50 protein-coding genes, 2 tRNA genes and 1 pseudogene (1 of these 53 only partly in view) are annotated in these 57,192 nt (G+C 67.1%); 16 read left to right on the forward strand and 37 right to left on the reverse strand.

The window, feature by feature from the left end:
* Window positions 1-89 (reverse strand): annotated as a pseudogene (locus FS845_RS24875) (Asp/Glu racemase); the annotation flags it as partial.
* A gap of 309 nt (window positions 90-398) precedes the next feature.
* Here FS845_RS24875 and FS845_RS24880 point away from each other — a divergent pair.
* From FS845_RS24880 to FS845_RS24890, 3 genes are all read left to right on the forward strand, one after another.
* Complete coding sequence (locus FS845_RS24880) at window positions 399-1,556, forward strand: FAD-dependent monooxygenase (protein ID WP_144640812.1); 1,158 nt, start codon at window positions 399-401, stop codon at window positions 1,554-1,556.
* A gap of 95 nt (window positions 1,557-1,651) precedes the next feature.
* On the forward strand, window positions 1,652-2,131 hold the full coding sequence (locus FS845_RS24885; protein WP_144640815.1) for a (2Fe-2S)-binding protein: 480 nt from the start codon (window positions 1,652-1,654) through the stop codon (window positions 2,129-2,131).
* Window positions 2,128-5,142 (forward strand): molybdopterin-dependent oxidoreductase, encoded by a 3,015-nt coding sequence (locus FS845_RS24890; protein WP_144640818.1) that lies wholly within the window; start codon window positions 2,128-2,130, stop codon window positions 5,140-5,142. The genes FS845_RS24885 and FS845_RS24890 overlap by 4 nt, the downstream gene beginning before the upstream one ends.
* A gap of 108 nt (window positions 5,143-5,250) precedes the next feature.
* On the opposite strand, the gene FS845_RS24895 is transcribed toward FS845_RS24890, so the two are convergent.
* The 9 genes from FS845_RS24895 to FS845_RS24935 form a co-directional block, all read right to left on the reverse strand.
* Window positions 5,251-6,024 (reverse strand): ABC transporter ATP-binding protein, encoded by a 774-nt coding sequence (locus tag FS845_RS24895; RefSeq protein ID WP_144640821.1) that lies wholly within the window; start codon window positions 6,022-6,024, stop codon window positions 5,251-5,253.
* Complete coding sequence (locus tag FS845_RS24900; protein WP_144640824.1) at window positions 6,021-6,797, reverse strand: ABC transporter ATP-binding protein; 777 nt, start codon at window positions 6,795-6,797, stop codon at window positions 6,021-6,023. The genes FS845_RS24895 and FS845_RS24900 overlap by 4 nt, the downstream gene beginning before the upstream one ends.
* A 31-nt stretch (window positions 6,798-6,828) precedes the next feature.
* On the reverse strand, window positions 6,829-8,757 hold the full coding sequence (locus tag FS845_RS24905; RefSeq protein ID WP_144640827.1) for an ABC transporter permease: 1,929 nt from the start codon (window positions 8,755-8,757) through the stop codon (window positions 6,829-6,831).
* A 36-nt stretch (window positions 8,758-8,793) separates the two neighbouring features.
* On the reverse strand, window positions 8,794-10,008 hold the full coding sequence (locus tag FS845_RS24910; protein WP_144640830.1) for an ABC transporter substrate-binding protein: 1,215 nt from the start codon (window positions 10,006-10,008) through the stop codon (window positions 8,794-8,796).
* Window positions 10,009-10,338: 330 nt separating this feature from the next.
* Entirely contained in the window at window positions 10,339-10,833 is a 495-nt protein-coding gene (locus FS845_RS24915) for a MarR family winged helix-turn-helix transcriptional regulator (protein ID WP_144640833.1), read from the reverse strand.
* Window positions 10,834-10,959: 126 nt separating this feature from the next.
* On the reverse strand, window positions 10,960-11,922 hold the full coding sequence (locus FS845_RS24920; RefSeq protein WP_144640836.1) for a Bug family tripartite tricarboxylate transporter substrate binding protein: 963 nt from the start codon (window positions 11,920-11,922) through the stop codon (window positions 10,960-10,962).
* A gap of 183 nt (window positions 11,923-12,105) precedes the next feature.
* Window positions 12,106-13,317 (reverse strand): CaiB/BaiF CoA transferase family protein, encoded by a 1,212-nt coding sequence (locus tag FS845_RS24925; RefSeq protein ID WP_144640839.1) that lies wholly within the window; start codon window positions 13,315-13,317, stop codon window positions 12,106-12,108.
* A gap of 54 nt (window positions 13,318-13,371) precedes the next feature.
* Window positions 13,372-14,514, reverse strand: coding sequence for a MaoC family dehydratase N-terminal domain-containing protein (locus FS845_RS24930; protein ID WP_144640842.1), 1,143 nt, complete (start codon window positions 14,512-14,514; stop codon window positions 13,372-13,374).
* A gap of 39 nt (window positions 14,515-14,553) precedes the next feature.
* The gene (locus FS845_RS24935) at window positions 14,554-16,125 is read right to left on the reverse strand and encodes an acyl-CoA synthetase (RefSeq protein WP_144640845.1); all 1,572 of its coding nucleotides are present in this window, start codon (window positions 16,123-16,125) and stop codon (window positions 14,554-14,556) included.
* A 239-nt stretch (window positions 16,126-16,364) separates the two neighbouring features.
* Here FS845_RS24935 and FS845_RS24940 point away from each other — a divergent pair, with 239 nt between their 5' ends.
* The 3 genes from FS845_RS24940 to FS845_RS24950 all read left to right on the forward strand — a co-directional run bounded on the left by FS845_RS24940 (window position 16,365) and on the right by FS845_RS24950 (window position 18,244).
* Window positions 16,365-17,159, forward strand: coding sequence for an IclR family transcriptional regulator (locus tag FS845_RS24940; RefSeq protein ID WP_144640848.1), 795 nt, complete (start codon window positions 16,365-16,367; stop codon window positions 17,157-17,159).
* Window positions 17,160-17,212: 53 nt separating this feature from the next.
* The gene (locus FS845_RS24945) at window positions 17,213-17,644 is read left to right on the forward strand and encodes a PaaI family thioesterase (protein WP_144640851.1); all 432 of its coding nucleotides are present in this window, start codon (window positions 17,213-17,215) and stop codon (window positions 17,642-17,644) included.
* 186 nt (window positions 17,645-17,830) lie between these two features.
* Window positions 17,831-18,244 carry a lysozyme inhibitor LprI family protein gene (locus FS845_RS24950; protein WP_144640854.1) on the forward strand — a complete coding sequence of 138 codons (414 nt, stop codon included), beginning with the start codon at window positions 17,831-17,833 and terminating at the stop codon, window positions 18,242-18,244.
* Between the two features lie 105 nt (window positions 18,245-18,349).
* Here the strand turns inward: FS845_RS24950 and FS845_RS24955 are convergent.
* The 4 genes from FS845_RS24955 to FS845_RS24970 form a co-directional block, all read right to left on the reverse strand.
* Window positions 18,350-18,426 (reverse strand) — tRNA-Arg (locus tag FS845_RS24955).
* A gap of 111 nt (window positions 18,427-18,537) precedes the next feature.
* Window positions 18,538-19,911: an MmgE/PrpD family protein gene (locus FS845_RS24960; RefSeq protein WP_144640857.1), complete on the reverse strand. Its 1,374-nt coding sequence runs from the start codon at window positions 19,909-19,911 to the stop codon at window positions 18,538-18,540.
* Window positions 19,912-19,943: 32 nt separating this feature from the next.
* A complete protein-coding gene (locus FS845_RS24965) occupies window positions 19,944-20,927 on the reverse strand; it encodes a Bug family tripartite tricarboxylate transporter substrate binding protein (protein WP_144640860.1) in 984 nt (327 codons plus the stop codon).
* Between the two features lie 76 nt (window positions 20,928-21,003).
* Complete coding sequence (locus FS845_RS24970) at window positions 21,004-21,705, reverse strand: GntR family transcriptional regulator (protein WP_144640863.1); 702 nt, start codon at window positions 21,703-21,705, stop codon at window positions 21,004-21,006.
* A gap of 279 nt (window positions 21,706-21,984) precedes the next feature.
* On the opposite strand from FS845_RS24970, the gene FS845_RS24975 reads away from it, so the two are divergent.
* Together FS845_RS24975 and FS845_RS24980 are read left to right on the forward strand one after the other, a co-directional pair.
* On the forward strand, window positions 21,985-22,956 hold the full coding sequence (locus tag FS845_RS24975) for a tripartite tricarboxylate transporter substrate binding protein (protein ID WP_144640866.1): 972 nt from the start codon (window positions 21,985-21,987) through the stop codon (window positions 22,954-22,956).
* Entirely contained in the window at window positions 22,946-24,103 is a 1,158-nt protein-coding gene (locus FS845_RS24980) for an aminotransferase class V-fold PLP-dependent enzyme (protein WP_144640868.1), read from the forward strand. The genes FS845_RS24975 and FS845_RS24980 overlap by 11 nt, the downstream gene beginning before the upstream one ends.
* A gap of 22 nt (window positions 24,104-24,125) precedes the next feature.
* On the opposite strand, the gene FS845_RS24985 is transcribed toward FS845_RS24980, so the two are convergent.
* The 3 genes from FS845_RS24985 to FS845_RS24995 form a co-directional block, all read right to left on the reverse strand.
* Window positions 24,126-27,038, reverse strand: a complete 2,913-nt coding sequence (locus FS845_RS24985; protein ID WP_186332416.1) for a hypothetical protein — start codon at window positions 27,036-27,038, stop codon at window positions 24,126-24,128.
* A 31-nt stretch (window positions 27,039-27,069) separates the two neighbouring features.
* Complete coding sequence (locus FS845_RS24990) at window positions 27,070-27,558, reverse strand: type III secretion system chaperone (RefSeq protein ID WP_186332417.1); 489 nt, start codon at window positions 27,556-27,558, stop codon at window positions 27,070-27,072.
* Window positions 27,559-27,783: 225 nt separating this feature from the next.
* Window positions 27,784-29,034: an MFS transporter gene (locus FS845_RS24995; protein ID WP_144640878.1), complete on the reverse strand. Its 1,251-nt coding sequence runs from the start codon at window positions 29,032-29,034 to the stop codon at window positions 27,784-27,786.
* A gap of 217 nt (window positions 29,035-29,251) precedes the next feature.
* Here FS845_RS24995 and FS845_RS25000 point away from each other — a divergent pair, with 217 nt between their 5' ends.
* Window positions 29,252-30,055 (forward strand): AraC family transcriptional regulator, encoded by an 804-nt coding sequence (locus tag FS845_RS25000; RefSeq protein WP_144640881.1) that lies wholly within the window; start codon window positions 29,252-29,254, stop codon window positions 30,053-30,055.
* Here FS845_RS25000 and FS845_RS25005 read toward each other — a convergent pair whose 3' ends face one another.
* The 3 genes from FS845_RS25005 to FS845_RS25015 are packed head-to-tail and all read right to left on the reverse strand — an operon-like array spanning window position 30,056 to window position 33,018.
* A complete protein-coding gene (locus FS845_RS25005; protein ID WP_144640884.1) occupies window positions 30,056-31,543 on the reverse strand; it encodes a tripartite tricarboxylate transporter permease in 1,488 nt (495 codons plus the stop codon). It lies immediately after the preceding gene.
* Window position 31,544: 1 nt separating this feature from the next.
* Window positions 31,545-32,033, reverse strand: coding sequence for a tripartite tricarboxylate transporter TctB family protein (locus FS845_RS25010; protein ID WP_144640887.1), 489 nt, complete (start codon window positions 32,031-32,033; stop codon window positions 31,545-31,547).
* A gap of 31 nt (window positions 32,034-32,064) precedes the next feature.
* Window positions 32,065-33,018, reverse strand: coding sequence for a Bug family tripartite tricarboxylate transporter substrate binding protein (locus tag FS845_RS25015; protein ID WP_144640890.1), 954 nt, complete (start codon window positions 33,016-33,018; stop codon window positions 32,065-32,067).
* Between the two features lie 431 nt (window positions 33,019-33,449).
* Between FS845_RS25015 and FS845_RS26655 the strand changes: the two genes are divergently transcribed.
* The 3 genes from FS845_RS26655 to FS845_RS25025 all read left to right on the forward strand — a co-directional run bounded on the left by FS845_RS26655 (window position 33,450) and on the right by FS845_RS25025 (window position 34,782).
* Window positions 33,450-33,599, forward strand: coding sequence for a hypothetical protein (locus FS845_RS26655; RefSeq protein WP_186332418.1), 150 nt, complete (start codon window positions 33,450-33,452; stop codon window positions 33,597-33,599).
* 93 nt (window positions 33,600-33,692) lie between these two features.
* On the forward strand, window positions 33,693-34,124 hold the full coding sequence (locus FS845_RS25020) for a VOC family protein (RefSeq protein ID WP_144640893.1): 432 nt from the start codon (window positions 33,693-33,695) through the stop codon (window positions 34,122-34,124).
* A 448-nt stretch (window positions 34,125-34,572) separates the two neighbouring features.
* On the forward strand, window positions 34,573-34,782 hold the full coding sequence (locus FS845_RS25025; RefSeq protein ID WP_144640896.1) for a hypothetical protein: 210 nt from the start codon (window positions 34,573-34,575) through the stop codon (window positions 34,780-34,782).
* Window positions 34,783-34,870: 88 nt separating this feature from the next.
* Here the strand turns inward: FS845_RS25025 and FS845_RS25030 are convergent.
* The 8 genes from FS845_RS25030 to FS845_RS25065 form a co-directional block, all read right to left on the reverse strand.
* A tRNA-Arg gene (locus FS845_RS25030) sits at window positions 34,871-34,947 on the reverse strand.
* Between the two features lie 50 nt (window positions 34,948-34,997).
* Window positions 34,998-36,110, reverse strand: coding sequence for an alkene reductase (locus FS845_RS25035; protein ID WP_144640899.1), 1,113 nt, complete (start codon window positions 36,108-36,110; stop codon window positions 34,998-35,000).
* A gap of 65 nt (window positions 36,111-36,175) precedes the next feature.
* A complete protein-coding gene (locus FS845_RS25040; RefSeq protein ID WP_144640902.1) occupies window positions 36,176-36,487 on the reverse strand; it encodes an ArsR/SmtB family transcription factor in 312 nt (103 codons plus the stop codon).
* 184 nt (window positions 36,488-36,671) lie between these two features.
* On the reverse strand, window positions 36,672-37,889 hold the full coding sequence (locus FS845_RS25045; RefSeq protein WP_144640905.1) for a hypothetical protein: 1,218 nt from the start codon (window positions 37,887-37,889) through the stop codon (window positions 36,672-36,674).
* 406 nt (window positions 37,890-38,295) lie between these two features.
* Window positions 38,296-38,508, reverse strand: coding sequence for a DUF3820 family protein (locus FS845_RS25050; protein WP_144641138.1), 213 nt, complete (start codon window positions 38,506-38,508; stop codon window positions 38,296-38,298).
* 116 nt (window positions 38,509-38,624) lie between these two features.
* A complete protein-coding gene (locus FS845_RS25055; protein ID WP_144640908.1) occupies window positions 38,625-41,078 on the reverse strand; it encodes a TonB-dependent siderophore receptor in 2,454 nt (817 codons plus the stop codon).
* 114 nt (window positions 41,079-41,192) lie between these two features.
* A complete protein-coding gene (locus FS845_RS25060) occupies window positions 41,193-42,206 on the reverse strand; it encodes a FecR domain-containing protein (RefSeq protein WP_144640911.1) in 1,014 nt (337 codons plus the stop codon).
* A 5-nt stretch (window positions 42,207-42,211) separates the two neighbouring features.
* A complete protein-coding gene (locus tag FS845_RS25065; protein WP_222130025.1) occupies window positions 42,212-42,706 on the reverse strand; it encodes a sigma-70 family RNA polymerase sigma factor in 495 nt (164 codons plus the stop codon).
* A gap of 309 nt (window positions 42,707-43,015) precedes the next feature.
* On the opposite strand from FS845_RS25065, the gene FS845_RS25070 reads away from it, so the two are divergent.
* The 3 genes from FS845_RS25070 to FS845_RS25080 all read left to right on the forward strand — a co-directional run bounded on the left by FS845_RS25070 (window position 43,016) and on the right by FS845_RS25080 (window position 46,223).
* Entirely contained in the window at window positions 43,016-43,597 is a 582-nt protein-coding gene (locus tag FS845_RS25070) for a nucleotidyltransferase family protein (RefSeq protein ID WP_260986441.1), read from the forward strand.
* Between the two features lie 193 nt (window positions 43,598-43,790).
* A complete protein-coding gene (locus tag FS845_RS25075; protein ID WP_144640915.1) occupies window positions 43,791-44,978 on the forward strand; it encodes a restriction endonuclease in 1,188 nt (395 codons plus the stop codon).
* 513 nt (window positions 44,979-45,491) lie between these two features.
* Entirely contained in the window at window positions 45,492-46,223 is a 732-nt protein-coding gene (locus tag FS845_RS25080; protein ID WP_144640917.1) for a hypothetical protein, read from the forward strand.
* A gap of 9 nt (window positions 46,224-46,232) precedes the next feature.
* Here the strand turns inward: FS845_RS25080 and FS845_RS25085 are convergent, their stop codons facing one another.
* Window positions 46,233-47,003, reverse strand: coding sequence for an SDR family oxidoreductase (locus FS845_RS25085; RefSeq protein WP_144640920.1), 771 nt, complete (start codon window positions 47,001-47,003; stop codon window positions 46,233-46,235).
* A gap of 177 nt (window positions 47,004-47,180) precedes the next feature.
* On the opposite strand from FS845_RS25085, the gene FS845_RS25090 reads away from it, so the two are divergent.
* The gene (locus FS845_RS25090) at window positions 47,181-48,092 is read left to right on the forward strand and encodes a LysR family transcriptional regulator (RefSeq protein WP_144640923.1); all 912 of its coding nucleotides are present in this window, start codon (window positions 47,181-47,183) and stop codon (window positions 48,090-48,092) included.
* Between the two features lie 192 nt (window positions 48,093-48,284).
* Here the strand turns inward: FS845_RS25090 and hpaI are convergent, their stop codons facing one another.
* The 8 genes from hpaI to FS845_RS25130 form a co-directional block, all read right to left on the reverse strand.
* Window positions 48,285-49,115: a 4-hydroxy-2-oxoheptanedioate aldolase gene (gene hpaI / locus FS845_RS25095; protein ID WP_144640927.1), complete on the reverse strand. Its 831-nt coding sequence runs from the start codon at window positions 49,113-49,115 to the stop codon at window positions 48,285-48,287.
* Window positions 49,116-49,125: 10 nt separating this feature from the next.
* Window positions 49,126-50,229, reverse strand: coding sequence for a hypothetical protein (locus FS845_RS25100; protein WP_222130026.1), 1,104 nt, complete (start codon window positions 50,227-50,229; stop codon window positions 49,126-49,128).
* A gap of 54 nt (window positions 50,230-50,283) precedes the next feature.
* Window positions 50,284-51,090 (reverse strand): 2-oxo-hept-4-ene-1,7-dioate hydratase, encoded by an 807-nt coding sequence (hpaH, locus tag FS845_RS25105; protein ID WP_144640930.1) that lies wholly within the window; start codon window positions 51,088-51,090, stop codon window positions 50,284-50,286.
* Window positions 51,087-52,100 carry an ornithine cyclodeaminase family protein gene (locus FS845_RS25110; RefSeq protein ID WP_144640933.1) on the reverse strand — a complete coding sequence of 338 codons (1,014 nt, stop codon included), beginning with the start codon at window positions 52,098-52,100 and terminating at the stop codon, window positions 51,087-51,089. Before FS845_RS25110 ends, hpaH begins: the two co-directional genes overlap by 4 nt.
* 69 nt (window positions 52,101-52,169) lie before the next feature.
* Entirely contained in the window at window positions 52,170-52,583 is a 414-nt protein-coding gene (locus tag FS845_RS25115) for a nuclear transport factor 2 family protein (RefSeq protein WP_144640935.1), read from the reverse strand.
* Entirely contained in the window at window positions 52,583-53,398 is an 816-nt protein-coding gene (locus FS845_RS25120) for a fumarylacetoacetate hydrolase family protein (RefSeq protein WP_144640937.1), read from the reverse strand. Before FS845_RS25120 ends, FS845_RS25115 begins: the two co-directional genes overlap by 1 nt.
* A gap of 134 nt (window positions 53,399-53,532) precedes the next feature.
* A complete protein-coding gene (locus FS845_RS25125) occupies window positions 53,533-54,825 on the reverse strand; it encodes an MFS transporter (RefSeq protein WP_144640939.1) in 1,293 nt (430 codons plus the stop codon).
* 231 nt (window positions 54,826-55,056) lie between these two features.
* Window positions 55,057-57,192, reverse strand: the 3' portion of a protein-coding gene (locus tag FS845_RS25130) for an acyl-CoA dehydrogenase (RefSeq protein WP_144640941.1). It continues 192 nt past the right edge of the window; 2,136 of the gene's 2,328 nt are visible here — the last part of the coding sequence; its start codon lies off the right edge, out of view; it ends in the stop codon at window positions 55,057-55,059.

The raw sequence follows: 57,192 nt of genomic DNA on the forward strand, positions 1-57,192 counted from the left end.
TCGCGCGCGCGCAGCATCGCGGGAATCTCCGTCTCCATCGTGGTGTTCGAGCTCGGCACGATCTGGCCGATGCGGTAGGTCTTGGTCATGGCTGTTCCCGGTACTGGCAGCCAGCCCGGAGTCGTGTCCAGCGAGCCGCCAATTTGAATGCATACGCTCTATTCTTGCAGCCTGGGAGTCAACTGGCAAGCATGGCCCTGGAATATTTTCGCCTATTCGAACAAGGGAATACCCTAAGCAAATACCGGGACTTAACGCCGTTCCCCAGTATGAAAAGGCATCGTAGCAACGCTTGCATCGATGCAGGCAAAAACATTGTTTACTTCAAAAATTTGAGCGTATACACTTGTTTTTATTATCCGCCGGCCCTTGAAGCCGCCCCTTTCAGGAGAAATATCGTGCAAGGCAAACCCAGAATCGCAGTGATCGGCGCCGGCTTGGGCGGCACCGCGGGCGCGGCGCTCATGGCGCGCGCGGGGTTCAACGTCAGGCTGTACGAGCAGGCTCCCGCCTTCTCGCGGCTGGGCGCGGGCATCCACCTGGGGCCCAACGTCATGAAGATCATGCGCGCCATCGGCATCGAGGACGAACTGAACCGCCAGGGTTCGCATCCCGACTTCTGGTACAGCCGCCACTGGAAGACCGGCGAGGAGCTCGCCCGCATCCCGCTGGGCGACTACGCGCTGTCGCACTATGGCGCCAGCTACCTGACCGTGCATCGCGGCGACTTCCACGCGCTGATGACGCAGGCCCTGCCCGCGGGCGTGCTGCAGTTCGGCAAGCGCCTGACGAAGATCGACGACCGGGGCGATTCCGTACGGCTCGAATTCGCGGACGGCACCGTCGACGAAGCCGACATCGTCATCGGCGCCGACGGCGTGAACTCGCGGGTGCGCGAACACCTGCTTGGACCCGAGCCCCCCAAGTACACCGGCTACGTCGGCCACCGCGCCGTGTTTCCCACGCCCCTGGACAGCGGCACCCTGCCCTTCGACATGTGTGTGAAATGGTGGTCCGACGATCGCCACATGATGGTGTACTTCGTCACCAGCCGCCGCGACGAGATCTACTACGTCACGGGGGTGCCCGAGGCCGAATGGGACCTGAGCAAGAGCTGGGTGCCCAGCAGCGTGCAGGCCATGCGCGAGGCCTTCGACGGCTGGCACCCCACCGTGCAGGCCCTCATCGAGCATACGCCCGAGGTCACCAAATGGCCGCTGCTCGAGCGCGACCCGCTGCCCCTCTGGAGCCGCGGCCGCATCGTGCTGCTGGGCGATGCCTGCCACCCCATGAAGCCGCACATGGCGCAAGGCGCCGCCATGGCCATCGAGGACGCCGCCATGCTGACCCGCATCTTCCAGCAGGCGGGCCTGTCCGACCACGCGCAGGCATTCAAGCTGTACGAGGCCAACCGCACCGAACGCGCCGGCCGCGTGCAGAAGGTGTCGCACGACAACACCTGGCTGCGCACCAACGAGAACCCCGACTGGTGCTTCGGCTACGACGTGTTCAACGTGCCGCTGGTCGACAGCGCCCCGCGCCGCACCGCGGCCTGAGGCCCGCATCCGGCCGGCCCGGCCACAGGGAAAATCCCCGTGGCCGGGCCGGCCGGCGCCGGATACAGTCCCTGCTTGCATCGCCGTCCCCGACCATGACCGCAACGCCGCGCACGCACACGCTTACCGTCAACCATGCCACGCATGTGGTCGATACGGCGCCCGACACGCCCCTGTTGTACGTGCTGCGCAACGACCTGGGCCTCAATGGGCCGAAGTTCGGCTGCGGGCTGGGCGAATGCGGCGCCTGTACGGTGCTGGTCGACGGCATGGCCGCGCGGTCCTGCGTGCTGCCCATCCGCGGCGTTCAAGGCCGCGACATCACCACGCTCGAAGGGCTGGGCACGCGCGATGCCCCGGGCCCCGTGCAGCAGGCCTTCATCGATCACCAGGCGGCGCAATGCGGCTACTGCCTGAACGGCATGATCATGAGCGCGCAGGCGCTGCTGCTGCGCAACCCGCACCCCTCCGAAGACGAGATCCGCCAGGCCCTGCAATACAACCTGTGCCGCTGCGGCACGCACCTCGAGATCCTGGCCGCCGTGCGTGCCGCGGCCGCGCGGGGACTGGCGTGACGGCGCGGCCATCCCACGCCGCGGCGGTGCCTGCGGGGACTTCCGACCTGGCGCCGCCCAGCGGCGCGCTGCTGCTGCATGGCGTCGTCCTGCGGCCGCCCCGGGCCAGCTGGAACGGCAGCCGCTACACGGGGGCCAGGCTGCACGCCATCGACCGGTCGGCCCTGCGGGGCATGTCCGGGCTGGTCGCCGTCGTGGCGGAAAACGACTACGTGGGCGTGGTGGCCGCCACGCCCGAACTGGCCCGCCAGGCCGGCGCTCGCCTGGCGCTGGACTGGGGCGAGGGCGAGGCCTCCACGACACGCACAACCGCATGGCAACGGCGCGCGGACACGCCGGCGCCGCGAACCGGCGACGACGGCGGCCCATCGTTGCAGGCGACGTATCGATGGCCTACCCCGAACCCCGACGAAGCGGCGACCTGGGCCATCGCAAGCTGGCAAGACGGCGGCCTGACCGTGTGGGCCGCGGACCCGTCCGCCGCGTTGCGCAACGAACTGGCGCGGCTGTGGAGCCTGCCAGCCGAGCGCATCCGCGTGCTGCCTTCCGGGCACCGCGCGCATCCCTGCGCCCTGGACGCCGCGGCCGACGCAGCGATGCTCGCGCGCGCGGTGGGCCGCACGGTGCGCGTGTCCGCATCGCAAGCCCCGCGCGCGCCGCTGGCCACGCACACCCTGCGCGCCATCCTGGACGCATCCGGCGCCATCGCGGCGCTGGACTGGCAGGATGACGGCAGCGGCTTGGCGCGTCCGTCGATGGCGCGGCTGCTGGCGCGGCAGGATGGCACCGCCCCATCGCCGGCCGCGCACATGCCGCCGCACTACGCATTCGCCGATGCCGGCGTGAGCCTGCCCGCGGCGGCCCCGCTCGACGCGTCGCCGACGCTGTGGACGGCCACCCAACCGGCGCGCGTGTTCGCGCTGGAATCCTTCATCGACGAGGCGGCCGCTCACGCGCGCATCGATCCGGTGGCCTATCGCCTGAAGCACATGGACGATGCGCGCGGCGCCGCGCTGGTCAGGCGCGTGGCGCGGCAGGCGGGATGGCCCGGCAGCGACGGCGGCACTGCCGCCTCGTCCGCCCTCGCGCATCGGCCCGCCCGCACCGGCCGCGGCTTCGCCTATGCCTGCACGCTGGACGACAGCACCGAACCGGCGCGCCGCGTCTGGTCGGCCTGGGTGGCGGAGGTCGCGGTGGACGCCGGCAGCGGCGACGTCGCCCTGTCGCGGGTCGTCGTGGGCCACGATGCCGACGATGCGCACGCGGCGCCCGACGCGCATGCCGCCGCGCTGACCGCCGAGCGCCTGCGCGAAGCCGCGCAGCGCCTGCTGCCGGGCCAGGCCGCGTTCGACGACTGGTCCTCGCGCGCCGCGCGGGACGAGGCCGCGCCGCCGCTGGCCATCGACCTGCTCGCCCCCACCGGCGCCCTGGCGCCGGCTGGCGACGCGCTGGCGCCCAGCGCCGCGCCCTGGTCCGATGCCGCCACCCTGCCCGCCGCGGCCGCCGTGGCCAACGCCATCTACGACGCCACCGGCGTGAGGCTGCGCGCACCGCCCTTCGACAGCGCCGCGACCCGTCAGGCCCTGGCCATCACGGGTCCGGCCCGCCGCGGCCGCCGGCCTGCCTACGCCTGGCTGGGCGGCATCGCGGCCGCGGCCGCCGGGCTGATCGTGTCCGCGCTGCCATGGCGCAGCGCCATCGCCCCGGTCGCCGCGCCCGACCTCAGCCTGTACTCGCCGCAGGCGATCGAACGCGGCCGGCTGGTGGCCGCCGCCGGCGACTGCGTGGTCTGCCACACCGCGCCGGGCGGCACGCCCAACGCGGGCGGACTGGCGCTGGATACGCCGTTCGGCACGATCTACACCACCAACATCACGCCCGATGCCGATACCGGCATCGGCAACTGGTCGTACGCCGCCTTCGACCGCGCCATGCGGCAGGGCGTGCATCGCGACGGCCGCCAGCTGTATCCGGCCTTCCCGTACACCTCGTTCGCCAAACTGACCGAAGCGGACATGCAGGCGCTGTATGCCTACATGATGTCGCAGCCGGCCGTGCGCAGCGCGCCGCCCGAGACCCGCCTGGCCTTTCCGTACAACGTGCGGCCGCTGATGGCCGGCTGGAACCTGCTCTTCCACGACAACCAGGTCTACCAGCCCGATCCCGCGCAGTCGCTGGCCTGGAACCGGGGCGCCTATCTGGTGCAGGGCGCGGGCCATTGCGGCGCCTGCCATACCCCGCGCAACGCGCTGGGCGCCGAACGCCGTGGCCTCGCCGCCCTGCTGGCCGGCGGCGAAGCCGAAGGCTGGGAAGCGCCGGCCTTGAACGGCCTGTCGCGCGCGCCGGTGCCATGGACCGAGGACGACCTGTACGCCTACCTGCGCACGGGGTTTTCCGAACGCCATGGCGTGGCGGCCGGTCCGATGGCGCCCGTCATCCATGGCCTGGCGGAGCTGCCCGACCAGGATGTGCGCGCCATGGCGGTCTACCTGGCGTCGCTGAATCCGGCCGTGGCTCGCCAGGCTGGACCTGACCAGACCGCACCTGGTCTGGCCGGACCGTCCCCCGCCGCGCAGGCGGCCGCCGTCAACGCGCTGGAGGCCGCCTCGGCGCCGGATGCCCGGCTGTTTCCCGCCGGCGGCGAACGCCTGTTCCAGGGCGCGTGCGCCGCCTGCCACGAGACCCGCGACGCGGCCCCGCTGTTCGGCGCGCGTCCGTCGCTGGCGCTGAACACCAACCTGCACAGCGACAGGCCCGACAACCTGATCCAGGTCATCCTGCACGGCATCGCCGACCCCGCCGGCGATGGCCTGGGGTACATGCCCGCCTTCGGCGGCAGCCTGGACGACGCGCAGGTGACGCAACTGGTGGAATACATGCGGGTGCGCTTCGCGCCGCAACGGCCGGCCTGGACGGACGTGTCCCGGCGCGTGGGCGAGCTGCGTGCCACGGCGCAGGGCGGCCATGCCGCATCGGCCGGCGCCACGCAGGAACCCGCCGCGGCGCACTGAGACCGCGCTTCCAATGCCCGAAACGACGATCCCCGCCAGGAGGCAGGGATCGGGACTGCAGCACGGCAGCGGTACGAGAGGCCCGTCGCACGGGCCGCCAGCCACGGCCTACACCGTGAGATACGCGCGGCGCACCGCCTCGTCTTCCGCCAGCTCCGCCATCGTGCCGGAATAGCGGATCTGGCCCTTCTCCAGCACGTAGGCGCGGTCCGACACCAGCTCGGCGAAATGCACGTTCTGCTCGGACAGCAGGATGCTGGCGCCCTGCGCCTTCAGCGCCAGGATCATGTGGGCCATCTGCTCGACGATGACGGGCGCCACGCCTTCGGACGGCTCGTCCAGCAGCACCAGGTAGGGGTTGCCCATCAGCGTGCGCGCCACCGTCAGCATCTGCTGCTCGCCGCCGCTCATCTGGCCGCCAGGCCGATCCTGCATGGCGCCCAGGTTGGGAAACAGCTCGTACAGCGCCTGCGACGTCCAGTGCTTCGCCTCGGCGCCATCGGGCCAGCGTCGCGCCGGCTGGCGGCCCACCTCGAGGTTCTCGGTGACGCTCAGGTCGGTGAAGACGCGACGGTCCTCGGGCACGAAGCCCAGGCCCATCCGCGCGATCTCGTAGGGCTGGCGGTTCGTGATGTCCTGTCCCATGAAGCCGACGCGGCCCGTGCGGCGGGCCAGCAGGCCCATCACGGCCTTGATGGTGGTGGACTTGCCCGCGCCGTTGCGGCCCATCAGCGCCACGACCTCGCCGCGACGCACCTCGAAATCCACGTCGAACAGGATGTGCGCGGCGCCATACCAGGCGTTCAGGCCCTGGACCCGCAGCAGTGGCTCGGTGGATGCCGCATGGGCGGCATCGATGGAAGCTTGCGCGACTGCGCTCATGCGGGCACTCCTGCGGCCGGTTTCTCGAACGTCTTGCCGGTGCCGAAGTAGACCTCCTGCACCTTGGGATGATTGCGGATGTCCTGCGCGGAGCCTTCCGCGATCAGGCTGCCGCGCGCCAGCACGATCATGCGGTCCGCGTACGCGAACACCACGTCCATGCTGTGCTCGGTGAACAGCACCGCCATGCGGCGATCCACCACCAGCCGCTTGGTCAGCGCCATCAGTTCGTTGCGCTCCTTGGGCGCCATGCCCGCGGTGGGCTCGTCCATCAGCAGCAGCTTGGGATCATTGGCCAGGCCCATGGCCAGCTCGACGCGCTTGACGTCGCCATAGGCCAGCTCGCTGCAGGGCCTGTCGGCCTGGTCGCGCATGCCGACCTGCTCCAGCAGATCCAGCGCCTGGCCGCGATACTGGCGGCCGGCCTGCGACCACAGCGAGAAAATGCGCCGGTGATGCGACAGCAACGCCATCTGGATGTTCTCGGCCACCGTCAACGACGCGAAGGTGGCCGCGATCTGGAAGGTGCGCCCCACGCCCAGGCGCCAGATGTCGCGCGGACGCATGCCGGTCAGCTCCCGGCCTTCGAGCGTGATCGACCCCGAGCTGGGCGGCAACTGGCCGCCCACCATGTTGAAGGTGGTCGACTTGCCCGCGCCGTTGGGCCCGATCAGGGCCAGCAGTTCGCCCGCGGCCAGGTCGAAATTGATGCCGTTGACGGCCTTCACGCCGCCGAAGGATTTGTTGAGATCCCTGACTTTCAGCAAGCTCATTGGTGCACCTCCGTGCGCTGCGCACTCTGACTCATGCCTGCTTCTCCGTGCCCAGCGAAAGGCCCTGGTCGTTGCCGTCACGGCGGCCCAGGCGCTGCGCCAGTTGATGGAACGCGCCCGCGATGCCCTGCGGGAACGCCAGCACCAGCAGCAGGATCACGCCGCCCAGCAGCGCGCGCCAGTATTCGGTCAGCCGCATCACATAATCCTGCAGCACGTTGAACGCCGCGGCGCCCACCACCGGGCCGGCCAGCGTCTGGATCCCGCCCAGCAGCACCATCACCAGGCCGTCGACCGACTTGCCCACGGCCATCGCGTCAGGCGAGATGCTGCCCTTGGAGAACACGAACAACGCCCCGGCCAGCCCCGCGAACGTGCCGGCCAGCACGAATGCCGCCCACTGCACGCGCTTGACGTCGATGCCGATGGCATCGGCACGCAGCATCGAATCCCGCCCCGCGCGCAGCGCATAGCCGAACGGCGCGAAAAGAATGCGGCGCAGCACCAGCATGGACAGGGCCGCCAGGCCCAGCACCAGGTAGTAGTAGGCATTGCCCGACAGCCAGTCGGCCGGCCACACCCCGATCAGCCCATTGGACCCGCCGGTGAAGTCATCCCACTGGAACACCACGGACCAGACGATCTGCGAGAACGCCAGCGTCAGCATGGCCAGGTAGACGCCGGACAGGCGCACGCAGAACCAGCCGAACACCAGCGCGCCCGCCGCGGCGGCGAACGGCGCGAACACCAGCGCCATTTCCATTGGCAGCGCCGCGGCCTTCAGCAGCAGCGCGGCGCCGTAGGCCCCCAGGCCGAAATACGCCGCGTGGCCGAACGAATGCATGCCGCCCGGCCCCATGATGAAGTGCAGGCTGAGTGCGAACAGCGCGGCGATCAGGATGTCCTGGGCCAGCACCGGCGCATACGGCAGCCACGTGTCCAGCAGGGGCAGCACGACCAGCGCCGCCAGCAGCGCCAGCCCCAGCGCGCGCACGGCGCCGGACGCCGGGCGCAGCGGCGCCTCGGCCGGCGCCGAATTGCGGCTGGCGCCCTGCGGCCGGCCAAACAGGCCCCAGGGACGGAACACCAGCACCAGCGCCATGAACAGGAACTCGACCACCAGCGTCAGCTTGGAGAACGACACATCGATGCCGAACAGCGTGACGTTGCCCAGGCCGATGCACAGCGCCTTGAGCTCGGCGATGATCAGCGCCGCGACGTAGGCGCCGGGAATGGACCCCATGCCGCCCACCACCACGATGACGAAGGCGTCGCCGATGGAGCGCAGGTCCAGTCCCAGGCTGGCGGGCTCGCGCGGCAGCTGCACCGCGCCGCCCAGCCCGGCCAGCATGGCGCCCAGCGCGAAGACGCTGGTGAACAGCCAGGCCTGGTTCACGCCCAGCGCCCCCAGCATCTCGCGGTCCTGCGTGGCGGCGCGCACCAGCGTGCCCCAGCGCGTGCGCGTCAGCAGCAGCCACAGCAGGCCCAGCACCACCGGACCGATCAGGATCAGCACCAGGTTGTAGACGGGATATTGCCTGCCCAGCAGGTCGATGGCGCCGGTCAGGCCCGGCGCGCGCCGGCCCAGCAGGTCCTCGGCACCCCAGATCCACAGCGTGGCGTCATTGATCACCAGCACCAGCGCGAAGGTGGCCAGCAGCTGGAAGAGCTCGGGCGCGCGGTAGATGCGCCGCAGCAGCACGATCTCGACCAGCGCGCCGAACGCGCCCACCAGCACCGCCGCGGCCACCAGGCCGAACCAGAAGCCCAGCGCCGAGCCGCCGACGTGCTCCACGACCGAATACGCCACGTACACGCCCAGCATGTACAGCGAGCCGTGCGCGAAGTTGACGATGCGGGTGACGCCGAAGATCAGCGACAGCCCCGCGGCCACGAGGAACAGCGACGATGCCTCGGCCAGGCCGTTGAGCAACTGCGCGAGAAAACCGGTGAAATCCATGGCAGCACACCACCTGATCAGCGAGGCGCGGCGGCCTCAGTCGCCCTTGCGCAGCTTGCGCACTTCGTCGTCGGACGGCATGACCGAGCCACCATCGACATAGCGGAAATCGACCATCACGCCCTTGCCGTCGCGCTTGCCCAGCTTGCCAACGTAGGCGCCCATGGTGGATTGGTGGTCCAGCGCGCGGTACTCGATGGGTCCGAAGGGGATGGTCAGCTTCAGGCCGGCGAATGCCTTGATCATGGCCTCGGTATCCGTCGAGCCGGCGCGCTTCATGCCCTCGGCCAGCGACTTGATGGCGCTGTAGCCCACCACCGAACCCAGGCGCGGATAGTCCTTGAATTTGTCCTGGTAGGCCTTCAGGAAGGCCTGGTGCTCGGGGGTGTCGATGAATTGCCAGGGATAGCCCGTGACGACCCAGCCCTCGGGCGTCTCGTCGCGCAGCGGGTCCAGGTATTCCGGCTCGCCGCTCAGCACACTGACCACGGGACGGTCCTTGAACAGGCCGCGCGTCTCGCCCTCGCGCACCAGCTTGGCCAGGTCGGCCGCGAACAGCACGTTGAAGATGGCGTCGGGCTTGGCGTCGGCCAGGGCCTGCACCACGCTGCCGGCGTCGACCTTGCCCAGCGGCGGGGCCTGCTCGGCGACGAACTCGACGTCGGGCTGGGCGGCCTTCATCAGCGCCTTGAAGGTGGCGACGGCCGACTGGCCGTACTCGTAGTTGGGGTAGACGATGGCCCAGCGCTTCTTCTTCAGCTTCAGGGCCTCGGGCACCAGCATCGCGACCTGCACGTAGGTGGAGGTGCGCAGGCGGTACGTGTAGCGGTTGCCGTTCTCCCAGGTGATCTTGTCGGTCAGCGGTTCGCTGGCCAGGAAGAACACCTTCTTCTGCTTGGCGTAGTCGGTCAGGGCCAGGCCGATGTGCGACAGGAAGGAGCCCGTCAGCACGTCGACGCGCTCGCGCGAGACCAGCTCTTCGGCGGCGCGCACGGCCTCGCCGGGATTGGCGTTGTCGTCGCGGATGACCAGCTCGAGCTTCCTGCCGTTGACGCCGCCCGCGCCGTTGACCTCGTCCAGGGCCAACTGCATGCCCTTGCGGTAGGGATCCAGGAAGGCGGGCTGCGCCTTGTAGCTGTTGATCTCGCCGATCTTGATGGTGCCTTGCGCCCACGACGGGGCAGCCGCCATGGCGAACCAGGCCAGGCCCGCGGCCGAGAGGGCGCGCAGAGTACGAATACGACCGTTCATTGTTTTCCCCTAGATGAGTGACGGCGTCGATGCGACGGCTGCATTCCGGTACCGGTGCGGCCCACGCTTGATAAAGCGTACACACTCAAATTTTGCATTGACTTGGGTCAATTATCCACCATAACCACAACAACGTGATGGATATTTGAAACCCTAGGGGATAACCCGAAGATCAGCGATAAATCAGCGTGTTAAGGCTATATCGCTCGCCCTGGGATGGGGCATTTACTTGCGGCGGCGCCCTGTTCCGGGGCATGAACGAACGAGAAAATTCGAGCGTCGACGCTTAATTTTCGACCTAGGACTTTCCCTAGATTGCCGCTTTTCCGGCTACGAAGGCGCGCCCGCGGCGTCCATCTCGCTCATCTTGCGCAGCAGATAGACGATGGCCACGCGCTCGCCCGGGTTGAGGTCGCCGAACGTGCTTTCGGTAATGCGCTGGGCGAAAGGCACCATTTCCGCGACCAGCGCCTGCCCCGCCTCGGTCAGCGTGACCAGCACCTTGCGGCGGTCGGCAGGATCATGCGAGACCTCGAGCAGCTCGCGCGCCTTCAGGCGTTCGATCACGCCGCGCACGGTAGCCTGGTCGATGGCCGTGGCCTTGACCACCTCGACCAGCGAACAGGCCTGCCGGTCGCGCACGGCGCACAGCACCACGAACTGCGCGGCGGTCAGCTGGGAATCGGGGATGGTCTGCTGGAAGATCGCCATGTGGCGCTGGTAAGCGCGGCGCAGCAGGTGGCCGACTTGGTCGGGGAACTGATAGGACAGGCCGGACGTGTCTGGGCCGGAAGAGGAACGCGATGCTTCCTTGGAACGGGGCATGGACGATGGCGTGGACAGTAGCGTGACAGAGCGGTCCGCGTGCGCGAGCCGCGCGCAGGCCTGCCGGCAGTATACCGATGCCTGCGCGGGGGACGGCAAGGCCGGCGATGCGCCGGCCCGGGAGTATCAACCGGCCCGGATGCCCGCCTTCCTGATGATGGGCCCCCACTTGGCCCGCTCCTGCTCGGCGAACTCGGCCAGGTCCTTGGCACTGCCGCCGGCGGGCTCGTAGCCCAGCTGCAGCAGCCGCGCGCGCGTCTCGGGCTCCTGCAGGATCTGGTTGACGGCCTGGTTCAGGCGGTCGACCACCGCACGCGGCGTGCCCTTGGGCGCGAACAGCGCGTTCCAGGCGATCACCTCGAAATCCGGCACGCCCTGCTGCGCCACGCTGGGCACGCCGGGCAGCAGGTCGGTGGGGCCCTGGCTGGTCACGGCCAGGGCGCGCAGCTTGCCGCCCGCCACCTGCGCGCGCGCCACGGCCACCGTGTCGATCAGCACGGGGATCTGCCCGCCCATCACGTCGTTCACCGCCGTGGGCGAGCCCTTGTAGGGCACGCCGAACAGCGGCGCCTTGGTCTGCTCCTTCATCAGCTCCAGCACCAGCTGTGCCGTGGTGCTGGGCATGCCGACGTCGGCCGCGCCCTTGCCGCGTCTGGCGGCTTCCAGCAGGTCGCCCACGGACTTCATCTTCGAGTCCGCCGCTACCATCAGCGCCATGGGAAACGTCGCCACCAGCGCGATCGGCGCGAAATCCTTCTTCGCGTCGAACGTCAGCTGGGGATAAAGGAATTCGTTCAGCGCGTGCGTGGCGTTGGTGCCCATCGTCAGTGTGTAGCCGTCGGGCTCCGCGCGCGCCACGACGTCGGTGCCGATGTTGCCGCCCGCGCCGCCGCGGTTCTCGACGATGAAGGGCTGGCCCAGCTTGGCCGACAGCTTCTCGGCCATGTAGCGCGTGGCCACGTCGGTACCCTGCCCGGCCTGGTAGGCGACGACGATGCGCACGGGTTTCTCGGGGTACGCGGCCGCGGCCAGCGGGCTCGCGCCGATGAGCGCCGCCAACGACAGCGCGGCCGACATGATGCGTTTCATGGTGGATGTCTCCTGATTATCGTAGTGACTGCGTTTTGCTGCAGTTCTGCCTTGCCGCCACGCGAGGGACCGTCGCCGGCCTGGGCCGCCGCAGTCCCATGCGACGGACCGTCGCCGTGGTTGATCTTGCTGCACACCGATACGCCGCCGTCCCGGCCTCCTCGCCGCGCCGGCGGTTCCTGCCTACGACTCGCGCCGACGCGCCTGGGCAGGCGCGCCCCAGCCCGCGTCGCGGATGGCCTGTTCGTTCTCCGACAGGGCGGGCGGCGCGCCGCCAGGCCGTCCCGGCGTGGCCGACAGCCGGATCGGCACGCCCAGTCCGCGATAGCCGCCGTCCTGCACCGCCATGCCGCGATGCGCGGCATGCGTCTGCTGCAAGGCCTGCGGCACCGTATTGACCGGCCCCGCCGCGATGCCCGCGCCCATCAGTTCCTCGCACAGGCGGTCGCGCTCGAAGCCGCGCAACGCGGCCTCGATCTCCACGCGCAGTTCCGACGCATGCTGCACCCGCAGCGCGTTCGACGCGAAGCGCGCGTCCTCGGCCAGGGCCGCGCGGTCCACCACGCGGCAGAAACGCGCGAACTGCGCGTTGTTCAGGATGCCCAGGAACAGCGGGCCATCGCTGGCTTCGAACTGGTCGTACGGCGCGATGTTGGGATGCGCGCTGCCCGTCAGTACGGGCGCCTGGCCCGAATGGAACCAGTTGGAGGCATGCGGCACCAGCAGGCTGAGCGCGGTGTCGAACAGCGTGGCCTCGACCCGCTGGCCGGCGCCGGTGCGCTGGCGCGCCAACAGCGCCATCAGGATGCCGACCAGGGCCGTATAGCCCGTCAGATGATCCACCACCGGCACGCCGAGCCGCGTGGGGCCGGACTGCGCCGTGCCGTTCACGCTCATCAGGCCGCACATGGCCTGCAGCACCGCGTCGTAGCCCGGCAGCTTGCCCAGCGGCCCGTCGGCGCCGAAGCCCGTGATGCTGCAATACACCAGCCTGGGCAGGCGCGGCGCCAGGTCACGTTCGTAGTCCAGTCCCCACCGCGCCATCGTGCCCGGCAGGAAATTCTCGACCAGCACGTCCGCGTCTTCCAGCAGGCGCAGCAGCACCTCGCGCTCGTCGGGCCGGCCCAGGTCCAGGGCGATGGAGCGCTTGCCGCGGTTCAGCGCATGGAAATACGCCGCGTCGCCGCCCGGCGCGAACGGCGGGCCCAGCCGCCGCGTGTCGTCGCCCGTGGGCGGCTCGACCTTGACGACCTCGGCCCCATGATCGGCCAGGATCTGCGTGCAAAGCGGCCCGGCCAGCACGCGCGACAGGTCCACGACCCGCACGCCCGCCAGCGCGCCGTGCCCGGCCGCGGTCGGTGCATCGTCCGCCTTTCCCGAGGGATTGCTGCTCATGCCGTCTCCCGAATTGCGGCGCCGCCACCGGCGGCGCCCGACGCGTGCGTGGCATCAACCCCGCGTGGGCAGTTCCACCACGCCGGTGCCCAGCACGGACAGTTCGCCGTCCTGGTTCTCGGCGCGCTGGTCGATCTCGACCAGGTGGCGGCCGTCCTCGACGTACTTGCGCACCACCTTGCCGCGGAAGAACAGCATATCGCCCTCGGGATTGTGGCGGCGCACCTTGCACGCCGACTTGCGCAGCATGCCGTCGTCGCCCATCCAGTTGGTGAGGTGGTGCGTCAGCCACGAATTGCGCTCGGGACCGTAGTCGTACGCGCCGGGCGCGCCCACTTCCAGCGCGAAGTCTTCCTCCCAGTGCACGCGCTCGGGCACGTCGGGAATGCCGAAACGGTTCTTGATGCCCACGCCGGGATGCGCATCGATCAGCCGCCACGCCAGCTTGTTGGCGCGGATATACAGGCCCCCCCAGCCCTGCGCATAGGCGATGAAGCCGGTCACCGTCATCGGCCCCTTGAACATGACGGGCAGTTCCTCGCCCTCTTTCACGTCTTCCCAGTAGCGTTTCTGCGCGCCGCGCACCTCTTCCTGCGCGTACAGCCTGTAGGCCTCGGCCAGCTCTTCGTCCGTGTAGCGGCGCGGCGCGCGCTCGCGCACCTCGCGGTACTTCGTGCCCTTCTCGCGCGCATGGTCGCGCTCGGTGCGGAAGCACCAGCTGTCGGCCTCGGCCACCTTGTCGCCCTGCTGGTTGTAGAAGTCGACGTGGTAGATCTGCTGGATGGCGCGGCCGGCGAAGCGCGTCTCGTGCTCGACCAGGTCCTTCAGCACGGCCTCGGTGGAGATCTCGTCGTTGCGCCGCACCTGCTTGTGCCAGGTCCAGTCGGCGCCCGACCACATCGCGTGTACGCCCGGCAGGCCGCCCACGTAGCCCGACACGATGCGGCTGGTGGAAAACAGGAAGCTGGGCAGCGCCACGATGCCGCCGTGCGCGGTACGCGCGGCATAGTCCGGGTCGCACCACAGCGGATTGTCGTCGCCGATGCCGTGCGCGTAGTGGCGGATGTTGTCGCGCGTGGCCTCGTAGCACCAGGGCTCGGCCGTGGCGCCGATCTTCACGCCGATGCGGCGGCGCAGGTCGTCCAGGTCGCGTTCGGTGATCTTGGGGAAACTGCGTTCTTGGGTGCTGATCGACATTGCGGTTGTCTCCTCGGTTGTTCTGTTCAACGGCGCGGGTCAGGCGCTGGCCACCGTGCCGGCCGCCGCGGCCGCGGCCTCGCTTTCGCGCAGCTTCTTGCGGTGCACCTTGCCGGCGGGCGTCTTGGGCAATTCGTCGACGAAGGCCACGTGGCGCGGGTACTCGTGCTGGCTGAGCTGCGCGCGCACCTGGTCCTGGATCTCGCGCACGAAGGCCTCGTCGGGCCTGCGCTGCGACACCACGAAGGCCTTCACCACCTGGCCGCGCAGCGCGTCCGGCACGCCGATGGCGGCGGCCTCGCGCACGTCGCGGTGCTTCAGGATGGCGTCCTCGATCTCGACCGCGCTCATGGTCCAGCCGGCCGAGATGATCACGTCGTCGGCGCGGCCCGCGTGGTAGTAGTAGCCGTCCTCGTCCATGCGGGCCAGGTCCTTGGTGGGCAGCCAGCCGTCGTGGCGCCACACCATCAGCTCGCCGGTCTGGCCGGGCGCCGCGGGCTGGCCGGCCGCGTCGCGCACCATCACGCGGCAGCCCGGCACGGGCTTGCCCAGCGAGCCGGGCCGCACCGGAAAATCGTCCGCGCCGGGATAGCTGGCCAGGATCACGCCGATCTCGGTGGTGCCGTACATGCTGCGCGGCGCGATGCCGAAGGTGGCCTCGACGAATTCCTCGGTGGCCCCGTCCATGGGTTCGCCGGTGTACGAGACCTTGTCCAGGAAATAGCGGTGCATGCCCGCCTGGCCGCTGTTGCGCATCATGCGGTAGTGCGTGGCGGCGGCCGAGATGTTGGTGAAGCGGTGCTGCTCGAGCGCCTGCAGCAGGCGGGCCGCGTCGAACTTGCCGGCATACGCGCCCACCGTCAGGCCCAGCGCCAGCGGCGCCAGCGTGCCGTGCCACAGGCCGTGGCCCCAGGCGGGCGAGGACGGACAGATGAAGCGGTCGCCGGGCCGCAGCCCCGTGCCGTACAGCGCCGCCACCATCAGCGTGACCAGCGCGCGATGCGTATGGCGTACGGCCTCGGGCAGTTCACGCGTGGTGCCCGACGTGTACTGGAACACGGCCAGGTCGTCGGCGCGCGTGTCGATGGCATAGGTGTCGGAATGGCCGGCCAGCTCGGCCTCGAAGGCCGCGTCGGCCACTGCCGTTTCCAGTCCGGCGATGCCGGCGCACACGGCGGCCTTGTCGGCCTGCGTGACCATCAGCCGGGGCTTGCAGTCCTGCACGCGCAGCCGCACGCCGTCGGGGCCGAACAGCGTGAACATCGGCACGGCGATGGCGCCGCGCTTGATGGTGCCGAACAGCGCCACGTAGAACGCCCGCGAGGGTTCGAGCATGATCGCGACCCGGTCGCCGCGCTCCACCCCACGTGCCTGCAGGTAGTGCGCGAAGCGCGAGGAATCGCGCGCCAGGTCACGGTACGTCAGCGTGGCGTCGTCGCCGTCGGCGCGTACCAGCACGATGGCCGGATGGTCGGCATGCGCATGCCGATCGATGCATTCGTGCGCGATGTTGAGCTGTTCGCGGTCGCCATCGAACAGCTGCCACAGGCCCTCGCGCGACCAATGGGCCTGCGCGTCCGCGTACGTCGTGTAGTCCGTCAGCTTGCTCATCGAAACGGGTTCCTCGCAGGGCCCGCGAGGCGGGCGTGGTTGCCTGGGACATCCGGCAGAACAGTGCAGCCACTTTGCGCGCGGGCTTTAGAATTGTCAAATAGAATATTTAATTGTCTATGTACAATTAACGAGACCCAGGTTTATCTGGCAAAGTGGCGTACCCGCAAGCACTGCACGCGACACATGCCACGCGTTCGCGCCCCCGGGCCCGCCTGCAATCCAACAAGAAAATTTCGATGACCGAACCCCTGCCCGACGCTCCTACCCGTGCCGCCCGCGGCACCCGCATACGTCCCGTGCCCGCGGTCACGCGCGCCATCGCCATCCTGCGGCTGCTGGCCCAATCGGGCGACGCGCTCAGCGCCAAGCAGATCGCGCAGTCGCTGGAGATCGTGCCCAGCACCGCGCTGCACATCCTGCGCGCGCTGGTGTCCGAGGACGTGGTCAGCGTCGATACCGCCAAGCGCTATCGGCCCGGCCCCGGCATGCTGGCGCTGGCGCGCGGCATGTTGGAACACAGTTCGTTCCGCACGGTGGTGCAGCCCGCGCTGGATCGCCTCAGCCACACCTGGCAGGTCACCTCCATCGGCGTGGAAACGCCGAACCTCGACCACATGGTGGTGCTGGCGCTGGCGCGTTCGCCGCTGCCGTTCAGCCTGCACGTGGACGTGGGCAGCCGCTTTCCCGGGCTGATCAGCGCCACCGGCCGGCTGGTGGCGGCCTACAGCGCCGAGCCCTGGGAAGCCATCGCGCAGCGCTTCCGGCAGCTGCGCTGGCAGCATCCGGTGGACATCGACAGCTGGCGCAAGGAGCTGGACACGGTGCGCCGCCAGGGCTACAGCGTGGATCGCGGGGTGTACATCGGCGGCGTCACCATCGTGGCCGTGCCCATCCTGGACCTGGCCGGCCGCCTGACCCACACCATCGTCTGCGCGGGCGTCAGCCACGCCATGGACGGCGCGCAGGCCGACGCATTGATCGCCGACATGCAGGCCGCCGCCACCGAGGTGGCGCGGCAGCTGCTGCGATGAAAGAGAATCACCCCAAGGGCGAACACCGCAGTGCGCAGCACGAAGGGATACCAATGAGCCACACCGATCACGACATGCAGGACTGGACGCGCCACGACCTGGGCGGTTTCACGGGCCACGTGGGCCCGCTGTACACACGCATGACGGACGCCGGCCGCCTGTACGCCATGCGCGCCGACGCACGGCACCTGAACATGGCCGGCATCGTGCACGGCGGCATGATCGCCACGCTGCTCGACCAGTCGCTCAGCGCCATGGCGTGGGACCAGGCCGGGCGCGTCCCCTGCGTGTCGGTGCAGCTGGACACGCAGTTCTACGCGCCGGTGCGCGAAGGCGCACTCATGGTGGTGCAGGGCCGCGTGAAGCACCGCGCCGGCAGCCTGATCTTCGTGACGGGCGAGCTGAGCGTGGACGGCAAGCCGTGCGCGTCCGCGGAGGCGATGATCAAGATACTGCGGCCGAAAGTGCAACAGAATCCGGCGTAGCGCGATGATGCTTCCGTAGTGCGCGGCCGCCGTGCCGGCCACGCGCCCGGGTCTCGCTGACACAAAGCGAAAGGTCCGCTTGCCGTCCCCATGGCCGTCCGGCACATAGAATGGATCGAATCCTGCGCGCCTGAAAGCGGGCTTCTCGCCGCGCAGCCCACGTCTTCCATCGAAAGCGAGGCCGACATGCGCAAGCGTAATTGGAGTCTGGTCCTGGCCCTGTCGTTCGCCGCGTGCGGCGCGCAGGCGGCCAAGCCCGTATCGTGCGACAACGCCACGACGCAAGCCGAAATGAACCAGTGCTCGCACGAGGCCTACCAGGCCACCGATGCGGAACTGAACACCACCTACGAAAAGTTGCTGGGCCGCCTGCAGAAGGACCCGGCCCGCGCCGAAAACCTGCGCAAGGCGCAGCGCGCGTGGATCGGCTTTCGCGACGCCGAATGCGGCTACGTCAGCGCCGGCACCACAGGCGGCAGCGCCCAGCCGCTGGTGACGGCCCAATGCCTGGAACAGCAGACGCGCCGCCGCGTGGAAACGCTGGAAAGCTACATGCAATGCGAGGAAGGCGACCTGAGCTGCCAGACGACGCCGCAGTAGCGGCGATTGCGAAGGCGGCCGCGCGGCACGGCCACACAAGGCACGACCACACGATCGCCGAAAAGAAAAAGGGTCTCCGATTTGGAGACCCTTTGTTCCTGAAACTGGCGCGCCCGAAGAGATTCGAACTCCTGACCCCTTGGTTCGTAGCCAAGTACTCTATCCAGCTGAGCTACGGGCGCTTGGTGAAGAGGCGAAATTATAGCAGCGTTTTTTTATTTGTCCAATGATCTGTCATGCTGCGGCAAAAAACGCCGGGCGACAAAAGAGACCCCCACGCCGCGCCATCACCGTCAAGCCGGCCGCGCCAGCCCCACCAGTTGCTCCACCGAGCCCGCCTCGCCCAGCTTCCAGCACGCCGCCATCAGCTCGCGCGTGCGTTGCGCCCCCAGTATCGCGTCCGACATGCCGCTGAACTTGGCCTCGAGATCGGCGTCGCTCATGGGCCGTTGCAGCGAGCCGATGGCATGCTCGACGCTGACGCGTATCGTGCGGCCGTCGGTCAGCGTGGCCACGGCTTCCACGCTGGCCTCGCCGATGCCGTCGTCCACCGTGGCCACCACCTTGTCGCGCACCGCCACCACGTCGGGCCGGCGCACGATCTCGTCGGCATACTCCTCCTCGGACGCACGGCCGAACACCAGGCCCGCGGCGCAGCCGTGATAGACGCTGAACTTGCCCTGCAGGCCGTCCTGCGGCGTCTTCTTGCCCGTCAATTCCAGCACCAGCGAATGCACGCGCAGGTCGATGCGTTCCAGGTTCTGCGGCGTGACGCCCTGCTGGCGCAGCTGCACGCACGCGTCGATGCTGGGATGGATGACGATGCCGCACGCGAACGGCTTGTACGCGTTGAACGAGATCTCGAAGCGGCTGCCCAGTTCGTCGCCGATCTCGTTCCAGTCGTACTTGGTGGACAGCACCTGCGCGAAGCCGCGCGGCGCTTCCAGCGCACGCTCGCTGGACGTGAAGCCGGCGCGCGCCATCAGCGCCGCCATCAGGCCCGCCCGTGCCGCGCCGCCGGGATGGAAGGGCTTGGTCATGGTGCCGAACTGCTCGCGCAGGCCCACCGGCTGCGACGCGGCGATGCCCAGCGCCATGGCGGTACGGCCGGCGTCCAGCTTCAGCAGCCGCGCGCACGCGGCCGCCGCGCCCAGCCCGCCGGTGGTGCCGGTGATGTGCCAGCCCCGGTCGTAATGCTGCGGGTAGACCATGTTGCCGACACGGCACGACACGTCGATGCCGATCACGATGGCGTCGATCACGTCGCGGCCGCTCGAGCCCGTGTGTTCGGCCAGCGCCAGCACCGCCGAGCACACCGGCCCGGCCGGATGGATGATGGTCTTCAGGTGCGTGTCGTCGAAATCGAAGGTGTGCGAGGTAATGCCGTTCAGCAGCGCGGCGCTGCCGATGTCCACGCGCTCGCGCCGGCCCAGCACCGTGGCCTGCTGCGAGGGCTGCAGCACCTGCACGGCTTCCAGCGCCGCTTCCACGGCCTCGTGCCGCGCCGCGCCCACGGCGCAGCCCAGCCAGTTCATGAACGTGCGATGCGCCTCGTGCTCGACGGCGTCGTCCCATCCGCGCGAGGGATGGCCGGCGGCGAACTCCGCCAGGATGCGGGTGATGGGCGGTGCGTTGCGGTCCGCGTCGACTTGGGTATTCAGGGCCATGACTGTCTCGTCTCCATGCGTCAGGGTGAAAATCAGGTGTCCAGATTGATGCGCTGCGCCTTGGCCAGGCGCGCCCAGCGCTCGTAGTCGCGCTTGGCATAGTCCGCGAACTGGGCGGGGCTCATCGGCATCGGCTCGATGGCCTCGATGTCCAGCTGCTTCTTCAGCGCCGGGTCTTTCAGCACCTTGTTCAGGCTGTCGTTCAGGGCCTGCACCACCTTGGCGGGCACGCCAGCCGGGCCGGACACGCCATACCACTGCAGCACGTCGTCGAAGCCCTTCAGGCCCAGTTCCTTGAAGGTAGGCACGTCGGGAAAGTTGGGGCTGCGGTGCTCGCCGGACAGCGCGATCGCGCGCACCGTGCCCGATTTCAGGTGGGGCACCGCGGCCGCCAGGCCGGGGAACATGGCCTGCGTCTGGCCTGCGATCAGGTCGGTGAAGGCCGGCGCGATGCCCTTGTAGGCCACGTGCACCATCTTCGAACCCAGCTGCTGCTGTAGCAGCTCCATCAGCAGGTGCGTCAGCGATCCGGCGCCGGCCGAGCCGTAGTTGATCGTGTTGCCGTTGCCGTTCTTCTTCACGTAGGCGCCGAATTCCTTTATGTCCTTGATCGGCAGCTTGGCGTTGACCACCAGCACGTTGGGCGTGCCGCCGATCATGCCGACCGGCGTGAAGTCGGCGATGGGGTCGTACGGCACCTTGCGCGTGGCCGGGCTGGTGGCCAGCGTGGCCACGTAGCCCTGCATCAGCGTGTAGCCGTCGGGCGTGGCCCGCATGGTCTTCTGGCATGCGATGACCCCGCCCCCGCCGCTCTGGTTCTCGACCACGAACGTGGCGTCCAGGGCCTTGGCCCACGATGCCGTGACGGCGCGGCCGACGTAGTCGCTGCCGCCGCCCGGCGCCACCGGCACGATGTAGCTGATGGGACGATCCGGATACCCCTCGCGCGCGAACGATGCGAAGGGCAGCGCGATGGCGGCGGAGCCGCCGCCGAGCAGGAATGCACGACGTTTCATGGTTGTCTCCTCTGGTGGCCTGCGTGGACGTGTGCCCGGTCTGTCGCCGGCTGCACTGCGTCGGCCGCGCGCGTCGCTATGTCATGGCGGACAGGCGATCGTGGGCGTTGACGACGTGGTGCGCCAGCAGCTGGGCGCAATGATCGGCATCGGCGATGCCGGACTTGCCGCGCAGCGCCCGCACGATCTGCTTGTGCTCGGCGTTCGAACGCTTGCGGTGATCCTCGCTGGACAGGTTCTTCAGCCTGGCCAGGTGCAGTTTCTGGATGACTTCCCGATACGCGCGCGCGATCTCGCGATTGCCCGCCGCCTCGATGAACAGCCAATGGAACTTCAGGTTCTCGCGGTAGTAGGCCTGCGAGTTCGACTGGCGGATGGCCTCGTCCATGGCTTCGGTGCAGCCCTGCAAGGCCTGCGCCAGCACCTGGCGGCGTTCGGCGGGCAGTTGCGACACCACGCGGCCCGCGTGGCTGTCCAGCAGCGAGCGGAACTGGTACAGGTCGCGCACCTCGCTGTCGTCCAGCTGGCGCACGTACACGCCCGCATGCTTGCGCGAGACCACCAGGCCCAGGCTTTCCAGTTCGCGCAGCGCCTCGCGCACCGGCACGCGCGAGACCTTCAGCTGTTCCACCAGTTCGGACTCGCGCAGCGGCTGGCCGGGCTCGTAGACGCCCGCCAGGATGCGGCCCAGCAACTGGTCGCGCACCAGCTTGCCCAGCGAGGTGTTGCGGATTTCCTCGAATTCTTCGTCGGCGACAGGGGGATAAAGCCAGTCCATGCGGTGCGGCTCCAACTTCGTGTGTTCGGATAATCGTATACGATCATACAATCCAAGCGCAGACAAGCAGGCATTTCCCTTGTCCTCACCTCCGCTGGCGGGCGCGCCTTGCGCCCCTGCCAGCGCGCGGACCCGCCGGGAGCCGTCGCGGCCCCGCCCCCCGGGCCACCATCCGCACATGGCGCTACCATACGGACGGGGATCGCAAAACCGCGCGCGCGGCCCAAGGCCTGCCCACAAGGGCCACGTCCGCGCGCCGACGATCGAAGGAGTATCGACATGCCATTTGCGTACAAATCGGCAGCCGCCGCGCTGCTTGCCGCGGCCTGCACGGTCGGCACGGCCCACGCGGCCGACTGGCCCAGCCAACCCATCACCTTCGTCGCGCCGTTCACGGCGGGCGGCGCCAATGACCTGGTGGCGCGCATCATCGCCAAGGCCGTGGGCACGCAACTGAAGCAGTCCGTCATCGTCGAGAACCGCCCCGGCGCGGGCGGCGTGGTGGGCTCGGCCCACGTGGCGCGCTCGACGTCCGACGGCTACACCTACCTGGTGGGCAGCAACGGCACCGTCACCAACAGCCTGATCCGTTCCGACCAGCCCTACAAGGACGAGGAGCTGACGCCCGTCGTGCTGATGACGGTGACGCCGTCCGTCATCGTGGCCAATCCGCGCAATCCCGCCAAGGACCTGAAAAGCCTGGTGGACGACGCCCGCGCGAAGAAGACCGACCGCATCACCTTCTCCACCGCCGGTCCCGGCAGCACGCCGCACTTCGTCAGCGAGATGCTCAAGCAGACCACCGGCCTGCCCATCGAGGCCATCTCGTACAAGAGCGGGTCGGAAGGCGTGACCGCCGTCATCGGCAACCAGACCGACCTGACCTCCGAGGCCAGCATCGTCACCCTGCCCCTGGTCAAAAGCGGCAAGCTGAAGGCGCTGGCCACCACCTGGAACAAGCGCCTGGCTTCGGCGCCCGAGATTCCCACCACCGCGGAACAGGGCTTTCCGCAGGTGCGCATCGGCCACTGGGCCGGCCTGTACGCCCCCAAGGGCACGCCCGACGCGGTGATGGACAAGATGGCAAAAGCCGTCGACGACGCCCTGAAGACCAAGGAAGTGCAGGACGCGCTGGCCCAGAGCAGCATCGAGCCCGGCGGCGGCACGCGCGCCGACTTCACGGCCTTCGCGCAGGACGAGCGCAAGCGCCTGGGCGAAGTGGTCAGCAAGGGGCACATGCGTGCAGACTGATCCGGACACCGCGTTCGACGTCGCCCGCTGGCGCGCCGAGTTTCCCGTCACGCAGGAACTGGTCTACCTGGACCATGCCGCCATGGGCCCGCTGCCGGCGCGCACGCTGGAGACCATCACGGCGCGCCTGGCGGCGCAGTCGGGCCGCGGTTCGCTGGAGCATCCCCTGCTGTTCGACCTGGCCGAGACCACGCGGGCCGAGTTCGCGGCCTACATCGGCGCGCGGCCCGACCAGATCGCGTCCATGCCCAACACCTCGGGCGGGCTGAGCGTGCTGGCCGCGGGCCTGACGTGGCGGGCCGGCGACGAAGTCGTGGTGCCCGACATCGACTTCCCGTCGGCGGTGCTGCCGTGGCTGACCCTGCAACGCCACGGCGTGCGCGTGCACCGCGTGCCGTGCGAGGACGGCCGGGTCGACGCGCAGGCGTTGCTGGCCGCGTGCACGCCGCGCACGCGGCTGGTGTGCGCCTCGTGGGTGCAGTTCAGCAGCGGCTGCGTGCTGGACATCGTGGCGCTGGGCGAGGCCTGCCGCAAGCGCGGCATCCTGCTGGCGGTGGACGCCATCCAGGCCGTGGGCGCCCTGGACGTGAACGTGGCGGACCTGCCCATCGACGCGCTGGCCACGCACAGCTACAAGTGGCTGCTGGGCCCGCACGGCGTGGGCTGGCTGTACGTGGCGGACGGCCTGCTGGAGCAGCTGTCGCAGCCGGCCGCCGGCCCGCGCGGCGTGGTGCCGCGCGACACCTACGCCGAATATGCGCTGGACCCGCTGCCCGGCGTGGCGCGCTTCGAGACCGGCCTGCTGCCGTTCCCGCTGATCGCGGGCGCGGCCACCAGCCTGAAGCTGCTGCGCGCGGCCCGCGCGCAAGGCGCCGCGGCCAGGCTGCGCGGCCTGACGTCCCATCTGGCCGAGGGCCTGCTGCGCCTGGGCTACCGCCTGCGCGGCGGGGCCGACCGCACCGCATTCGGCGCGGGCATCGTGGTGTTCGTGCCGCCCGACGGCGACGCAGCGCGCTGCCGGCAGCACCTGCTGGATGCCGGCATCGTCACCTCGGCGCGCGAAGGCGGCGTGCGCGTGGCGCCGCACTTCTACAACACGGAAGACGAACTGGACGCGCTGCTGGACCGATTGAAAACCTTGGCCTAGGCCCTCCCCGCAAGGGGTGGCATCAGGCCGGGAACGCCTTGGCGTAGAGCTGCTCGCCGACCGCCACGACCCGTTGCGCGTATGTCTTCAACAGCGCCGGCTCTTCGATGCCCAGCGTGATGCGCACGGTGTCGCCGCACTCCCCGAAGTTGGTGACGTTGAAACCGAAGCTCGAACGGTCCACCGCCGCCAGGTCGCCGAAGGCCGGACGGAAGGTGTCCTGGTAATCGGTGCGGTTGATCGCGGCGCGCTCTTCCCACTCGGTCTTCGCGCCCACGTCGCGCTTCAGCATCTGGGCAAGATACGCGGGCGTAGGCTTGAATGCGACATAGACCGTGTCCCGGTCGGTATTGACGCACACCTCGTAAGCATTCTTCTTGTCGTGGCCCAGCGGTATCAGTTCGTCCAGCTCGGCCCGCAACTGGCGTGTGTTGTCGCGGACCCGTTCCAGATACTGCGTCGAGGCGTCCCGGTTGCCGGCGGCGAGCATGCTGGCGATGTAGCCCTTGTCGTCATCCGGAACCCGCATGCGGCCCGCGTCCATCCCCCCTTGGAACGACGTCCATGCCTCGGCCTTGTTGAAGATGGCCGCGGTGCCGATGTTGACCAGGTCCATCCCGTTCTGGAAGAACTTGGTGCCGCTCTGCACCAGCACCAGGTTCAACATGCCGGACTCGATGTGCGGCCGTGCCTCGTGCAGGACCTGCGCGATCTGCTCCTCGCCCAGGTGGTTCAACGTGCAGTCCATCACCAGCGTGCAGGGATGCTCGCGCGGGCCGGCGAAGACGTTGCGGATCAGGGCCACCGGATCGTGCGGATGCACCTCGGACAGCGCGGCGTTGTTGGGATGCGGCTCCATGACGATGACGCGCTTGTCGCGCAATGCCTCGCTGTCCACGGCATCCAGCTCGACCGCGCCGGGGAACAGCGCCGGCGTCTCGTAGTACGCCCCCGACAGGATGGCGACGGACTCGCGCTCTTCCGTCGACAGCGAAGCCTGGATCTGGTCCAGCAGCGCCAGGGCATGCGGCGCGCTCTCGACCTTGAGGTGGCCGGCCAGGACGCCCGCGTCGTCGGGCGTCAGGCTGCTGCCCTCCGGACGGTCCAGCAACAGGTCGCCGATGACGCTGTCCAGCTTGGGCGAGCGGTCCGTCCAGTCCTTCTGGAAGCGGATCACGTGATGGATGTCCTGCATGGCCTGGTAGAAGCGCTCCATATGGACCGAGACCTCCTTGGGCAGGACCTCCAGGCCGCCCCGATGCATCGCATACGAGGCCTGGTCTTCCTTCAGCGCACGCGCGTGGCTGCCCTGCAGGGTGCCGGACATCGCACGGGCCTCGGCGCCGGTCAGGGGATCGTTCAGCTGCGTCAACCGCCGCGCGATGACCGCGTTGTCCTCGCCCAGCACGCGCGCCTTGCCCTGCAGATCCAGCGCCATGAAGCGCGCCTGCGACAACAGCTCGGAGACCCGCTGCAGGGCGTCCGTCAATGCGCCGCACACCGTCGCGGGCATGCGGGTGACCTCGAAGTCGTCCAGGTGGCCCATCAGATTGCGCACCACGTCGATGTTCTGCCGCACGTACAGGGGCAAGCCCTGCGTGTCCGACAGCACCGTCGCGTCGTACAGATCCCTCAGTTCGCGCAGCTGCTGCGGCGAGCTTGCGGACAGGACGTCCACCCCGCTGGGCGCGATCAGGGTGTTCGGCATCAACTCGGTCTGTGCCAGCGCTTCCCGCACGGCCCTGGCGTCTTCGCCCACGAAGGCCTTGTCCAGCGTCTTCAGCGCCCCGCCGACGTCTTCCTTCCGCAGCTTGTCCACCATCCGGTCCGCGCAGATGTCCGCGCAGTGGCTGGGCGAGGTGCGCAAGCCGCGGCCGCCCAGGAAGCTGTCGATCCCGTCCAGCGACACCGCGTCCTTGCGGATGATCTGCACGCCCAGGGATTCGATGTACAGGCTCTTGACGTTGGTCAGATCGGCAGGAACGTCACGCAGCGTCTCGAACGCCAGCCCCTTGAACGCGAAGGCATGGTTGACGGGATAGACCTCGAACTTGTTCAACTGGGCGCTGTTCTTGCCCAGCGCATCCTTGATCTGCTCGGTGCGCACCCCGGCCGTCGCCAGCCAAAGGCCCGTCTTGACGCCGCGCCCGTACCCTTCGCGGACGATGGGCGATCGCGAACGCTCGAGCCTGTCGGCGTCGTCCGGCGTATACGTGGCCTGCAACTGGCCGCGCATCAGTTCCGCCTTGATCAACTGCCGCTGCTGCGTCCGAAGCGTCCCGCGCTCGCCCTCGGACATCCTGGCGTACGTCTCGTCGCGCATCCGTGCGCCCATCAGGCTCAACGTGCCCGCCAGCCCATGGAACCACGTCTTGAACGCGGCGGTCCTGGCGTTGGTCCCGGTCATGCGGTCGAATGATTCTCGGGTGTTGGCGTGCAGCACCACGTGCTTGTCGATGAAGGCGACGACCCTGTCGATGGCGGCCTTGCCGAGGTTGAGGCCAGGATTGAGCGCGGCGAATGCGTGGACGGCCTCGGACGCGCCGAAGCGCACCATCACGCCCTGGGCAAGCGGCGTGTTGACCTTGGCGAAGTACCGGGCGCTGCTCAGCCCCTTCCAGATCGTGTCGACCTCGGCCGTCAGCGCCGGATCCTTCACGATCTCCTTCTTCCAGGCGTCCAGGGCCTTGTGCGTGATCGCGCGTCCGGTCGTCTTTTCATCCATGGACACCAATGGCAAGGGCTGGATCGGCGTCTGGACACCCTGCGCCAACGAGGCCAGGACAGGTTGCGTGGCGGACTGCGCATTGTCGACGACGGGCCCCTGGACCTGCGTCGGCTGCACCTGGGACAACGGCGACTGCGTCGTGGTCGTCCCCTCCGTGGTCGGCAGGGTGGAAGGCGGGATGCCGACCTTGCCGGGATTGTTGGTCACACACATGGATGCGTCTCCGAAAGGCGGGGAATCAGGCGAAATCCGCCAGGCCGGGCGGGCGCTCGGCATATTCGTGGACCCGGGGCGCGGTACCGGGCGAAGCGCCTTCGCCTGACGCCCCATCGGCTGGCTCGCGCTGCTCGATCACCCGATCGCGCACCGCCATGACGTTCAACAGCGCGTTCTCCAGCAAGGTCGCATCCAACCCCGCCATGGGAAGCAGCAGCATCAGCCGCACGTCCTGGGTGAGCGCGTCCACGCCCAGCGAGGCGCCGCGCAGCACGTCGAAGCGGGTGTTCAGTTCCAGCAGGCGCAGGGCCGCGCCGTCGGGCCAGCCGGACAGTGCGCCCAGCGAGCACGTGATGGCGAGCAGGTCGCTGCCCTGCCCCAGCGACAACTGCCAGTACGCGCCCTGCGTGTCCAGGAACGCGCTGGCGCCATCAGTGCTGTGCAGCGCCATGCCGCAGCGCTGGTTCAGCGCGTCGATCAGCGTGGCGAAGTGGGTGGATGCGGTGCTCATGTCTCTCCTCGCGGTGTCTTGCAGCCAGAGACCGTTGCGCGGCGACATCGCCCGATGGGCGTGCCGCGGCGATGTCGCGCGCCCGGAACGTATCCCGCTTGAGTAACGCCGCACGGCGATGAGTTCCACGCGCAGCGCGCGCCGCCGCAAAGCAACAGGGCGGCCCCACTGGCCGCCCTGCGTCACCCGCGCCGCGCCGTGCCATCGCACGGGCGAAACGATTGCCTAGCGCGCGGCGCCCGCCGCGGCCGGCATGCCCTTGTTGCGCGAGGCGCCGTCACCCTCGGTATCCGGCAGCAGGATCGCCACCACGCCCAGGAACGGCAGGTACGCGCACACCTCGTACACGTAGCGGATGCTGGTCACGTCGGCCAGGTGGCCCAGCGCGGCCGCGCCCAGCCCGCCCATGCCGAACGCGAAGCCGAAGAACAGCCCCGCGATCATGCCGACCTTGCCCGGCACCAGTTCCTGCGCATACACCACGATGGCGGAGAAGGCCGACGCCAGGATCAGGCCGATGATCACCACCAGCACGCCCGTCCAAAGCAGGTTGGCGTGCGGCAGCATCAGCGTGAACGGCGTCACGCCCAGGATCGACACCCAGATCACGATCTTGCGGCCGACGCGGTCGCCGATCGGCCCGCCCGCCACCGTGCCCACCGCCACGGCGGCCAGGAAGAGGAAAAGGAACAGTTGCGCCGAGCGCACCGACAGGTCGAACTTGTCGATCAGGTAGAACGTGAAATAGCTGTTCAGGCTGGCCAAGTAGAAGTACTTGGAGAAGATCAGCACGCCCAGCACCGCCAGCGCGCCCAGCACGCGGTTGCGGCTGAGCTCGCCGCCCGGCCGCGCCACGCGGGGCTTGGGCTTGAGCAGCGCGCGATTGGCGCCATACCAGCGGCCGATGCCGACCAGCACCACGATGCCGAACAGCGCGGCCAGCGAGAACCACGCCACGCTGCCCTGCCCGTGCGGAATGATGAACAGCGCCGCCAGCAGCGGCCCCATGGCCGAACCCACATTGCCGCCCACCTGGAACAGCGACTGCGCCAGCCCGTGCCGCCCGCCCGAGGCCATGCGCGCCACGCGCGAGGACTCGGGATGGAACACCGACGAGCCCGTGCCCACCAGCACCGCGGCCACCAGCAGGTAAGGCAGCGACGGCGCATAGGCCAGCATCAGCAGGCCCACCAGCGTGAAGCCCATGCCCACCGGCAGTGAATACGTGGTGGGCCGCTTGTCCGTATAAAGCCCGATGCACGGCTGCAGCAGCGACGCGGCGATCTGGTAGGCCAGCGTGATCAGCCCGATCTCGGCGAAGCTGAGCTGGAACGAGTCCTTCAGCATCGGATAGATCGCCAGCAGGATGGACTGGATCATGTCGTTCATCATGTGCGCCACGCTGATCGCGCCCAGCACCTTGAACGAGGTGGTGGACGGCGGCGGGGCGGCGACGGAGGCTTGCGGGGAGGTCATGGCGTTACGGTCGGTACGGTCGAAAGATCCGCTGTCGCGGAGGCAAGTCCACAGTGTAGGAAGGCCGAAATGCACGGGAATGCCAAGATTCGTCGGTAAAATGACATCCTGTGCCGCCCGTGCGACGCATCGCGACAGGCGTGCCCGACCGCCGGGCCGTCCAACCCCACCCAATGCGCCAGCTTGGCGGGCCCACGGCCTCTCATCGAATCCAGCCATGCCCCGCTTACCCGCCCCCGATCCCTCGCGCAGCCGCAACGCGGACGACTACCAGCACCTGCCGCAATCCGTGGCCGCCATGGCCAAGGAATTCGAGCATCACCAGAGCACCGGCCCGCACAGCCATCCGCGCGCGCAACTGATCTACGCCGTGGCCGGCGCCATGCGCGTGACCACGCCGGACGGCCTGTGGACACTGCCGCCGCTGCGCGCGCTGTGGGTGCCGGCGGGCGTGGTGCACGGCATCGAGATGCTGGACGCGGTGTCGATGCGCACGCTGTACGTGCAGGTCGACGCGGCCCGCGCGTTGTGGGACCGCTGCCAGGTGATCGAAGTGCCGCCTCTGCTGCGCGAGCTGATCCTGGCCCTGACCGCCGAGCCCGTGGCCTACGCACCGCAGGGCCGCGCCGCCCAGATCGCCGCCCTGCTGCTGACCGAACTGCGCAGCGCCCCCGTGGTGCCCATCCAGGTGCCCTGGCCGCAGGACCGCCGGCTGCAGGCCATCTGCCGCGCCATCCTGGCGCAGCCCGGCCTGGACCGCAGGCTGGAGGATTGGGGCGACGAGGTCGGCGCCAGCGGCCGCACGCTGATCCGCCTGTTCCAGGCCGAGCTGGGCCTGAACTACCGCCAATGGGTGCAGCAGGTGCGGCTGGCCGACGCGCTGCATCGGCTGGCCATGGGCCAGCCGGTGGCGCGCGTGGCCGCCGAGCTGGGCTACAGCAGCCCCAGCGCCTTCACCGCGATGTTCCGGCGGGCGCTGGGCTCGTCGCCGCAGCAGTTGCGGCGCGAGAACATGGCCTGATCAGGCGCTCGCCCGCAGCCTGCGCAGCAACGCCGGCAGGAACAGCACCGCCAACGTCAGCACCAGCAGGCAGATCGACAAGGGCGTGGACAGCAGGATCGCGGGATTGCCCTCGCCGATCGACAGCGCGCGCCGCAGCTGCGTCTCCGCCATCGGCCCCAGGATCAGGCCGATCAGCACCGGCGCGATGGGGAAGTCGTACACCCGCATCACGTAACCCATCAGCCCGATCGCGAACATCAGCGCCAGGTCCATCCACGACGTGCCCACGCCCCAGATGCCCACCAGCGCGAACACCAGGATGCCCGCGTACAGATACGGGCGGGGCACCAGCAGCAGGCGCACCCACAGCCCCACCAGCGGCAGGTTCAGCACCAGCAGCATCAGGTTGCCCACGTACAGCGAGGCGATCAGCCCCCAGACCAGGTCGGCGCTGTTGACGAACAGGAACGGGCCCGGCTGCAGGCCGTAGCCCTCGAAGGCCGCCAGCAGCACCGCGGCGGTGGCCGAGGTGGGCAGGCCCAGCGTCAACAGCGGCACCAGGATGCCGGCCGCCGCCGCGTTGTTGGCTGCCTCGGGCCCTGCCACGCCTTCGATGGCTCCCTTGCCGAACTCGTCCCGGTGGCGCGAGAGACGCCGTTCGATGGTGTAGGACAGGAACGTCGGCACCTCGGTGCCGCCCGCCGGCAGCGCGCCGATCGGAAAGCCCAGCGCCGTGCCGCGCAGCCAGGGCAGCCACGACCGCTTCCAGTCCTGCCGCGTCATCCACGTGCCGCCCGCCAGCGGATTGACCGCCGGCGGCGCGCTGCTGTAGCGGCTGGCCACGTACAGGATCTCGCCGATGGCGAACAGCGACACCAGCACCACCGTGATGTCGATGCCGTCCAGCAGGTCGGGCTGCCCGAAGGCCAGCCGCGCCTGCCCCGTGGGCCCGTCGATGCCCACCACGCCCAGCGCCAGGCCGATGAACAGCGCGATGAAGCCGCGCACGCGCGACGTGCCCAGCACCACCGATACCGACGTGAACGACAGCAGCATCAGCGCGAAGTAGTCGGCCGGCGTGAACACGAAGGCCAGCTCGGCGATGGCCGGCGCCAGGAAGGTCAGCGCCAGCGTGGACAGCGTGCCGGCCACGAACGAGCCGATGGCCGCCGTCGCCAGCGCCGCCGCCCCGCGCCCGTTGCGCGCCATCTTGTTGCCTTCCAGCGCGGTCATCATCGAGCCGCTTTCGCCCGGCGTGTTCAGCAGGATCGACGTGGTCGAGCCGCCGTACATCGCGCCGTACAGGATGCCGGCGAACATGATGAAGGCCGCCGTCGGCGCGATCTTCACGGTCACGGGCAGCAGCAGCGCGATGGTCAGCGCCGGGCCGATGCCGGGCAGCACGCCGATGGCCGTGCCCAGCACCGAGCCCAGGAACGCCCACATCAGGTTGGCGGGCTGCAGCGCCACGCCGAAGCCCGCCATCAGGGAATCGAAGGCATCCATGTCACACCCCCGCCAGCGGCAGCGCGCCGCCCAGCGTCACGCCCAGCTGGCCGAAGCCCGCCCAGCAGATCAGCCCCAGCACCAGGCCGATCACGCAATCCAGCACCAGCCGGCGCGAGCCGAACGCGTGCGTGACCAGCGCGAAGGCCAGCATGGCCGTCAGCGGAAAGCCCAGCGTTTCCATGGTGAGCAGCGGCACGCCCGCGCCCGCCGCCGCGAACGCCAGCGCGCGCCGCGAGGGCTTGGCGTCTGCCTGTGCGTTCTCGACCTCTTGCGGTTCGAACGACATGCCGCGCGCGATCTGCGCGATCAGTATTAGGCCCAGCGCGATCAGCGCCACGCCCACGATCGCCACGAACGCGCCGGGCCCCACCCCGGCATAACCGCCCATTTCGGGCAGCGCGTAGCCCTGCTGCAGCCAGACCGCGCCCAGCGCGATCACGACCAGCCCCAGCCACCAGGGACGGTGGCGTTGCATCGGTTCGGACATGATGGTCGACTCCGGTTCGACGGCAGGCGGCCTACTTGACCAGTCCCAGGTCCTTCAGCACCTGCTCCTGGCGCACCTTCTCTTCGGCCAGGAACTTGGTGAAGTCGTCGCCCGCCAGATAGGCGTCCGTCCATTCGCGGTCGGCCATGGCCTTCTTCCACTGCGCCGACTCGTGCATCTGCTTGAAGCGGTCCAGCCACATCCTGCGGCCTTCCGCGCTCATGTCCGGCGCGCCCACGATGCCGCGCCAGTTGCCGATGACCACGTCGATGCCCGACTCCTTCAGCGTGGGCGCGTCCAGGCCCGCCAGGCGCTTCTCGGACGTGACCGCGATGATGCGCAGCCGCTTCTGCTCGGCATACGGCTTGAACTCGGAATAGCCCGACAGCGCCAGCTTGATCTGGCCGCTGACCAGCAGGGGCACCAGCTCGGCGCCGCTGGGCGACGGGATGTAGTTGAGCTTGTTCGGCGACACGCCCGCGGCCTTGGCGATCAGGCCCGCGGCCACCTGGTCCACGCCGCCCACCGAGCCGCCGCCGATGGGCAGCGCGCCCGGGTTGGCCTTCAGCGCCTTCAGCACGTCGTCCACCGTCTTGATCGGCGAATTCATCGGCACGGCCAGCACGTCCGCGTCGTCCATCAGGCGCACCAGCGGCGTCACCTGGTCCAGCGACACCGGCGACTTGTTCAGGATGATGCCGCCCACCAGGATCGCGCCCATCGACATGATGGCGTTGTCGTCCTTCTTGCTGGTGTTGATGAACTCCGCCAGCCCGATGGTGCCGCCCGCCCCGCCCTTGTTCGTGACCTGGAAGCCGTCCTTGAAGATGCCGGCCTCTTGCATGACCTGCATCGGCACGCGCGCGGCCGCGTCGTAGCCCCCGCCCGGTCCGCCCGGGGCCATCACCTTGGCCGGCGCGGCCCAGGCCGCCAGCGGCGCGGCGGCGATTGCGAAAACAGCCAGAACTCGCGTGATACGAAACATCGTTGTCTCCTCGTCGGGCCGGCGCCTGTTGTTGTCGGGGCGTCCTGCGGGCCGGCCTGTCGTGTGTCTGTTCGGATATGCAGGCGCAAGATTCCGATGCTAGACAACTTTGCTGCCGCGCGCCATGAAATACCGCTGTGGAAGATGGGATTCAGCGGCGAGACAGCGAGGGCGAGCCCCTATGCGCGGCGGGTGGCTGGCGCAGACAATCAGGCAATTTCCGATCGTGCGACGCAACATGGCACATTCATGAATTCGGATTGCGTCCGCCGTCATCCGCAAATATTTGCGGTGAAATTGCCGTGATCTTGCCGACTTTTGCAAACATCACAAAGCTTGACTCGTACACCATTTTCCATCGTTGACGCTCGAGGATGTGGATGTTTTCCTAGGCCATCACATATTTGCGAACAAACCAAAGGAGGCGAGACATGAGCGAAAACACCAACAACAGCGCATCCGAGTACTCGGTAACCGGCAAGCAACCCGAGAGCGAAAACGGCCAGACCTTCCTGATGCTACTGGGCATCGCGGCCGCATTGATCGCCACGGGCACCGGTTTGAACTGGCTGTTCGGCTGATATCTACTGTTCGGCAACCATGCCGTAGCCTGCCGTGGGGTACGCTAGGATTATCTGAATCCAAGCTGAAAAAACCCGTTAGCGAGGCTCGACATGGAAATCAACGAACTGCATCGCGGTCGCCTCATCGACCATTTGCAACTGGTGGTGCGCGACCTGCCCGCCAGCCAGCGTTTCTACCAGGCGGTGCTAGATGCCCTGCACGTGCCCATGGGCGGCAGCGAGGACGGATTCTTCTGGGCCGACGAACTGGTCGTGTCCAGCGTGGACAGCCCCGCCTCGCAAGGCAAACTGACCGGCCGCTGCCACCTGGCCTTCCAGGCGAAGGACGAGGCGATGGTGCAGGCCGCATACGACGCGGCGCTGGCCAATGGCGGCACGGACAACGGCGCGCCGGGACTGCGCGACCAGTACCATCCGGGATATTACGGCGCGTTCGTGCTGGATCCGGACGGGAACAACATCGAGATCGTGTTCCATGGACCGGCTACGCGCAGTGCGGCGTCGGTGAAGGTGACGTTTTAGTTCTTGCGTCCTATGCGGACGCATTGAACGGCCAACGCCAGTTAATACGTCAAGTCGGCGTAAGCACGACTGTTTATATTTGTCCGCGCCCGGGCGATTTAGCCGCTCATTTTCAATTTAATGTGACCAAATGAGACTTTTGTACTTGTTTGTCTCCTGCATCGCTTTGGCGGGCTGTACATCGATGAAGCAGCTGGACGCCGGCTTGAATGGCCTTCACGGGCAGCACGTAAGAGTGGCCATACAGTCCTTGGGCTACCCCGTGGGAGAAGCGCGTGTCGCAAACATGCGTTTGCTGACATGGACCGCGTCGGACAGTACAGTCGCGTTTCTTCCGCAAACAGCGTCCACGTTCGGCACCGTATATGGCGCACGGGGCGCGGCCTCTTACAGCCAATCCACGACCAGCACGATGGCTATTCCAATTAGGGGAGACTGTAGGGTAACGATGGAAGTCGATGATGCCGATATCATCCGGGGGCACTCGTTCCAGGGCGACAAGCTCGGTTGCAAGCAATACATCAGATCGCTGAAGCGAAATGTGCTTGCCCCGTTGAAACGGCAAGCCGCCGCTGCTGCTGCAGCCAAGCGCGCGGAAGAGTCGGATGCAGCCACTTCGGCCAAAAGCGCCGAAGCCTCGGAACCGGATGAAGACTGAACGCTGCAACGGAAAACCGCTTAGACAAACAAAAACGGCCTGAAGGATGACCTTCAGACCGTTTCAAGTGCTGCTGTACTGCTTGTTCTGGCGCGCCCGAAGAGATTCGAACTCCTGACCCCTTGGTTCGTAGCCAAGTACTCTATCCAGCTGAGCTACGGGCGCTGAGAGGTGAGACTATAGCACGGTTTTCAAAACCGTGCGCAAGTCTTTTCCTACGGCAGGGTCGGATAGTCCGTGTAGCCGTGCTCGCCGCCGCCGTAGTACGTGTTGCGGTCGCCCTCGTTCAGCGGGGCATTCTCGCGCAGGCGGCGCACCAGATCCGGGTTGGCGATGAACGGACGGCCGAAGGCCACCAGATCGGCCTCGCCGCTTTCCACCTTCTGGTCGGCCAGCTCGCGGTCATAGCCGTTGTTGGTCATCCACGCGCCCTTGCCGCCAGCCGCGCGGTAAGCGGCCTTCAGCGCGGCATAGTCGAACGGCGTGGTGCCCTGCTGGTGATTGCGCGGGCCGCCCGTGGCGCCTTCGATGATGTGCACGTACGACAGGTCGTACTTGGCCAGCTTCTGCACCACGTACGTGAACAGCGGCTGCGGCTGGTCGTCGCTGGCATCGTTGGCCGGCGTGACCGGCGAGATGCGGATGCCGACGCGGCGCGCGCCGATCTCGGCCGTGATGGCGTCCATCACTTCCACCAGCAGGCGGGCGCGGTTCTCGATCGAGCCGCCGTACGCGTCCGTGCGCGTGTTGCTGCCCGAACGCAGGAACTGGTCGAGCAGATAGCCGTTGGCCGCATGAACTTCGACGCCGTCGAACCCGGCCTCGATGGCCGCGCGGGCGGCCTTGCGGTAGTCCTCGACGATGCCGGGCAGTTCTTCCAGGCCCAGCGCGCGCGGCTCGGACGTATCGACCATGCCGCCCTTGCCGTCGGCGTCGATGATGTACGTCTTGGCCTTGGCACGGATGGCCGACGGCGCCACGGGCGCGCCGCCATTGGGCTGCAGCGTGGTGTGCGAGATGCGGCCCACGTGCCACATCTGCACCACGATCTTGCCGCCAGCCTTGTGCACGGCTTCCGTCACGCGCTTCCAGCCCGCGATCTGCTCGTCGGAGTACAGGCCGGGCACGTCGGCGTAGCCCTGGCCCTGGTGCGAGATGGCGGTGGCCTCGGTGATCAGCAGGCCGGCGGAGGCGCGCTGCGCGTAGTACGTGGCGGTGATGGGCAGCGGCACGGCGCGCGGCGAACGGTTGCGCGTCAAGGGAGCCATGACGACGCGGTTGGCCAGTTGCAGGTCACCGGCGGTCGTCGGTTCGAATAGCGTGGGCATTGCTTACCTCTTGGGAAGATGGGGATGGCGTGGGAGGAGTCCCGCGCCTCTTTGAAGTCGTTGGATCAGATATCTCGGCCCAGTTGCGCGAGGAAGGCCGCGATGACGGCCTCGTCGCGCTGGTAGAAGACCCACTGGCCTACTCGCCGGGTTGTGACCAGGCCGGCGCGGTGGAGGATGGCCAGGTGGGTGGAGACGGTGGATTGGGACAGGCCGCAGCGCTCGAACATGCTGGCGCAGACGCCGAGTTCCAACGGGTGTTGTTGGTCGGCGAAGTGCTGGGCGGGGTCTTTCAGCCAGGAGAGCATCTCGCGGCGGACGGGGTGCGCGAGGGCTTTGAGGATGGGGTCGGGGGTGGGAGGGGGAGCGGAATTCATACCAACATATTGCGTTTTATCGAATCATATATCGTCAATAAACGATATACAAGTGTATAGATCAGCCCAACAAAGGACTGCTTACGACCCAAGGCGGAATTAGCTGGTCTGCAAAAGCAGTCGTTCAACGTTCGATCTAAGCGAGCCTGGCGCCCAGCCGTTGGCGCTCCGCTTAAGCGAGGTGTTAGACGTCACCTTTCTTCGCTTCGCCCGCAGACTGGTCAGTGATGAACAGCGTTTTCAGCTCGCCTTCTACAAACTGATGCGGTTTCCAGCCTGAAATTAGTTTCTCACATAGAAATGAGTCAACGGCACTAATCGCGACACCGCCAAGAGTTCCCCACGGGGCTGTTCCGAATGCCTCCGCCGCTAACCCAAGACCCGTGAAGACGGCCCAGCGAGCAGACTTGCCGGGCAATTTTTCCGCCCAGGTGTTCTTGACTACCGCTTGATAGTAAGTTCGAACCAGTTCAGCATCGACTGGTTGCTGCTGCAACCAGTGCCGAAACTTGTCTGCCGAATCAAGTAGCTTTACTACCTGCGCGAACGAGATTCTTCCGGAATTGACAGCTTCACGAATTGTTCGTGCATCGTTCATTGTTAAATCAACGAAATTACCTATCTCGCGTTCACTCTGGGTTCGGCGTTGAACAACAGCCTCGATAGCGGTAGATTGAACCACACGCTCGATAGGAGCGACTGCAACCTCGGTATTCAGTTTAGCGGCGTAGTATGTTGCTTCATATGCACCCTGCATAAGCGCTAGGAGATACGCCTCTGTGAGCGTTGAATGCTCTGGGGGAACGGTCTTATGGTAGATCGCATTGATTTCGGCAAAGTCAAGGTTCGTATCCACAATGAAGCCCTGATTCTGCTGCTCAATACGAAATCGAAGTGGCTCGCCAGTCGTGTAGCCGGGGACTGCCAGCGAGAGAAGGGAACTTACAGAACGTTCTGTTGCGTGATGATCCAAGAGCGAAGCAAGCACGGCCTTTTGGTCGAAGCCTTCGTGATCGAGCGGTTGAAGCAGCCGAGTGAACTGACTTGATCCAACTCGAGCTTGTCCCGTATTGCCTGCTGCGGCGCGGAACGTCTCCGGACCAACTTTCTCGATTGTGTGCTGCGGAGACGAGAAAAAGATCAGGTCGTGCAGGTTCCGACCGGTAGTGGTGTGCGTACTAGAAACCCCTGCCTGATCGGCCAAATAGTGGAATTCGAGTCTCCTGTCTCTTAGTAGTCCTAAAACTACATAGGGTGGAATGCCAGTCAGAAGCGCCTTCAGAGTTCCTGAATTTCCAACAATAGAGACGCGTCCGTAAAAGAGGAGTGCCTCTGCAATTGCTCCGATGTCAAGTAGTGGCCCCGGACCGACGGTGTTTTTGAACGTGATCGAGTCAAACATGGTTAGATAATGCTACTAGAGACGTGCTCTGAAGGTTGGTGATGTCTAATGATTAGTTAAGCTAAGGCGCAGTCTACTGAGTTTTGACGATGGAGATCATCCCCCTAAAGGGGATTCAGTGACCGCTTTCGGGATAGGTTGGTAATGTCTGCTCCTGGCCGATAGCTGCCGTTACCACTGAGCTACCAACATAAGCCTCCACAGTCGGGGCGAACTTTCGCGCTACTTTTCCGCCATAGGTTCGTTAAGGCGAACTCTGGCTGAACGCCTCCCAGTTCACCCCACCCCCTATAGACCGCAGCGGCGAACTTTATTGTTCCTGTTCACGAAACCGCGGGCGTCCATGTCGCCCTTCCGCCAGAAACAAGCGCTGCGGGAACTAGCCCTTCACGTCCCCGCCCGCCCTCTATCGACCCCGCAACGGATCCAGCAAGGGCTTGAGACCGTTGTGATCCAGCTCATGCATCAACGCCAGCAACTGCCCCAACTTGCCTTCCGGAAATCCATTACGGCAGAACCACGTCAAATAGTGCCCAGGAAGATCCGCCAACAGGCGATCCTTGTACTTGCCGTACGGCATGGTCCAGGTAACCAGGAGTTCCAGATCCTCGGGCTTCATGGCGTGGTAACGCAGGCAATGGGCGTAGCTTTCATGCCGCGGATCATACAGGGCCAACGGAAAGCGTCGCATCGCCCTTCAGCCATCAGGCACGATGCGCGGCTCCCCGCATCCTCTCAGAACCGCCCCCGCACAGAGACGATGGCCGCCCTCGGATCACCATAGAAATTCAAGAACCCGCCATAGCCGACGTTGCGCAGATAGGTACGATCGAACAGGTTGGTCACCAGCAGCGACGCGTCCCAATTGGCATTGATCCGATAACCAACCCTGGCCGAGAAAATCGCATAGCCTCCGCCGTGCTTCACCCCGCCCTGCCGCGCAGAACTGGTGTAGATGTCGCTCTGCGCGTTCATGCCGCCGCCCACGCTCCACCCGTACAGGGCACCGTCGAAGTCCTCGGGGCTGAAGCTGTAGTTCGTCCACAGTTTGAACATCTGTTGGGGAATCAGGTCGGCATTGAATCGCGCGCCGACGTTGTCGGGGTTGGAGTCGCTGAGGTACTTGGCGCGCGTGTAGGTATAGCCCGCAGAGATGTCCCAGTTCGGCGTGATCTTGCCGACCAGTTCCAGGTCGATGCCGTCGCTCTGCACCTGGCCGGCCGAGCGATAGCACGCGCCCGTGCTGGATCCGCCGCAACCCACGTGGTCTCCATCGACCATCGAGCGGTTCTTGTCGCGAATACGGTAAAGGGCCACATTGAAGAACAGCCGGTCTTCAAGCAGTTGAACTTTCGCACCCACCTCGGTCTGCCAGCCGACGCGAGGATCGAGAACATTGCCCTGGTAATCCTCCTGCGTCTGCGGCACGAAGGTGTCCGCATAGCTGGCGTACAGCGTGACGCGATCGCTCACGTCCCACAGCAGGCCGCCATAGGGAGTGAACTCCTTGCTCGCCTTGCCCGCGCCGCGCACCCAGTCCGTGTTGGTGGCGGCCACGGTGCGGCTCTTGCTTCGATAACTGGTCCAGCGGCCACCCAGGACGAGCTTCAATGGGTCCGCCAGCGCGATCTGCGCGGACGTGTATAAGCCCGATTGCTCCGTGACGGTCTGGCGGCGCGAGGTCACGTTGCGATTGACGAGGGCGCTGTAGTCGTGGTCGTTGAAAACGTCCCAGTTCCTGGCCGTAAACGACGTGGATCCCAACAGGTTGTCCGATCGCGATAGGTTGTACCCGACCGTCAGCTTGTGCCGCAGGCCAAGGGCGCTGATTGGCCCTGTGACGTTGAAGTCGGCACTGTCCCACTTCGTCTGCTTCTGGTAGTACCCGTACGCGCTGGACGTGTCCGCGCGTCCGGTCACGACATCCACGGGTGCCGTCGTGACGATGCCCAGATAATCGCCATCCAGCTCGCGATAACCGTAGGCCGCCCGCGCGGTCCAGTCATTGGCGAAACGGTGGGTCAGGTCGGCCGAGGTCTCCTTGATGCGGTAGACGGAATCCTGATCCGAACCCATGAACGTACGGCGCGAGGGCAGGCTGCCGTCGCTCAGCAGGGGCAGGCCCCAGAAGGTGTTCGTCGTCCACTTGGAATACGTGCCCGACACGCCCAGCGTGGTGTGCGGCGTCAGGTCGTATTCGACGATGCCATAGGCGACCTCGTCGCGGCTCCTGGCATCGTCGTAGAACTTGTCCTCGTCGTGCCGGACCAGCACGGTGCGGGCACGCAGGGAGCCGTCCTGATTCAACGGCGTGTTGAGATCGATCTCGCCACGGCGACGATTGTTCGAGCCCGTAGACAGTAGGCCGGAACCCCCTAATTCGGCATAGGGACGCTTGCGCACGAAATTGACGGTGCCGCCCGGTTCACCGCTGCCCGTCAACAGACCCGAAGGACCGCGCAGCACTTCGACGCGGTCGAACAGCGCCATGTCGGTAAACGGATTGTTGGTCATGCCGACCACGGGCACGCCGTCGGTCTGCGCATTGGCCGCGTAGCCGCGCACCATGATGGACTCGGTCCGGTCATAGCCGGTGGTACTGACGCCCGTCACCTGGTTCAGCGCCGCTGCCGCGGTGGTCAGGTTCTGGTCGTCCATCTGCTGGCGGGTCAGTACCGAGACCGATTGCGGGATGTCGCGCACCGAGGTGGCGCCCTTGAACATGGAGACAGCCGGGGAAGCATAGGAGGCGACCCCATCCGTCGTCACGAGATTTCCGCTGCCGATCACGCTGACCGGCGCCAGCTCTACCGCGCCCCCGGGATTGCCGGGCCGTGGCACCACGGAATAGCCACCGTTGGATTGCGCGACAGCCTCGAGGCCGGTACCGGCCAGCACGGCGGCCAGCGCATCCTTGGCGGCATATCGGCCATTGACGCCAGCGCTATGTTTGCCGGCAATGTCCTCGGCTGAATACGAGATCATCAATCCGCTGGCCTGGCCGAAAGCGCTCAGCACGGCTTGCAAACTGCCCGCCGCGACGGCGTAGACCCGTGTCTGCTGCGCCGACGCGTCCTGCGCCTGGGCGCCACGCGGAGCCAGGGACAGCAGCGTGGCCGGCAGGATAAAAAATGCCGCCAAGTACAGGGCGGCGGTGCGCGCTCGCGCGCGATGCATGAATTGACCCATCAGGCTTGCCTTCCAACGAAACAGAGTGATTTGCCTGGTATGTCACCCAGCTCGTAAAAAACCCCTCAACTTCAGGGGCAGCGCAGCCAAAAACTTTGTAACGCCGAAATTGGCCTAGGTCGCAGCCTGCACCGTCACCCAGTAGCGGGTACGGCTTCGCACGCTTACGGGCAGCGTCTTGCGCAGCATGTCCAGCACGCGCTCCGTGTCGTCCACGGGGAAGATGCCGGATACCGCAAGTTCGGCGACCGCGGCGTCGCAACCGAGGTACCCGCTGCGATACCGCGCAAGCTCGGCGACGAACTCGCCCAGCGGCATTCGATGGACGACCAGCATTCCGTTGGACCAGGCACCAGCCGCGGGGTCGGCCTGCATGCTGTCCAGTAGTTGCCACCGGTCGAAGCGCGCCTGCCGGCCCGCGTCCACCACGAAGGATTCGGCCTGTGCCTCGGCGGGCTGGACCTCGACCGCGCCATGCAGGACGCTGAGCAGGCACTCGTCCTCGCGCTGTCGAACGGTAAAGCGCGTACCCAGGGCACGCAGACGGCCTTGGGCCGTCTCGACCAGGAATGGCCGCATGGCCGAGGACGCTCCCCGGTCCTGGCCGGTGGTAACCAGCATCTCGCCGCGCACCATGTGCAGCAGGCGGCGCTGCTCGTCGAAGCGGATATTGACGGCGCTGTCGGTATTGAGCACGACTTCCCCGCCATCGGCCAGGGCGATGCGGCGGCGCTCGCCAATGGCAGTGCGATAGTCGGCCCGCCACGCCTGCCAGCCAGTGCTGCCCTGCAGCGCCCAGACACCTGCCGCGGACACCGCGCCGCCCGCGAGCATGCGCAGCGCGCGACGGCGACCTGCGCTCATGGCAGCGTCCGGCTGCACGAGCGTCGAGTGGGCGATGGCCGGGTTGACCTGCCGCAGGCACACGCCCATCTCTTGCACGTGAGCCCAGGCCCGAGCGTGCGCGCTGTCGGCCTCCAGCCAGGCGCGCCACTGCTCGCGGGTCTGCTGCGTCGCCTGCGGCGCATCCAATGCGATAAGCCAGCGCACCGCCGCCTTGCTGACCGCAACGGGGATGGGGGCACCGTGCACACGGGGCATCATCGGGATGTTGGCGGGTGTCTCCATCGCGATCAACCGAAGCAGACTTGATGGACCGCGCGTTCGAGATAGCGCTGCACGGTGGCCACCGACACGTCAAGTGCCTGAGCGATCTCCACCTGCGTCATGCCTTCGACCTGATGCATCAGGAAAGCCTTGCGCGCCGCCATCTTCAGCTGCGACAGACGCCTGTCGATCTCGAACAGGGTTTCGAGCAGCAAGGCGCGCGTCTCGGGGCTGGGCACCTCGGGTTCGGGCAGCAGGGCCAGCGCGGCGAGATAGGCTTCCTCGACCTTGCGCCGCCGATAGAAGTTGGCGACCACGCGCTTGGCGATGGTGGTGAGCAGTGCGCGAGGCTCCCGGATGCTCAGGGGCTCTTCGTTGGCCAGCAATTTCACGAACGTGTCCTGAGCCAGATCCGCGGCGTCGAAACTGTTGCCCATGCGGCCGCGCAGCCAGCCATGCAGCCAGCCGTGGTGCGCGTTGTATAGCGCTTCGATTTCGAGTGTGGAACGTTGATCGTGCACAGTCGACAGCCCTGCTCAGGTATCAAACAGTAATGAGAAACAGTGCTAATTATGCATCAACGTGATGGTTCGTGTTCGGGGCGCCTTTCTGGCTGGCTACGGAAGCAGGTCGGGCGTGGGGGCCTCCTAGGTGGACGCGGGAAGCGGCCTCCGCGCCTGACCTCTTCGGGCTCTCCGGTGAGCGACGCAATTCGGAAGGGGAGGCAGTGCCGACAGCTATGGTCGACGGCCGCCAAGCCAATACGCGGATATTGAGCGGCCATACGTATACTCGATCACCGCCCTCTCCGCAGCGAGCCTACCAATACCGTGGCAGACAATCAGTCAGCTTATGAGGCCCGACTTTGCCAGTTGGTCCAGACATCCGACTATTTGATGGCCGCGTTGCGAGCGGTGCATTCACTCGGCCTGTCCTCTTGGTGCATAGGCGCCGGGGTCATTCGCACAATGGTTTGGGACGCGCTGCATGGATTCGCGGAGCCAACCAAGGTGGGCGACGTGGATGTCGCTTACTTCGATGCAGGCGCAGCGTCGAAGCTGGATGGTGAATTGCAAGCGCGGCTGTCCATCCTGCTTCCCGGCGTTTGCTGGGAAGTCACGAATCAAGCCAACGTGCATGAGTGGCTTGTCGACGCATCGGGAAAGCCCGTACCGCCATTGACATCGTTGCAAGATGGCGTGGGGACATGGCCCGAGTATGCAACCTGCGTCGGGGTGTACTTGGATGAGCAAGGCTTCGTGAACTTGATTGCACCGCACGGGTTGGATGATCTGTTCGAACTGCGCGTTCGACACAACCCTCGCCGTGCCAGTGCGAGCACGTTTGCCAGGCGGATTCAAGCGAAGCAGTTTGGCGCACGATGGCCGGGGGTGACGATTTGCATGCCGTAGCAAGTCAGGCGGTAGGTGACGTCTACTTCTTCGATAGGCTGCTGTCGGCCAAAAGCAGTCCGTCGGTAGCGCCCCAGTATTCTCGGGATAGCTGGCGTTCGCGGCCATAAACAATCTGCCTCAGCCATTCGGTGTCCAGCGTAGCTTTCCACGCAGGAGTATCGCTGGCTCAGCCCAACTGCTATCGTGCAGCATGGCCACCACTCGCACCATTGGACCCCTGCACTTCGAAGACCTAGATCCGAAGAGATTCGAAGACCTTGTGCGACAGATGGCCTACGAGTTCAAGCCATGGCGGCGACTCGAGGCCACTGGGCGTTCAGGCAGCGACGATGGGTTCGATGCTCGAGGCTACGAAATCGTCGCTAGTGACGCTCAGCCCTCTGCTTCACCGGAAGAAGGCGAAACGGTCGAGGAGCCATCGACTCTTAACGAGGGCAACGATGACAGGCTCTGGCTCATTCAGTGCAAACGTGAGCGGGCAATTGGGCCTAAGGCGTTGGTCAAGTACTTGGAAGACACCGTGCTAGGCCCGGATGAGAAGCTGCACGGACTTGTGTTCACGGCGGCCTGCGATTTCTCAAAAACGGCCCGCGACCACTTCGCGAAGAAGTGCCGTGAGATGAACTTGGAGGAGTGGCATCTGTGGGGCAAGGCTGAGCTCGAGGATAGGCTCTTCCGCCCCGAGAACGATCACCTTCTGTTTGCCTACTTCGGCTTTTCACTTTCCATCCGTCGGCGCTCCCAACGAGCCGACCTGCGGGCCCGCCTAACAATGAAGAGGAAGGCGAACCGCATGCTGAAAGACCAGTCCCACGCGTCGATATTGCTGCGCTCCCCCGATGCCACGGACTACCCGGACCCGGGCGACCTCGTTCACTTCAAGAAGAATCCGTTGTGGATGGTGTGGCCGTACCGCGGTATGTCGCACGATGGGCTCAAGTTCTGCGTGCAGCGCTACTTCGCGTACCTCTCTGACGACGGCAAATCATGGGACGCGGCGATGGCTATAAATGATGCGAGAGGCCGTGCACACGATGACCCTTGGTTGGGCGAAGACCTGCACTATGAGAAACGGCAGCCCATCTATGAGTTCTGGGACAAGATTCCGGAGGCAAACAAGGCATGGCTCGAAGTCGTCGGTATCTTGCCGTTTGAGGACATCTTAGATATTGACGACCTCGGCGACGAATACGTGCGAACTCCGCACGTCTACGCTCCGTTTGCTCCCGGGAGGCACGGTCCTTTCAAAGGGTATATCGCCGAGGTTGAGACCATTGGTCAGTGGGGGCGACGATCTTTCTATGCCCAAACGATGACGGACGGCCGCGTCGAGTACTTCCCTGAAGAGTTCCGCGAACTCGATGACGACAGTAAATGAGCAAGGGCACCGACGTGGGTCATGTTGCGAGTGCAGTTGTTCGTCGCAGGCTACTATCGGCCACAAGCGGCAGGTCATGGCTGACTGCTTCACGGCAACGACGTGTCGAGCAGACTGCATCTGCCGATGAGGAGCGTCAGTGTCGGCCAAGCTCTCGCATACGTCTGGATCCGTCGAAATGGAAGCATCAGTGAATACAGCAGATGTCGATCCAACCTGATTGCGCCGTAACACTGGCGACGTAGACGAATCCTGCACGGTGCTATGCGGATGGCAGATCTGAGTTGGCTTGGCGGGTGAAGCGAGTGGCCGCTGCGGGTCGATTGCAGTCAGTCGTACCACCTACCCTCAGCTTACGTTTATACATCTCGTATTAACTCCGCAGGCTGGGCAGGCACCAGCTCACATATGCGCGCGTCCCATTAGCCTCTACTTCAAGACCGCCCTATCGTCGACCCTGAGTATTAGCATCCTCATGTTTGGCTAGGCGTCTCGTCACCTCCGGTCTGATTTATGCGCCATGCCAAAAAAACCTTCCTCGCCTGCCTCTGTCCTCGCGAGAAGAAATGGCAGTTAGACAGGCTGCTACCCGCCGCAGGCGACGTCGCACTATTCGGCTGGAACATCGGCCCGCAGATCGACGGCGGCATGCCGCCGACTGTCGGTGCCCACCTTGCCGAAGCATTGACGTCTGTCGCTCGCGTCACTTTCCAACGAGCGGCGCCAGCGCGCACAGCATCAACCGACTGGGCCACTGAAGACGGTACGGAAGTACGGACGTTGCCTCACAAGAGCCTGGCGAACCTCGCCAGGAGAATCCTAGGCCGCCCTCAACGCGGAATCAACATGGTGTCGACTCGCCATGCCGACTGGGCGGCAACGCTGTTTCACGAAGGCGAATGGTCTTGGGATCTCCAGGGCCAGTTCGTGTTGTTATCAAAGCCCGATGCTCCACCGCCCGACATCGATCGCAGCAAACTGCTGTCCATTTACTACGATGACGGCGATTGGGCGGAACACTTACCTGACCTACGAGCGATGGGCGTCGTTGGCGTGCTCCGCCCCGGCGTAGATGGTGACGTGTTCGGCGTGCTGTTCCTCGCATCCGATTTCAAAGAGGCGCTACTGCAAGCCCTCGAACGCCAGGCGCAGCGGGCCGGCTACACCTGGCTGCAACTATCGGAAGACGAGTTCACAGAAGCACTTTCGCGGCCTGTTGCTATTCCAGGCGGCGTGCACGGATAACTCCCCCTGTCAAAACCCACCCCGTACGTCCATCAAGCACCCGGTCACATACGACGCAGCCGGCGATGCCAGCCATAGCACCGCTTCCGCCACCTCTTCCGCCGTCCCCATCCGCCCCATCGGGATCGCCTTGACCATCGCCGCCAACGCCTCCGGCGCGCGTTGCGCATGGATCTCTGTGTCGATCACCCCCGGCCGCACGGCATTCACGCGTATGCCTTCGCCCGCGAGCTCCTTCGCCAATCCCACCGTCATCGTATCCATCGCGCCCTTGGATGCCGCGTAGTGCACCCAGGTCCCCGGCGCGCCCATCACCGATGCGCCCGATGACACGTTGACGATCACCCCGCCCTCGCCGCCCTGCCGCGTGGACATCCGCCGAACCGCCTCGCGCGCGGCGATGAAAGCCCCGAACACGTTTACCTGCAGTACCTGCGCCAACGCATCGCCGCGCAGGTCGGCAAGGCGCGACACGCCGCCCGTCAGCCCGGCGTTGTTGACCAGCACCGCCACCTTGCCCAATGCATCGATGCGTTGGAACGCGTCGCACACGGCCGCCTCATCGCCCACGTCGGCCTGGATGGCCCAGGCCTGCCGACCGGCGACGGCTTCGATCTCCTTCACCAGGCGTTCAGCGGCCTCGGCGTCCTGCCGGTAAAGTATGACCACCGGATACGTCCGCGCGGCCATTCGCGCGATCTGCGCGCCAATGCCGCGGCTGCCGCCGGTGATGACGAAAAGGCCTTGCTGCCGAGTGGATGCTGCGGATACTTCAGACATGATGAACTCCGTATGCGGGCATGACGCCACGCGTTATCCTTGCCGCGCGCGCGCCACGCGATGCGATGCGACGATGCGACAACGAAACAAAGCGGCGACGCATCGAAGCAATGAAGCACCGCAGCACCCCAGCGCCGCCACGACAAGGCCAATGAAAAAACACAAAAGGAGACGCCCATGGACATCAACAAACTGGACCTGAATCTCCTGAAAATCTTCGACTCCGTCTATCGCCTGAGAAACCTCACCGAGGTAGCCAAGGAGGTCAATCTCAGCCAACCCGCGGTCAGCCACGCGCTCGCCCGCCTGCGCGAAGCCCTCTCCGACCGCCTGTTCGTGCGCACGCCCAGCGGCTTCGAGCCCACCGAGCGTTGCGAGCGCCTGGCGCCGCCCGTGCGGGCCGCGCTGGAGACGATCAAGGACTCGCTGATCGACTCGTCGAACTTCCGGCCCGAGGACTGCACGCGGGAGTTCCGCCTGCTGCTGTCCGACGTGGGCGAGATGCTGCTGGCGCCGGCGCTGATGAGCCGGCTGCGCGAAGAAGCCCCGCAAGTGAAGCTGGCCATCTTCCAGGCCCCACGTTCCAGCTATGAGCGCATGCTGCGGGATCGCGAGGTGGACATTGCGGTGGGTCACCTGAACATGCCGCGGCAGACGATGCGCAAGCAGTCGCTGTTCCAGGACGGCTGCGTGGTGCTGCGACGCAAGCAGCGCGGACGCATGAAGCCGCTTACCCGCGAGGTTTTCGAGCAGAGCTATCACGCGATGATCATGCCGCCGGACGATCCGGTGGAAGAGAACCTGGCGGACCTGCACGTGTCGCGCAAGATCATGCTGCGCATCCCCAATTACTTCGCGCTGCCCGAGGTGATCGGCACGTCCGACCTGTTGGCCACGGTGCCCTCGCGCATCGGCCGGCACCTGGGCGGACGGGCCTCGCTGGAGATCCATCCCCTGCCCTTTCCCGGGCCGGTGTTCGACGTGCACATGTACTGGCACACGCGGCATGACGATGATCCGGCGCACACGTGGCTGCGCGGCATTTTCCTGGAGCTGTTCCAGTCGCCTCGCGACGAAACAGCGCAGTAAGAAGCGCCGCTGGAGCGCTGACTTCGCTCCAGCGCTGCCCTCCGGGTCTGGCGCAAGAGTCTCTGCCAGAAGCACCGGCTTCGCATGGCCCTGCCTCCAATCCTACGCGGCGAGAATCTCCGCCAGAGGTACCGGCTTCGCATGCCCCCGCCTCGGTAGGCCGCCGCACCCGCCAGCCTCGCACGGCACAACTTACGACGCAGCCCCGTAAACATCCCCGCCAGACGCTCGACCCTCGACCGCCCCCGCCTCTCCCCCCGCCTTGAACCGCCGCGCCAGCGCCCGCCCCGCGCCCACCAACAAGGACGTATCCACGCCGACGGCCACGAATTGAGCCCCCGCGTCGAGGTAGACGCGCGCCACCGCCGGATCCGCCATCAGCACGCCCGCCGCACGACCGGCGGCGCGAACCCTCCGAATGCCATCCAGAATGGCCTGCCGCACGGCGGGATGGTCGCCCTGCCCCCGATACCCCATCGACGCGGACAAATCCGCCGGCCCGAAGAACACCCCATCCACGCCCGGCACGGCCGCGATGCTATCCAGGTTCTCCATGGCCTGGGTGGTCTCGGCCTGCACCAGCAGGCACATCTGCGCGTCGGCCTGGTTGACGTAGTCCTGCACCTGGTTCCAGCGCGAGGCGCGCGCCAGGGCCGCGCCCATGCCGCGCACGCCCTCAGGCGGATAGCGCATGGCGCGGACCATGCTCTCGGCCTGCTCGGCGGTGTCGATCATGGGGATCAGCAGGGTTTGCGCGCCGACGTCCAGATACTGCTTGACCAGCGCCACGTCGCCGCGCACGGGGCGCACCACGGGGGGCACCGGATACGGGGCGACGGCGCGCAGCTGGTCCAGCACGGTGCGCACGTCGTTGGGCGCGTGCTCGCCGTCCAGCAGCAGCCAGTCGAAGCCGCAGCCGGCCAGCAGCTCGGCGGCGTTGGCGTCGGCCAGGCCCACCCACAGGCCGATGCGCGATTCGCCGGCGCGCAGGGCGTCGCGAAAGGTGTTGCGCGGGATCTGCATCGTCGTCCCCTCAACCCGCCTGGCGCGGGCCGACGTAGCCCTTCTGGCCGGCCTCCGAGCCCAGGTTCAGGATGGGGCCGTCCATGCGCTCCTGCCAGATCAGCGATTCCATGCCGATGTGCAGGGGATGGTCCTGGATGGTCAGTACCTGGGCGCCGTGGCCGTCGTAGTAGTGGGCATGCTCGGACCAGGACGGGCCGGACAGCAGCAGGTCGCCGGCCTTCCAGTGGATCGTCTCGTCGTCGACCACGCTCTTGCCCTGCCCCACGAAGTGGTAGTTGATCGCCACGGAGCTGTGCTTGTGGCCGCGCGTGACGGGCCGGGGCGGCACGCCCTCGGGCACGGAGAACAGCGTTGCGAAGAACGAGTGCGTGGTGCCGTTGCGGCGTTCGGTGGCCGGGTTGTACAGCAGGATGATGTTGCGCTTGCCGTCGTTCAGCTCATGCGAGAGCAGCGGCTGGGCCGCTTCGAAAGGCCAGACCAGCGGCCGGTTCTCGACCACTTCGATGTCGGTCAGGTACTCGTAGCCGCGCAGGCGCGCGCCCTCTTCCGAGATCTGCACATCGGGCGCGTTCTCGCGATTGATGTTGACGTTGACGCCCGCCGTCGAGGCGATGGCCTTGCTTTGCCAGTCGTCCTGCGCGTACGCGGACCAGTGCACGCCCAGCTTGCGCAGCAGCGGCGCGTTGGAATAGACCAGGCGCACCCATGGTTCGTTGCCGGTGTTCCTGCAGCTGTAGGGCTGCATGGACGGGATGGAAGCCACGTCCCATTTGCCCGCCGACAGGGCCTCGTTGCCGACCAGGATGGCGCCCGAGCCCTGGATGCCGAAGTGGATCTGGTTGGAGTTGCGCAGCATGGGGCGCGTCTGTTCGCCCGGCTTGAGCACTTCGATGGTGACGTCCACGCCGGGCGCGAAGCCCTGCGTGCCGTCCACGCATTCGGGGTGGACGATGAGGGCCGCGCGGCGGCCGTCCTCGGGCGCGGGCTCGTCCAGCAGGCGCTGGACCTGCGCCTCGATGGCTTCGCGCGGCACCAGCACGGGCGCCCAATGGGTGACGGGCGCCGGCGCGGCGCCGCTGACGTTCACCATGTGATAGGGGGTTTCGGACATGTGTTTCTCCGCTGCTGTCGCGACAGCAAGTTCTTGAATGAGCAGGCTGGTTCTTCAGACCAGCCGGAAACTGATGGCGCCCAAGGCGCCGTAGTCGACGTGGAAGGTGTCGCCGCGCGCGCCCGTCACGGGGCGCGTGAATGAGCCCGCGAGCACCACTTCGCCCGCCTGCAGGCCCTCGTCCCACTGGGCCAGGCGGTTGGCCAGCCAGGCCACGCCATGGGCGGGATGGTCGAGCACCGCCGCGGCCAGGCCGGATTCCTCGATGATGCCGTTGCGGTACAGCAGCGCGCCGGTCCAGCGCAGGTCCACCGCGTCGGGGCGCACGGGCCGTCCGCCCAGCACGATGCCGGCGTTGGCCGCGTTGTCCGAGATGGTGTCGGTGACCTTGCGGATCACGCGCGTCTCGCGGTCGAACTGTTCGATGCGGGCGTCGATGATCTCCACGGCCGGGGTCACGAACTCGGTGGCGCGCAGCACGTCGAAAAGCGTCACGTTGGGGCCCTTCAGGGGCTGGGCCAGGATGAAGGCCAGCTCGACCTCGATGCGCGGCGCGATGAAGGTCTCGAAAGGAATGTCGTGGCCGCTGTCGAAGAACATCGCATCGAACAGCGTGCCGTAGTCCGGCTCGTCGATCTGGCTGGCCTGCTGCATGGCGCGCGAGGTCAGTCCGATCTTGTGGCCGCGCACCTGCTGGCCGCGCGCCCGCTTCAGGCCACACCAGGCGCGCGCGATGGCGTAGCCGTCGGCGATGGTCATGTCCGGAAAGCGGCGCGAGAAATGGCGCACCTGCACGCGAGTCCGTTCGGCCTGGTCCAGCTCGGCCGCCAGGTCGGCGATCTGGGTATCGGTCAGCGTCATGCGGCGTCCTTGGTCCAGCGGATCGAGGCGTTGGCCGACAGCGGCACGGTCCGCGACGCGCCGGCCTTGGCCGATGCGCGCTCGTAGGCCAGTGCGGCGATGGCCAGGTCGGACAGGCCCATGCCCATGGCCTTGAACAGCGTGACGTCGCCGTTGCCGCCATCGGTCAGGCCGCCGCGCTTGATGACGTCGGACAGGGTCTGCACGCCGGCCCATTGCGGCGCGTCGGCGCCGTATCGTTCGCGCAGTTCGCGCGAGCCGCGGCGTGCGTTGTCCAGGTCGTCCACGACCACCGCCCGGGCGCGCTCGAATACGTCGGGGAAGAACTCCGCGTTGGCCGGCAGGATGGCGCCGACGGCGTTCAGGTGAGCCTGCGGGGCCAGCAGCCTGGCCTCGAAGAAAGGGTCGGTGGCGCGGGTCACGATGGTGACCAGCGAGGCGCCGTCGGTGGCGGCTTCCAGGCTGCCGGCCACCGTGACGTCGGCCTGGGGAAGGCCGGCGCGCAGCTTGTCGGCGAAGGCCTGCCGGCGCGCGGTGTCGCGGCTCCAGACGCGCACACGGCGCAGGGGCCGCACGGCGTTGATGGCATGGACCTGCGCGATGGCCTGCCGGCCGGTGCCCACGATGGCCAGGTCATCGGCCTGGGCCGGCGCGAGCCAGCGGGTGCCCAGCGCCGTCATGGCCGAGGTGCGGATCTGGCCCAGGGTGTTCGCTTCCATCATGGCCAGCAGGCTGCCGTCCTGCGTGCCGAACAGCGAGAACACCGCCTTGGCGCCGTTGGGCGTATGGACCCAGGTCTTGAAGCCGCACACGCCCAGGCGCGGCGAGGCCGAGGCCAGCGCGTGCATGGCGCCGCCGCCGTCGCCCAGGGAGCCCAGCGCCTTGGGCACGTTGAAGGCGGCGCCGTCGGCGATCTCGATCAGGTTGCGTTCCAGCGCATCGATGGCGTCGTCCATGGGCACGTGCCCGGCGACGTCGGCTTCGGTCAGCCAGAGAGCGGTATCTTTCATGTGTGTCTTCACAAATTGGGAGAGTCAGAATCGGCGGACAATGCCCGCCACGAAGGCCGTCCGCAGCCGTCAACGCCCGGCGGGCAGATGGGCCTGGCTGGACTTGCGCGCGATGCGCCACGCCTGGCCGTCATGGACCAGGCGGTCTTCGCAGCGGCGGATGCCGATGGGCGCGAGCGGCTGCGGCGTGTCCTGGTCCAGGTGCGCCTCGTAGGCCATCAGGTAGAAGCGCACGGTTGCCTGGTTCTCGCCCCGCAGGCTGACCACGGGATTCAGGATGGCATGGAAGGTGCGGCGCTGCGGCGAACGCGCGTCCAGCGCCGCCTTGATCGCCGCATGGCCTTCCAGTGCCTTGCCCTGCCGTTCCCACACGCCGTCCTCGGCGAACAGGGCCAGCGCGCGATCGTGCGCATTCGTGTCGAGCGCGTCGAAGAAGCCGTACACGACTTCCAGGCAATCGAAGTGCGATGTCGTCGTCATCATCAAGCCTCCTGCCGGGTGCCGTGGCGCAGCACGCCCACGCCGGTGACCTCGACCTCGAACCGGTCGCCGGGGCGCAGATAACGGGGCGGCTTGCGGGTCATGCCCACGCCCTCGGGCGTGCCGGTGGCGATGATGTCGCCCGCGCGCAGCGTGGTGAAGGCGCTGAGATAGGAGATGAGGACCGGAATGGAATAGATCAGGTCGTCCAGGCCCCCGTTCTGCATCTCGTCGCCGTTCAGGCGGCCGATGACGCGCACCTCGCGCGGGTCGGGCAGCGCATCGGCGGGCACGATCCACGGGCCCAGCGCGCCGGAGCGCTCGAAGTTCTTGCCCGGCGTGGCCTGGCGATTGTGCATCTGGAAGTCGCGCACCGAGTTCTCGGCCATGCAGGTGTAGCCGCCCACGTATTCCAGGGCGCGCTCCACCGGCACGTGGCGTGCGGTCTTGCCGATGACCACCGCCAGCTCGGCCTCGTAGTCCAGCTGGTCGGAGTTCTTCGGGCAGACCACGTCGTCGCCATGGCCCACGAACGAATCGGCGAACCGGGGAAAGACCGAGGCATGGGCGGCGTCGCTGCGACCCATCTCCTGTACGTGCTTGCCGTAGTTCAGGCCCGCGCAGATGATCTTGGTATCGGGCAGGACGGGCGGCAGCCAGCGCACGCCCGCGATGGGCAAGGCGGTGCGCTTGGCCGCCGATGCCCCCGCGGCCAGCGCGTCGCCGTAGTTGCGGGCGCCGGGCAGAAGTTCGACGGATTCATCTGCGACGATGCCCCAGACGGCCTGGCCATCGTGTTCCAGTCTTGCGATCTTCATTGCGGACTCCAGTACGGAAAACAGAAATTTCGGAAAAGCTCCGCCTGGGCGCGGGCGGAGGGCCTGCGCCAAGAGGACATGACTACGGGTTGGGCCGCACGCCTTCGCTCTGCGCAGGCGTGCCGCCGGATGTTTTAGGTGCGGGCCGCCTTGTGCGGGTCGGGATAGCGGTAGGCGCCGATCAGCAGGATGCCCACGGCGCACACGGCGCACACGATGCCGGCGGTCACCATCACGAGGTCATAGCTGCGGAAGCGGTCGAAGGCCAGGCCGTACACGGCGGGACCGAACATCGTGCCCAGGCAGAACAGCGAGATCAGCACGCCGTAGATGGCGCCGAAGTTCTTCAGGCCGAAGTAGCGCTTGACGAAGAACGGCACCAGGTCGCCTTCGGCGCCGATCAGCATGCCGGTCAGCATCGCGCCCAGCGCAAGCTGCATGTAGGGCGTCTCGTGCGTCGCGGTGCCCAGCAGGGCCACGCCGCAGCCGCCCAGCAGGAACACCACGGCGGCCAGCACTCGCGCGGGAATGTAGTCCAGCAGCAGGCCGACCAGGAAGCGGCCCATCGTCAGTCCGATGGCGGAGAACGCCGCGCCGGCCGCCGCCATCTCGGGCGACACGCCGTTGTCCGACAGCAGCGCCGGCACGTGCACGATGCTGCCCAGGCCCACCGCCGCGATCAACGCCACGCACAGGCCGATCAGCCAGAAGCGCGGATTGGTGAAGGCGGTCCGGGGCGCATCGCCCGTCAGGGCGGGGGCCGCGCCCGCCGTCGCCTTGGCCGCTTGTGCCTGGGTGGGAATGCGCCGCAGCATGGTGTGGGCGAGAAAGCCGATGACCGCCGCGACCGCAGCCAGCAGCAGGTAGGCCGTCTGCCAGTCGTAATGGCGGATCATCCAGCCGGTGAACAGCGGCGCCAGGGCCGCGCCTATGCCCGCGCCGATCGAGGCGATGCCGAAGGCCAGCCCGACGCGGCGCTCGAAGGCGTAGGCCAGGATGGGCAGGTAGCCGACCGGCGAGGTCGCCACGCCCAGTAGGCCCAGCAGGAAGACCTTGGCGCCCAGCGCGGTGGTGGTCAGCGGGCCCGCCGCCAGCAGCAGCAGGCCGATCACGAAACAGATGATGGAAACGCCGATGACGCGCTGGTAGCCGTAGCGGTCCATCAGCCTGCCCGCCACCGGCGAGCTGACGGCCAGGCCCAGCGAGGCCAGCGCCATGCAGCTGGCGGCCGTGCCGCGGCCCACGCCCAGCGACTGGGCGATGGGCAGCAGGAATACCCCGGTGGTGCCGGCGAACAGCGCGGTGTACCCGCCCGCCAGGCCTAGTGATGTCGCTGCGACCAGGGCGATGCTGCGCTGGTTCTGGCCCCGCTTGGCCATGTCGTCGGGCGTGCCGTGCGCCGCGTAGTTCTCGATTGAACTGTCCACGTATGTCTCCTCGCTGTCTCTCTTCTGGATAGCGTGGCGGCCAATTTATCAGAGCGTTTTTCGCGGAAACACTGAAAGTTCTGCATCAACGAAATGCACCGGATGAATCGGGCCCGACGGGCGGCATGCACGGGTTGAATAAGCGAGTTCGGATTATTCAGCGAAGCCCGCGAGGCGCCGGCGACGTGGCGGGCGCTGAAGAAAGGGAGGCAGACTTTGGGCGCGACCGCGCTATCGCCGCGGCTCGCCCGGCAGCTGCAACACCATCTTGGCGACGATGTTGCGCTGGATCTCGTTGGTGCCGCCGTAGATGGTCGTGACCAGCGATTGCAGGAACGGCATGCAGGGAATCTGCGTGCTGCCATCGCCCATGCGCGTGCCCGTCCAGCTGCCGCCCGCCTCGTCCGCCCACCGGATGATCTCCCGCGAGATCCGGACATAGGTCTCGGTGGCCAGGATCTTCAACGCGGACACCGATGGCGGCAGCAGGTCCCCGCGCCGGACGATGTCGGCGAAGGCGCCGTAGGTCGCCTCCAGTTCGGCCACGGCCCCCAGCATGTCCGCGTAGACGTGGTTGAACTCGGGCAGGTCGAACAGCGACAGGCTGTGCGCCAGCTGTTCCAGGTGGTGCAGCGCCTGGCGGGACTGCTGCGGACTGCCCGCGAAGACGCGCTCGTAGCCCAGCAGGTCCTTCGCGATGCCCCACCCGCCGTTCAATGTGCCCACCAGGTTCTCCCCGGGCACCTTCACGTCCTCGAAGAAGACCTCGCAGAACTCCTGCTCGCCGACGATGTTGGTGATCGGCCGGACCGTGACGCCGGGCGTGGACAGGTCGATCAACAGGAAACTGATGCCCGCCTGCGGCTTGGCGCTCTTGTCTGTGCGCACCAGCGCGAACATGTAGTTCGCGTCGTGGGCCAGCGTGGTCCAGATCTTCTGGCCGTTGACGACGAAGACGTCGCCCTCGCGCCGTGCGTCGGTGCGCAGCGAGGCCAGGTCCGAGCCCGCGTTGGGCTCGGAATAGCCCTGGCACCAGATGTCCTGCCCGGCCAGGATGCGCGGCAGGTACCTGGCCTTCTGCGCCTCGCTGCCGTGCTGGATGAGCAGCGGACCGATGTTGATGATGCCCTGGTCGGGAAGGCGCGCCGCGCCCCAAGCCTCCATCTCTTCGAAGAAGATCAGCAGCTTGGCGGGCGCCAGCGCCATGCCGCCATGCTGTCTGGGCCACGCGGGCGCCAGCCAGCCGTGGCGGGACAGGGTCAGGTACCACTCGCGCACGTCGGCCCAGCGCAGCCGGCGCGGCACGTGCCGCAGGTGCTGGGGATAGTGGTCGCGCAGGAAGGCCCGGACCATGGCGCGGAAGTCGTCGTCGGCCAGCGCGTTGTAGTCGTCGGTTTGCGCCACCACGGCGCTCTCCTCGCTTTCGCGGCGCGGCCGCAGGCTCAGGTAGCGCGACTGCAGGGCGCGCGGGCTGCCCAGCCAGCTGGAGATTTGCAAGGCGCGCTTCAGGTACAGGCCGACGTCGTACTCGTCGGTGTAGCCGATGGCGCCATGCAGCTGCACGGCGTCGCGGCAAAGGGCGATGACGCGCTCGGCGATTCTTGCCTTGGCCAGCGCGGCGGCGTGGGGCAAGGCGGCGGCGTCATCGCCCACGCGGCGATAGCAATCGGCCAGCAGCGCGCCGCACACCAGCACGCTGGTGTACGCGTCGACCATGCGGTGCTGGAGGGCCTGGTTCGCGCCGATGGGCTTGCCGAACTGCACACGGGTCTTCAGGTAGTCCAGCGTCTGGGCAAACACCTTGCGCGCGATGCCGTACAGCTCGCTGGCCTGGACCAGGCGCGCGGATTCGAGCGCAGCCTGCACGGCCGCGTCCACCACCTCGCCCTCGCCCACCATGCGGTTCAGGGGCAGCACGGCATCGATCTGCAAGGCGCACAGCAGGCTGCCGTCGGCGCGCACTTCGGTTTCCACGGTCAGGCCGGGATCATCGGCGCGCACCCACACCAGCGTGGGCGACTGGCCGATGCGGCCGTGCACCAGCCATCCCTGCGCGTCGACCGGCGCCACCCAGCGCTTGGCGCCCTCCAGATGCAGGCGATCGCCGTCCAGGCGGATCGAGGTGGATACGGACGTGGGCAGCAACTCGCCCGGATTCTCCTGCCACGCCAGGCCCGCCACGATGTCGCCGCGGACGACGCCTTGCAGCAGCTCGGCCGCCAGCGGGTGGTCCGCGAAGCGCGGCAGCACCAGCGACATGAGCATGCCCGCGCCCAGATACGGCTCGGGCAAGGGTTGCTCGCCCACGGCCACGCCCATGGCCCCCAGCACTTCGATGTCCAGGCCCAGGCCGCCCAGCGGCTCCGG

Source organism: Bordetella genomosp. 13 (assembly GCF_007679965.1).
GTDB lineage: Bacteria > Pseudomonadota > Gammaproteobacteria > Burkholderiales > Burkholderiaceae_B > Bordetella.

Coding starts and splice junctions, on each gene's coding strand:
- FS845_RS24920 (WP_144640836.1), bottom strand. CDS start 11,922: ATGAAACGCATCATGTCGGCCGCGCTGTCGTTGGCGGCGCTCATCGGC.
- FS845_RS25110 (WP_144640933.1), bottom strand. CDS start 52,100: ATGAAAGATACCGCTCTCTGGCTGACCGAAGCCGACGTCGCCGGGCAC.
- FS845_RS24935 (WP_144640845.1), bottom strand. CDS start 16,125: ATGAGCAAGCTGACGGACTACACGACGTACGCGGACGCGCAGGCCCAT.
- FS845_RS25085 (WP_144640920.1), bottom strand. CDS start 47,003: ATGTCTGAAGTATCCGCAGCATCCACTCGGCAGCAAGGCCTTTTCGTC.
- FS845_RS24975 (WP_144640866.1), top strand. CDS start 21,985: ATGCCATTTGCGTACAAATCGGCAGCCGCCGCGCTGCTTGCCGCGGCC.
- FS845_RS25010 (WP_144640887.1), bottom strand. CDS start 32,033: ATGTCCGAACCGATGCAACGCCACCGTCCCTGGTGGCTGGGGCTGGTC.
- FS845_RS24910 (WP_144640830.1), bottom strand. CDS start 10,008: ATGAACGGTCGTATTCGTACTCTGCGCGCCCTCTCGGCCGCGGGCCTG.
- FS845_RS24990 (WP_186332417.1), bottom strand. CDS start 27,558: ATGAGCACCGCATCCACCCACTTCGCCACGCTGATCGACGCGCTGAAC.
- FS845_RS25045 (WP_144640905.1), bottom strand. CDS start 37,889: ATGTTTGACTCGATCACGTTCAAAAACACCGTCGGTCCGGGGCCACTA.
- FS845_RS24885 (WP_144640815.1), top strand. CDS start 1,652: ATGACCGCAACGCCGCGCACGCACACGCTTACCGTCAACCATGCCACG.
- FS845_RS24895 (WP_144640821.1), bottom strand. CDS start 6,024: ATGAGCGCAGTCGCGCAAGCTTCCATCGATGCCGCCCATGCGGCATCC.
- FS845_RS24960 (WP_144640857.1), bottom strand. CDS start 19,911: ATGGCCCTGAATACCCAAGTCGACGCGGACCGCAACGCACCGCCCATC.
- FS845_RS24900 (WP_144640824.1), bottom strand. CDS start 6,797: ATGAGCTTGCTGAAAGTCAGGGATCTCAACAAATCCTTCGGCGGCGTG.
- FS845_RS25040 (WP_144640902.1), bottom strand. CDS start 36,487: ATGAATTCCGCTCCCCCTCCCACCCCCGACCCCATCCTCAAAGCCCTC.
- FS845_RS25100 (WP_222130026.1), bottom strand. CDS start 50,229: ATGTCCGAAACCCCCTATCACATGGTGAACGTCAGCGGCGCCGCGCCG.
- FS845_RS24950 (WP_144640854.1), top strand. CDS start 17,831: ATGCGCAAGCGTAATTGGAGTCTGGTCCTGGCCCTGTCGTTCGCCGCG.
- FS845_RS24925 (WP_144640839.1), bottom strand. CDS start 13,317: ATGAGCAGCAATCCCTCGGGAAAGGCGGACGATGCACCGACCGCGGCC.
- FS845_RS24945 (WP_144640851.1), top strand. CDS start 17,213: ATGAGCCACACCGATCACGACATGCAGGACTGGACGCGCCACGACCTG.
- FS845_RS24905 (WP_144640827.1), bottom strand. CDS start 8,757: ATGGATTTCACCGGTTTTCTCGCGCAGTTGCTCAACGGCCTGGCCGAG.
- hpaH (WP_144640930.1), bottom strand. CDS start 51,090: ATGACGCTGACCGATACCCAGATCGCCGACCTGGCGGCCGAGCTGGAC.
- FS845_RS26655 (WP_186332418.1), top strand. CDS start 33,450: ATGAGCGAAAACACCAACAACAGCGCATCCGAGTACTCGGTAACCGGC.
- FS845_RS25115 (WP_144640935.1), bottom strand. CDS start 52,583: ATGATGACGACGACATCGCACTTCGATTGCCTGGAAGTCGTGTACGGC.
- FS845_RS24940 (WP_144640848.1), top strand. CDS start 16,365: ATGACCGAACCCCTGCCCGACGCTCCTACCCGTGCCGCCCGCGGCACC.
- FS845_RS25120 (WP_144640937.1), bottom strand. CDS start 53,398: ATGAAGATCGCAAGACTGGAACACGATGGCCAGGCCGTCTGGGGCATC.
- FS845_RS25005 (WP_144640884.1), bottom strand. CDS start 31,543: ATGGATGCCTTCGATTCCCTGATGGCGGGCTTCGGCGTGGCGCTGCAG.
- FS845_RS25050 (WP_144641138.1), bottom strand. CDS start 38,508: ATGAAGCCCGAGGATCTGGAACTCCTGGTTACCTGGACCATGCCGTAC.
- FS845_RS24965 (WP_144640860.1), bottom strand. CDS start 20,927: ATGAAACGTCGTGCATTCCTGCTCGGCGGCGGCTCCGCCGCCATCGCG.
- FS845_RS25015 (WP_144640890.1), bottom strand. CDS start 33,018: ATGTTTCGTATCACGCGAGTTCTGGCTGTTTTCGCAATCGCCGCCGCG.
- FS845_RS25035 (WP_144640899.1), bottom strand. CDS start 36,110: ATGCCCACGCTATTCGAACCGACGACCGCCGGTGACCTGCAACTGGCC.
- FS845_RS24915 (WP_144640833.1), bottom strand. CDS start 10,833: ATGCCCCGTTCCAAGGAAGCATCGCGTTCCTCTTCCGGCCCAGACACG.
- FS845_RS25090 (WP_144640923.1), top strand. CDS start 47,181: ATGGACATCAACAAACTGGACCTGAATCTCCTGAAAATCTTCGACTCC.
- FS845_RS25080 (WP_144640917.1), top strand. CDS start 45,492: ATGCGCCATGCCAAAAAAACCTTCCTCGCCTGCCTCTGTCCTCGCGAG.
- FS845_RS25025 (WP_144640896.1), top strand. CDS start 34,573: ATGGAAGTCGATGATGCCGATATCATCCGGGGGCACTCGTTCCAGGGC.
- FS845_RS24995 (WP_144640878.1), bottom strand. CDS start 29,034: ATGACCTCCCCGCAAGCCTCCGTCGCCGCCCCGCCGCCGTCCACCACC.
- FS845_RS25055 (WP_144640908.1), bottom strand. CDS start 41,078: ATGGGTCAATTCATGCATCGCGCGCGAGCGCGCACCGCCGCCCTGTAC.
- FS845_RS24970 (WP_144640863.1), bottom strand. CDS start 21,705: ATGGACTGGCTTTATCCCCCTGTCGCCGACGAAGAATTCGAGGAAATC.
- FS845_RS25020 (WP_144640893.1), top strand. CDS start 33,693: ATGGAAATCAACGAACTGCATCGCGGTCGCCTCATCGACCATTTGCAA.
- FS845_RS25000 (WP_144640881.1), top strand. CDS start 29,252: ATGCCCCGCTTACCCGCCCCCGATCCCTCGCGCAGCCGCAACGCGGAC.
- FS845_RS25060 (WP_144640911.1), bottom strand. CDS start 42,206: ATGGAGACACCCGCCAACATCCCGATGATGCCCCGTGTGCACGGTGCC.
- FS845_RS24930 (WP_144640842.1), bottom strand. CDS start 14,514: ATGTCGATCAGCACCCAAGAACGCAGTTTCCCCAAGATCACCGAACGC.
- hpaI (WP_144640927.1), bottom strand. CDS start 49,115: ATGCAGATCCCGCGCAACACCTTTCGCGACGCCCTGCGCGCCGGCGAA.
- FS845_RS25075 (WP_144640915.1), top strand. CDS start 43,791: ATGGCCACCACTCGCACCATTGGACCCCTGCACTTCGAAGACCTAGAT.